Below are 57,671 nucleotides of genomic sequence, written 5' to 3' on the forward strand. Positions count from 1 at the left end.
TGCAACCGCTTCAGTCGTCATTTTGACCGGTATTTCGGTAGCACTGGCAGGCAAGATTGGCTTCGTTGGTTTAATTGTTCCTCATATTGCACGCATGCTGGTTGGACTCGATTACCGGTGGACAGTTCCTTGTGCAGGCTTGCTGGGGGCATTGTTCCTTGGCCTTGCCGATGTACTCAGCAGATTCATCAACCACCCATTCGAAACTCCTGTCGGTGTAGTAACAGCCTTAATTGGGGTTCCATTCTTCCTCTATCTCATTCGCAAAAAAGGAGGGGGAGGACGTGCATAGAGATTCATTGCTTCGTTGGTGGATTGTATTTGGCGTTGGGCTCGCATTGTTCTGTACGGCGGTCTATATAAGTGTGACAAATGGTGTCTTCGATATGACGGTGAAAGATGTCTTCAATACCATCCTGGGCATTGATCCGCAGCCGGATCATGAGCTTGTTATCTTCGAGTTCAGACTGCCGCGCATTGTACTGTCTGCGATGGTAGGATTGGGTCTGGGCATAGCAGGTGCTGTTATTCAAGGCATTACGCGGAATGGCCTTGCCGATCCAGGGATTTTGGGTATTAACTCTGGTGCCGGAGCTGCAGTCGTACTGTTTATGTTTTTCTTCCAAGGGAAGATCGTTGGCACAGATTGGTTTGCAGTAATGGCTATGCCTTTGTTTGGACTTGTCGGTGGCTTGCTGGCAGCTATCTTTATTTTTGCGTTCTCATGGCATCGAGGCAGGCTTGATCCGCAGCGCTTGATCTTAGTTGGTATTGCGGTAGCTTCTGGTCTCGGGGCATTGTCTATGTATATTTCATTGAAGATGAATCCGCAGGACTTTGAGATGGCAACGGTGTGGATGTCAGGCAGCGTGTGGAATGCGAACTGGCATTACGTTGTGGCCGCATTGCCATGGCTCATCATTTGCGTCCCATTCATTTGGTTCAAGTCATGGAAGCTGGACTTGCTGCAATTCGAGCGAGACAGTGCGATGAGTCTTGGCGTGGCAGTTAATAGGGAGACAAATTTACTGCTCATAGCCAGCATTGGACTTGTCAGTGCTTGTGTATCCGTATCCGGCAGCATTGGCTTCGTCGGCTTGATTGCACCGCATATTGCACGGAAGCTGGTCGGTGTGAGTCATCATCGCATGCTGCCCGTGTGCGGAATAATCGGGATGGTTATCGTTGTCGTCTCCGATTATATCGGCAGAACGATTTTTGCGCCGATATCATTGCCGGCAGGTGTCGTTGTGGCGCTGCTCGGCGTTCCGTATTTTATCTACTTGCTCTATCGAGCTCCGAAATAGGTCCGATGTTCGAAAGACATAACATTGACATCGGCAGAGTCATCGGAATTCATTCCGCACAATAGGGGAGGAACCAGCATGAAAGTAACAGAACAACCGATTACGCTGCCGCGTTCTACGGTTTACAATATGGGTTCCACGCATACGAACCGAGATTATCGAATTAGTGTTAGTGTTCCCGAGGGCGAAGCTCCTTCGGAGGGGTACCCGGTTCTGTATGTGCTCGACGGCAACGCGTTATTTCCTCTTTGCGCGGAGTCGGCGCGCGTGCTGAAGGGGCGAGGCATTCGCGGCTTCGGCCCTCTGGTTGTTGTAGGGATTGGTTATTTGACGGAAGGAAACTTTCCTGCGGATCGCTTCTATGAACTGACACCTCCAACGGATCGTGCATCCTTGCCGCCAAGACCAGGCGGGGAGGAATGGCCGCCAACTGGAGGCGGCGACAACTTCCTTCGCTTCATCGAGGAAGAGCTGAAGCCAGCAATCGAAGAGGCGTATCCGATAGATCGTTCGAAGCAGGCTTTGTTCGGTCATTCACTCGGTGGCTTATTCACGCTGAATACGATGTTCACGAAGTCTGATCTGTTCCAGACCTATATTGCGGGCAGCCCCTCCATCTGGTGGAGCAATCGCTGCGTGCTGGAGGCGGAGAAGGCATTTACGGCGAACCGAACTGTAGAGCCTGATCCAACCCCTGTGCGGCTGCTCATGACCGTCGGGGAAGAGGAAGCCTCACACCCGAATCGGATGCTGCATAATGCGGAGGAGATGTACCAGCGCTTGAAGCAGCTGGAGGAGAACGGCTTGTCCGTTGATTTTCACGTCTTCCCCGGCGAAGGGCATTTATCGGTGCTTCCCGGCTTGATCGGACGCGCAATCCGATTCGCGCTTCATAAATAAGAAGTAACAAGCAGCCTGCTGACCTATTTCAGCAGGCTGCTTGTTTGTTTGCGGATCGGCGCGCCTATGTTTGCATGTTTTAACGTGACATATATGACATTTATCATGTCCCTTATCTGACGTTTATGACTACTGCGGATGACACGGATTCTCTATACTTAAGATAATTAAGTATGGGTTCATGCGATATCACCTATGTTTGTTAACAATTTAGGGGGAACTGACACAATGGCCGATTCGAAGCTTATTAGCTTGAAGAAGGAAGTAGCGCCTTATGAACAGATCGATATGCGATCGAGCATTCGACAAATATGCAATACGATTTTACCGCTTTTGGTTCTGTGGTATGCCGCTTATGCGAGTCTTACGGTATCCTATTGGCTATCACTCGTGTTCATGGTCATGGCGTCCGGCTTCGTCATTCGGACATTTATTATATTTCATGACTGCTGTCACCAATCCTTTTTTAAGAGTCGGAAGGCAAACGATATTCTGGGAACGATTACAGGGGTGATCACCCTTGTTCCGTACCAGCAATGGAAGAACAGTCACTCTATCCATCATGCCACAAGCAGCAACCTAGACAAGCGGGGAATTGGCGACATGTGGGTGCTGACGGTTGAGGAATACGAGGAGGCTTCCTGGTGGACACGTCTAGCTTATCGTGTATACCGCAATCCAGTGGTCATGCTCTGTATCGGGCCGATCGCCATCTTCCTTATTACGTATCGCTTCAATGTCAAAGGTGCGAAGCGTAAGGAACGAGTGAATACGCACATTACGAATATTGGAATTGTAGTGTTATATGCATTGCTGTGTTGGGCCATAGGTTGGCAGGCATTTCTGATGATCCAAGGGCCAATCTTCTTATTGTCGGGCATGCTCGGCATCTGGCTGTTCTATGTGCAGCATCAATTCGAGGAGACGTACTTCGAGCATGAAGATGAATGGAGCTACGTGAAGGCGGCGGTAGAAGGAAGCTCCTATTACAAGCTGCCGAAGTTGCTGCAGTGGATTACCGGCAATATCGGCTTCCATCATGTGCATCATCTTAGTCCGAAGGTGCCGAACTACAATTTGGAGAAGGCGCATGATGCGTCCATTCCGCTGCAGAAGGCAACGACGATCACTTTGCGTACGAGCCTGAAATCGCTCCGATTCCGTCTATGGGATGAAGAGAGAAAGGTCTTCGTTAGCTTCAAGGAGCACAAGCAGATGCTGCTGCAGAAGTCAGGCCGCATTAGAAGCTCTATCAAGCCGCCAAGAGCGGGGATTCAAGGGGAATAATGAGCACGGCTTGGCATCATTATGGTAAGATACAATTAAATATGGCAAGAGGAAGGAGGAAGACAATCATGCAGAAGTGGTATCACATATTTCACAGGAGTACGGGATTGAGCCCGTACGTGTGGGTTGTCTTTTATATCCTTCCTTTTTACTTTATATTTCGGGCCTCTTCGCCATACGAAGTTGGTATTGGCGTAGTCATGATACTGGCGTTTTTCGGCTGCTATGTGTTGTCGTTTGTATCGAAGGGATGGTGGGTCTACTTTTGGACCTCCTTCCAAGTGATTATCTCCATTACAATGACCGTACTGTTCGGATACGTATATTTTGCACTGTTTCTAGCGTTCTTTATCGGTAATATTCAGCACAAAATCGGCTTTATTACGTTATATACCATCCACTTGATTAGTACGATTGTGACGATCAACTATGGATTTGTAACGAAGAATCCGGTGCTCATCACGCAGCTGCCATTCGTTCTTGTCAGCATGATCGGAGTTATCCTGCTCCCAGTAACGACTTATAATCGCAACAAGCGAGATAAGCTGCAAGGAGAGCTGGAGGATGCCAACAAGCGGATTGCGGATCTGGTGAAGCTGCAGGAGCGACACCGCATTGCCCGTGATTTGCATGATACGCTTGGTCAGAAGTTGTCGCTCATCGGCCTGAAGAGTGATCTTGCAGGTAAGCTAATTCATAAGAATCCCGGTCGTGCCCAAGCAGAAATCAATGATGTGCGGCAGACAGCGAGAACGGCCTTGAAGGAAGTGCGGGAACTGGTGACACAAATGAGGGGAACGCGGCTGGAGGATGAGCTGTTTCGCATCAAGCAAATTTTGAAGGCGGCTCAAATTGAGTTTAGCCTAGAAGGCGGCAAGCCTGCGAATATCTCGCTTCTTTATGAAAATGTGCTCAGTATGTGTCTAAAAGAAGCGGTTACGAACATTGTGAAGCATAGCAATGCGACGTCCTGTTCGATTCAATTTGAATCTTCGCAAGCAGAACTTATGGTTAAGGTGCAGGATAACGGTGTTGGAATGGACACCAGCCTTCAGTCGACAGGCAATGGCTTGCTTGGAATGAAGGAACGGCTTGAGTTCATTAACGCAAGTATGGACATTGTATGTGATCAAGGTACGGCCATCATCATACAAGTGCCGATCGTGACGAAGCAGCCTATTAAGGAGGTGGGGACGTGATACGTATTGTCATTGCGGAAGATCAGCGGATGCTGCTTGGAGCGCTAGCGTCTCTGCTGGATTTAGAAGAAGATATGAGTGTTGTTGGACGGGCAAGCAATGGGGATGAGGCTGTGAAGCTCGTTCATGAGCACAATCCAGATATATGCCTGATGGATATCGAGATGCCAGGGAAGAGCGGGCTGGATGCCGCTGAGGAACTGAAGGGTGCAGGCTGCAAGGTCGTGATCCTGACGACCTTTGCCCGTCCGGGATATTTCGAGAGAGCCGTGAAGGCTGGCGCGAATGGATATCTGCTCAAGGACAGCCCGAGCGAGGAACTGGCAGATGCAATCCGCAGCATTATGGCAGGCAGACGGATCTATGCTTCTGAACTGGTAGATGAAGCATACTCGGAAGAGAATCCGCTGACAGAGCGGGAGAAGGAAGTGCTTTGTCTGATTGCAGACGGCAAGAATACGAAGGAAATTGCCTCAGAGCTGTATATCACGACAGGAACCGTGCGCAACTATATTTCAGTTATTCTCGACAAGCTTAATGTGGGCAATCGCATTGAGGCGATTACGCGGTTTAAGGAGAAGGGCTGGTTCAAGTAAGGCTGAATATCGATAGAAAAGGAGGAGTGCGCTCAATGCGCGACTCCTCTTTTTGTGAAACCATTGCATGACCTAAATAGTCTAATGATGGTGAATATTCGATTAAGGAGTGATTGGCAATGACAGTTACAAATCATACAACAGCAATTCCGAAATTAGGGGTAGGAGCGGTAATTCGCAATCACAATGACGAAATTCTGCTGGTTAAGCGCAACCGGAACCCGGAAAAAGGAACATGGAGCATTCCTGGCGGCAAGCTGGATATGTACGAATCGTTAGAGGAATGCGTGATCCGTGAGGTGAAAGAGGAAGTTAACCTGGATATAACGGTGACCCAATTGCTCTGTACAGCGGAAACGATCCGTCCCGAAAATGATGAACACTGGGTGTCTCTCATCTACGATACGACAGTACAGGGAGGAGAAGCACGCAATAATGAGGCAAACGGAGCAATTGGGGATATGCGTTGGTTTTCCCTGGACGAGCTGCCCGAGCAATTGGCCTGCTTTACGAAGCCTGCAATAGATCGAATATTGGGAACAGCTTGAGGCTTGAATCTAGTTTGGTTTAAGTGGAACGTGTGGAAATGAGCGGGGTGCAACATTTTCCGGGAAATAATGTGGCTGAGCGACAAAACCGAACAAAAATACTTTCAGCAATAGGGTTCTTGTATTCTGCTATTCCTCAAAATTACTGAGATGAAAAAGATATCGCAAGATGTTAGTTGATGGGGTTGAACAAAATAAACCATTAGAGGGGGAAGACGTAATGCTTGCTTCGGATGGTCAGGTATCGATTAGAAAAATGTCTTATGCTGATGAAGACTTTGCTTTGTTATATAAATGGCTGAATGATAAAAAAATCCTAAGTTTTATTGAAGGTCCAAGTACCAGATTTACATGGGAACAGATTATAGGAAAATATGGGCCACGGGCAAGAGGAGAGCATTATGTCACCCCGTGTATTATTGAATTTAATAATGCTTCTATAGGATATTTACAGTTCTATCCGTTACAACAGGATGAAATTCATGAATATGGAGCAAAGCTTGATCAACCGCAATTCGGACTAGATATATTTATAGGAGAGACTGATTTTTGGGATAAGGGAATCGGAACTCTGGCATTGAAACTTATCATTCGGTATTTATTTACCGAGCGAGGAGTTGAGGATATTTACATAGATCCACAAATCGTGAATGTCAGAGCAATCAAGAGTTATGAAAAATGTGGATTTAACAAGATAAAAGTACTACATGCAAGAGAATTGTTTGATGGAGAATATAAAGATACCCAACTAATGAGAATAACATTAGATGAATTTATGATGCTAAGTGATTGAACTAATGGCTGTATTCATTCAATGAACAAGCGGCAGTGTACTATTTTACAACACAAAGCTGCCGCTGGTTTTATAGAGTCGACCTATTACTTTTTTGGAACGATTAACTGAAGCCCCTGCTCCCTTACATACTTGATACATATCCGTTTTCACTAGACCAAGCCAATTTTATTCAAAACAATTATTTTTCACTCGAAGAACATGCTGCTTTGCTCCTCATCTGCAATCGCTTGAATTTCCTCTGCTCCGATATTGATATAGATATAGCCTTCTTCTTCTTGCTTCTTCAAGGCGCGTTCCTTCGTAAACTTCGGACTTGCCTCTCCCGAATCCTCATCATAGACGAGCAGAATGCCATCTGTCTTGCGGAACAGCAGCTCGTCCCTTGCGATGAACTGCCATTTGCCACTGTAGGGAGCATTACTCACCGTGCCATAGTAATCGATTCCACGCATAATTTCTTCGAAATAGGTTTGCTTCTCCTCGCTCCACTGTGCTTCAGGATTGGCGTACGCCGTAATAATGGAGCATTTCAACTGCGGATATTGTTGTTTCAGCGAGATAGCAGCTTCGCAAGCCCATAAATCGACTCCATACTGGCCAGGTGTGATGACCCATTCTAATCCTTCTTCAATTAGCGGAATAAGGCGAGATTCTATCGCTTTGCGTATATAGGGAACTCCCTGATGCTTATTGTTATAAATACCGAGTTCGTGAGCTCGGTAGCCGGTAACGAGTAGATTTTTCAATGTATGATTCCTCCGAGAATGTATCTATATATATGATTATAGACGGTAGAACTAAAAATGATAAATATACAGAGAATGGGACTAAATATCTAGTTCCTTCATCAATTTGACACATGTTTTAGTTCTAAAATCCCTGTTACAGAGACGTATGAATTGGTTAATATGAGTAAGTATACTAACATTTAGGGGGAAAAAGTTTTGAAAAAATGGGTTGCACTATTGTTGGGGGCAATATTAGTAGTAAGCATGACGGCTTGTGGAGATAAAAAAGACGCTGCTGGAGCAAACAGCTCTTCTACAGCACAGACGACAACTGAGACAGAGAAAAAGGATGCTCAGGTTCCATCTGTCGATGAACTTATTCAAAAATCAATTGATGCAAGCAAGTCGCTCAAGAATTTCTCTATGGACAGCCAAGTGAAGCAGGATCTTACAATTAGCCAAGGTGAACAGAAGCAAGAGCAAAATACGGAAATAAAACTGAAAAGCGACATGACTAAAGAGCCTTTCAATCTGTATCAAGAAATGACAATGAACGTAGCGGGTCAAGGTGAGCAAAAAGTCGTTCAGTATATTTCGAAGGACGGCATTTATTCACAAGTGAACGGGCAATGGACGAAGATGCCGGATGACATGAAGGCACAAATTCTTGAAGGTGCGGAGAAAGGGGCAAGCCCAGAGCAGTCCCTGGAACGCTTCAAATCGATAGCGAAAGATTCGAAGGTATCTGAAGAAGGTACTAACTATATCTTGACGGCGGACTTGTCCGGTGACGGGATGAAGGAACTGGCGAAGTCGTTGATGACCCAATCTGGTTCTAACAGTAATCCTCAAATGGAAGCAATGATTGAGCAAATGAAGATTAAAAGCATTAAGATGAAGTTTGGTGTCAACAAGGAGTCATACCAACCAACAATATCCGATGTCGACATGTCTATGGAAGTAGAAGAGCAAGGTCAGAAAGTTGAACTCAATATGGTTATGACAAGCACATTCTCGAAGCATAACGAGATTGGCGAAATCAAGGTGCCACAAGAAGTATTGGACAGCGCTAAGTAATCGCAATGTATAGACGAGACCGTCGAATCTATGGATTTGGCGGTTTTTTTATGGCATTAATAGTTCTATTCTACTAATTTCTGTTTCGGAATAGGGCTACGTTCACTTTGTCTGTCTATCGATATTGGTTACTATGAGGGAGCATACTAATTTTGGGAGGCAGACGGTTTTGAAGAAGTGGACGGCAGCACTCGTAGCGATCATGGTAGTACTAGGCATTACAGCATGCGGCAACTCAACACCTACGGCAGGAGAATTGATTCAAAAGGCTACGGATGCGGATAAAACATTGAAGAGCTATTCAATGGATGTCCATGTTGAGCAAGTGAATGGGATTCAAGGCGACAGCAGCAAAGAAGAAAAATCGGATATTACAATCAAAACTGACTTTACAAAGGAACCGCTTGGTTTCTATCAAGATACGTCAATTGTGTCAGACCAAACGAACCAAACGATTAAACAATACTTCACCAAAGAAGGAGCATACTCTCAGGTAAATGGCGAATGGGCGAAAGTTCCGGATGAGTTGAAGAGCCAGTGGGAAACGAACATTAAGAGCCAAATGAGCTTGACGCAAAATCTCGATAAATTCAAGCCGTTAGAGAAAAATTCGAAGATTGCCGTGGAAGGTAACGAATACATCATGACTACGGATATGTCTGGCGATAAAGGCAAGGAGTTGGCGAAGACGCTGTTGTCCGAGTCATCTGGTGAAGAAGCTGCGGAAGCGCTTGGCAAGATGAATGTTAAGACGCTTACCATGACATATGGCGTGAATAAGGAAACCTACTTCCCGACGAAGAGCGGCTTTACACTTGTGCTCGAAGGGGAAGAGAACGGACAGAAGATTTCGATCAGCATGAAGGTGACGAGCACGATTACGAAGCATAACGAAGTGGCCGAAATCAAAGTGCCGAAGGATGTTATCGACAACGCTCAATAGGATACGATTTCGATTGTCGATGAAGAAAGAAAATAAAGTTATAGACTGAGAAAATATAGTTCCGACGGCATTACTGTTATCACGCGGTACAGCCCGTAAAAGGAAAAAAAGCAGAGATCCTATGTGATAATCTAGGATCTCTGCTTTTTGTGTCATGATGAATATCTTATTGCTCGTGTATCACGCGATACAAAACGAGTGCCGCCTGCGCTCGAGTGAGCGTTCCCGCCGGATCAAGTTTGTTATCGGTGGTTCCTTTGATAAGTCCTTTGCTCACTGCGTACACAACGGCTGTCTTTGCATCCTGTGAGATGAGTGCTTCATCCTTAAATCCAAGCGAAGTGCTTGAATGGGACAGATCAATTTTCAATGCCCGCGTAAGCATCACGACCATTTTTTCGCGAGTAATCGGTTTACGTGCCCCAGGCTCTGCAATCCGCTGTTCCCAAGTCTCTCCGTTATTCGTCAAGCGATCAAGCAAGGTGGCGAACTCCGCTTGGGTAATAACGTCGTTCGGCTTGAATGTGTGTATGCTGTCTTTGCCGCACAACAGTCCGTGAGCTGCAATGACTTCAATTTCATCCTTTGCCCAATGTGCAGTAAGATCATTGAAGGATCTTGCATGCTCTGCAATCGTGTAGGTGCCGAACTCCGTGACCTGGAAGGAAATATGCTTCTTATCAGCTGCCTTCATTCCGGCCAGTTTATAGCTCCAAGCATTTGTTGTTAGGCCTTGAGCTTCTGCGTACACGCCTGCCTTACGAATATCCTTTGTAGCTTCCATCAGCTTCAAGGAGATTTCCAACAGGATATTCTTTGCTTCTTGCGGCCCGCGGATCGTGATCATCGGAGACGTAAAGGTCGTCTCGCCATGATGCTTGCTAAAACCTTTGTCCTTATGCTCTGCAAGAGACACCACAAGCTCGAGTCCACTCGTTCCGATGAGTTCCACAATAGACTTATTCGGAATGGTAATATCGAATTCGGCTGTAGACAGAAGCAAATCCTTGCCTGATTCCTGCAGCAGTTTGGCGGCCGATTTGTCCAGCGTGAAGGAGACTTCATTGTAATCCTTCATGCTTACATCGCTAATATCGGGTTGAACCTGCTTGGTATTTTTGTCCTGCAGCTGTTTTTTCACGGTATTCGCATTTATCTTGAACTCCGCATTCACTGCATGCTCCTTCATCGTCTCTGCCAGTAATCCTGCCTTCATCGTCTTACCGGCTGGAATTGTTCCCACAGAAGTCGAAGGTGTAGAACTACTAGAACCTCTAGAGCCTTCAGATGAGGAAGACGAAATAGGCAACTCTGGCTTCGGATTCGGATTCGGAACAGACGGCTTGATGACATCAACAGTAGACGAGTGAATGTAACCGATTCGGATCCGTTCATTGTTTGCGTTGAACAGATTCGCATTTACAAGATTGAAGGTATATTTCCCTTCTTGGTCGCTCAAGAAAGCGATGGTTGCTATGTCGCCGTCTCCTTCATAAGCGCCTCCGTTGAGATTTACGGAGTAATCCAATTGCTTCTGGCCATTAGGTAAATCGGTTATGTTCTTTGTCGTGATAAGTGGGACATCCGGATAGTTCAACTTTTGATAGGTAGCCATCGTAACGCTTGGCTTTATATCTAAGAGAGTCAAGCGGCTGTCATAAGTAAGACTGAATGAAGCTGAATATACTGCTTCCGACACAGAATATTCGACCTTTACATCGAATGGATCTCCTGTCAGAACCTTAGATTCGCTGAGGCTAGGAGATACAACATCGGGATCGGGCTTTTTATCGTCGACGGAATTCTGCGTGACGAAGTTCTGTGTGTAATATACATTTGAATTCCCCCCGAAGTACACACCCACCCCTAGATGAGAAAAGTCTCCCAAAATATTCGAACGATGTCCTTTCGAGTTCATCCAGTTCTCGTGAACGAAGATGGCACTCGACTGTCCAGCAGCAATGTTTTCCCCTGCCTTTTGGTATACGATTCCGTCCGCCTTCAGCCGATCGAACGGGGATTTGCCGTCCGGATTGTTATGATCGAAGAAGCTTCTCAGCCCCATATCGTCGCTATGCTTGCGAGCAGTTCCCGCAGCCTTTTCATTCCACTTCAATGGCTTCATGCCCTCGCGGACACGCACAGCATTAGCCAAATCGAGGATTTGTTGCTCAAAGCTTGTCTGCAATCGCTTGCTAGGCGTGCCAAAGTACCCCTTGAACGCCAGTTCCACATCCTGGGCAATAAATTGGACAGCCGTCACCGTATTCCCTTGATGGAGATCATAGAACACGGTTGCATACATACCGCCGACCTTGTACAGGCTATATTGTCCGCTGTTGTCCATATTGTAAATCGTATTGCCTTTCCTAATTTGACTGAGGGAAGATCCGAAGGCTGCCTCTACCTCCTGCTTGGTTGAACCGAATCCAATGCTTCCATAAGAATCATTCGCATTCGTATAGAGTGCAACGACCTTGTGGTCCTGAACACCAACTTGTAAGTAATGTTTATAATCCTGATTGTAAATATACCACTCGAAGCCATATTCACTTAGATCCTTGCGAACCGGCAGTCCGATTTTTTGGAATAGTTGATCCTCGCTCATTCCTATGGTGATGCCTTGCAGTTGGTCTGCCCCTGCCTGCAGAGCATTGTTCGTTTTCGTGACAGTAATCATACTACCGACCAGCTTATCCGCTGCATAAAGGGTCGGCTGATAGATAAGCATCCCGGCTAACAGCGCAGCGCTAGCTGTAATCGTCATACGCCGCATTCTTCCTGCTTTAATGTGTTTATGCTGTTCTTGGTACATTGCGTTGTTGGTTGCTGTACAACATGGCCGCATCATTACATCTCCTATTCTTTTACATTCTGCGATCAAATGAGATGAACATCGGGGACGCTTTACAATAGCACAAAAAAAGCGCCACCCTAATGGCAGCGCAATAAAAAAAGACGCACGTAATGTCGCAATTAGGGCAACCCGGCTGTCATCGCATTGTGAAATACATTAGACCCGTGGCTTTGCGTCCCCTGCTTTCGCTAGGGTTTGCCATTATCCAAATGTTACAGATTAAATGTCTATAGTAACATGTAAATGAACAGCTTGTATACAACTGTGCCTATAGGTACGCAAAATTCAATCAAGTACCAGGTCTATCAACCCAGTACGATTTATGTTCGTCATGCACTTCTTCAATGAAGCTGCCCCATTTTAAAAAAAGGATCATGAAAGTACACTAAGACTTCGCTCGAATTTTAGTTAAAATCACATTTGCCGCTTCTACTGCACCACCAGCATTCTGAAAAGTTTCTGACAGTTTTTGCGCATTTTCCTGATAAGTCCGATTCGTCAACACCTCAGATACCGCTGCTGCCAAATATTTTGGCTTCTTTCCTTTCAACTTTAAACCTGCACCCAGTTGAGCAACCCGATCAGCCACTAATCCTTGTTCGCTATGTTGCGGAAATAAAACCATTGGAACTCCAAAATACAGGCTTTCATTCACACTATTCATGCCACAATGGGTAATAAATACATCGGCTGTTTGCAATACCGATATTTGATCCACGACGTTATTCACTGTGAAATTTCTTGGTATGTTGCCAAGAGAAGCAATCTCCGTTTTTTCACCAACTGACATCACAACATCATAGTCCGTATCTGCAAATGCCTGAATAACTTTTTGGTAAAAATCTTGATTTTGATTCAGTATAGTCCCAAGTGAAATGTAGATTAGTTTTCTATCTTTTTTATTAATCTGTATCGGCGGAGACTGCCTGATGGATGGTCCGACAAAAGCATATCGCTCAGAAAACGTATCCGCCATCGGCTGGAATTCTTTCGAGGTATAAACAATGGTGTCTGTTTCATTATTATTTTGAACAATCGATACAACATTCCCTATCTCATAACCATGATTCTTTAACAACTGAATTTTTCTGTTCATTCGGGGCCAACCCACGATCATCCTCCATACATCGATGAAACCACGCTTCATCAGTTTCGCGGTGTACTGATTAAAAGCAAAGGTAGTAGTCGAACAAACATATGGAATTTCTAGTTTTTTAGCAAATAATTTTCCCCAAAAGCATATAGAGTCAGATACAATACAATCCGGCTGGATTTCCCTTAATTCCTGACATACCTTCTCATCCAAAGCAATGGTCGTATCGGCAACCATCTCAATTAATGCTGTAAAATCTTTGCCAACCTTGCGATCCAATTCCTTTTGTGAAAGCTGGGGCAAGAACTCATCACAAGCAATGAATGCAGCACCAGCACCTTTTATTTTTTCCTGAAATTCTAGAAAGGAATAGTACCAAACTTGATGGCCTCTATTGACTAACTCGGCAACCACCGGAATGGTTGGATTGGTATGACCATGTGCGGGTATCGAAAAAAATACAATTTTGCTCATTCTGATTCATCTACCTCTCGCTCCGCTTTTTGGATCATCTCTACAAATTCCATGAAATGATTACTTTTTAAGAGAGCAATCCCTTTTGTCGCATCTTCCCCCAAGACAATCAGCTTATCACCAGCTTGTATCTGATACATTTCGCGTGCCTGTTTGGGAATGACAATCTGTCCCCGATCTCCTACCTTCACAACACCAAAGAACTGCTTCCCCGTGGGAACGAGCTGATTCGCCGCTTCTTCACTCATATCACGGGATAATTGATCCAGGGTTACTTGGAAAAGTTCAGCGAGTATTTTGCATTTAAAAATATCGGGCAAGGCCTCCCCGTTTTCCCACTTTGCTACGGTCTGTCGTGACACGTTTACCTTCTCAGCTAATTGTTCCTGACTGAATTTATGCTTTTTACGCAACACACGAATATTCATACCAATCATATTTTTCATCTCCGTATACGTTAAATATATAGAAGAACCAAGGTGGAAATCTATCAACAATTCGCAACATTTTATGTTAAGAATTGTGGCAAAGTACAAGTCATAGATGAAGCTAACGTCGATAGCGCCGTATTCGATTGCGAACCAAAAATTTTTCGCAATATATCCAATACTTGTGCACTGTTATTTGTCCATATCATACCAAATTAATAGAGAATACAAACTGAGGTGTTCTGTTAAAGAACAAGACTGTCGACAGTCTTGCTGTATCCATTAGATGTATCGATGATGTCCAAATGCTTCTATTTTATTGAAGTAATAGGTTTTAACTTACTGTTCCCTTCTTTATAAATTGGCTAACATGGGTAAAGCAGATTATTTTAGGGGGCTGTTATTTTGAAAAAACGGATAACCATACTACTAGCATTCTTATCATTACTAGGGATAACGGCATGCGGCAATACGATGCCGACAGCCGATGAAGTATTGCAGAAAGCAATTGAGGCTGATAAAAGTGTAAAGAGCTTTTCCTTGGATATCAATCAGACAGAGACAATCAAGGCAGATCAAAAAATTGAAGCTTCTAAGCTAACTAAAATAAGATTTGATTATACGAAAGAACCGATCGGCTTATATTTCGAAAATTCGATAATATCTAATGAGGTGAATTTAACTTTAAAAAAGTACCAAACGAATGAAGGGTCATATTTTCTTCAATATGATGGTCAATGGAGGAAATTGCCGGATGATTTGATGAATCCAACTCAAATACAGAAGGATATGGATTTGAATGAGCTCTTTAGACAGATCAAGATGTATGCAAATGAAGCGAACATTATTTCAGAAGGCAATGATTATATCGTGACAGTGAGTTTGGAAAATGAAAAAGCTAAGGAAGCTGAACATTTTTTGTGGTCGGAGTTACCAAGCAAGGAAGAGGATAAATTAGAACAGGAAAAGTCGGAGCAAAAGGGTAATAAACAAATCATGCTCGATATGAAAAACATAGTCATTAAATATCGGATCAATAAGGATAATTATTTTCTTATGAGTACCGCTTTAGAATATACAAAGTCTGGGGAAGAATCCGGACGAAAAATTGAGGATCATTTTGTAAGTAACTCAACATACACTAGACACAATGTGGTTCCTCAGATTAAAGTGCCACAGCATATTATAAAAAGCGCTCAATAAGAAGTTATTTTTCTACGATTCCGCCGCATCTTTTGAATGCGGCGGTTTTTGCATATTCTTGACAGGACGAGCTATGATCGTGTATGATTTTCCTCGTAATACCATTTTATGATGATGAGGATTAGAAAGGGGATGGCGGTATTGTCAACTGTTCTTCAACGGAAATTGGCTTAAGACGGGAGAAGTCTGCCCATTTTTAGCTTAATGCCAATCGAAGAACAGTGGATAAAGAACCGATTCCTTTTTTCATATACAAGTACGCGTTCATGAACTTTGGGTGCAGAACCAAGCGGAACCAACAGACACGGTCTGTTCGTATTGGTCTGCAGCACTAAGGATAAATTGAACTACCTATTATGGGCTATTTGTATAGGGCAAGGCGATTCGTTCGCCTTGCCCTTTTTTGCATACACACAAGCAAATACTTTCTTTATGAAGCTGTTCTCTCGCTTGGCGTTGAGCATCATTTACGCACATGCAAAGGAGAGAATGACATGAGTATGTTATCTGTAGAAGAAGTAACCCATTTTTATGGGGATAAACGAGTATTTCTCGATATTAGCTTCCGCTTGCTTCCGGGGGAGCATGCCGGAATTGTAGGCAGCAACGGAGCGGGCAAATCAACATTGCTGCGTATCCTGTCCGGTGAGCTATTGCCGGATGCAGGGAAGGTGGAGTGGCTGCCTCATGTGAAGGTAGGTTATTTGCAGCAGCATATTGATCTGCAGCCTGGGATGACCGTGCTCGATTATTTGCGCGGGGCATTTGGTCACCTCTATGCCATGGAACAGAATTTGATGGAGCTGGCACACAAGATGGCCGAAGATGCTGACAATCTGGAGTTATGGCTTGCCAAGTATGGGGAGCTTCAGCATCGACTGGAGCATTCGGGATTTTATGAGATTGAAGTGAAGCTGGAACAGATCGCAGCAGGCTTAGGGCTGCTTGATATTGGTCTGGATCGGGATGTTGAGAAGCTGAGCGGAGGTCAACGCACGAAGCTGCTTCTAGGAAGATTGCTCTTGGAAGAGCCCCATGTTCTCCTGCTGGATGAACCGACGAACTATTTGGATGAGGTGCACATTGATTGGCTGAAGGGCTATTTGAAGGGGTATAAGCAAGCCTTCTTGGTCATTTCCCATGATAATTCTTTCTTAAATGAAATTGCCACGTCGATCTTTCATGTCGAGCACCAGAATATTAAGCGTTATGTAGGCAACTACGAGGCATTCCGCAGCGTATACGAGCTTAATAATTTGCAGCAGCACGAAGCGTATAGCCGACAACAGAAGGAAATTGCCAGACTCGAAGATTTTGTTCAGAAAAATAAGATTCGCAAGGCGAAGCAGGCCAAGAGCCGCGAGAAGATGCTGGAACGCATGACGCGGATTGATCGACCAACTTCTGGTGCGAAGCCGCGATTTTCTTTCCAAGTTCATGTGGAGCCTGAAGGTAGAATTATGAGGGCTGAACAGCTGCAAATCGGCTATGCGAAGCCGCTATGCTCGCCTCTGAATCTGTTGATGAAACGAGGAGAGAAGATTGCGATTGTCGGTCATAATGGGGTTGGCAAGACAACGCTGCTTAAGACGCTGCTTGGAGAATTAACCCCATTGCATGGCAATGTTCGTCAAGGAGAGCGGGTGAAGGTCGCTTATTTTGCTCAAGAGCTGTTCGTATCCGACGATTCCGCGCTTGATCAATTATGCGCATTCCGTACAGACATGACACATCAGCAGATACGCAAGCTGCTTGCGATGACTGGGTTGACGGAGGAGCATATTCGGCAGCCGCTCAGCTCGCTAAGCGGCGGAGAGCAGGCTAAGGTACGATTATGCGAATTGATGCTGACGGACAGCAATGTGCTCGTGTTGGATGAACCGACGAATCACTTGGATGCTCGGGCGAAGGAGGCCCTTATAGAGGCACTGCGCAGCTACACTGGTTCAGTGCTGCTGGTATCTCATGAGCCCGACTTTTATGCAGATTGGGTTACACAGGTGTGGTCATTGAAATAAAGGATGCTTCGTTTGCGGCTTGACCATAGTAGGGAGATTGCAGAAAGCTGCAGTCTCCCTTCTTTTCTTGGAAGCAAGAGAACATTCTTACTATTCATATTTTTTAACTGTGATATAATGTTGGTTAAAATAGGAAGGCGAGGTTATATGAATGCCACTTGAAACATTTACTGCTTCTGCACATCTGCAAGAGGGAATGGTTGTAAAGGCGAGATCACGGAATTTCGAGATTACGATTGACGAGCCGAAATCGCTGGGCGGTACGGATACGGCGATGAATCCGGTTGAAGTCGTACTGTGTGCGTTAGGCGCCTGCCAGTCCATCGTGGCAAGAGCATATGCCCGTAAATTCAATATTCAGCTGGAGCAATTTTGGGTGGAGCTTGAGGGGGATTTGGATACAGATGGCTTCATGAACAAATCTGACGTGCGCCGAGGCTATTCTGAAATTCGCTACAACATCCATGTGAAGAGCAATGCTTCCTATGAGCAGATCGAACAATTCGTGCAGTTCATTGAGCGTACATGTCCGGTTGGGGATACGATTAGTGCTCCTGTTCGACTTGTATTGAATGGCATTATTTTGGAACAGGACTCTCCGCAGGTCACTTCATAACGTAGGAGATGCACCGTAATCTTAATTGCGCCCTGTACAGTAGGGATGATTCCACCTATGATGGAATAGAGACTACGACATGGAGGCAATTCAGATGAGCAATTCAATTCGACTGCATGAAAATTTTGAACATGAACAATTGAACACGAACTTGATGTGGTACTCGCCGCCTCGAGCGTGGGAGATCAATCAAGAATCTGCAAAACTCATTGTTCGCACCGCCAAAGAAACCGATTACTGGCAAAAGACACATTATGGCTTTGAAGTCGATAATGGACATTTTCTATATACAGAAATTGAGGGGAACTTCAGGCTGACGACCAAGGTATATTCCTATCCTGTTCACCGTTATGACCAAGCAGGGCTAATGGTTCGCTATTCGCCAGACACTTGGCTCAAAACATCTGTAGAATATATTCCGGATGCCAGCAATAAGCTCGGCGCAGTGGTAACGAACCACGGATATTCGGACTGGTCAACCCAAGAGGTTGATAATGGGGATGCTCCGGTCTACTTCCGTATTTCCCGGATTGGGAACGACTTTTATGTCGATTACTCACTGGATGGTTCTGCTTGGAAGCAGCTTCGCATGACACATTTATTTGAGCAGGAGTCGAAGCCCATTCAAGTGGGCATTTATGCATGCAGTCCGCAGGGAGAAGGGTATGAGGCACATTTTGATTACATAACGATTGAAGAACTTTCGGATGATCGAACTCAAGTGTATGCTTAATGTGTTCCCGCAATGTTTTTAACGTCAGCTACCTATGAGGTAACCGATTAGATTCAAAAATAGCTAGAATATAGTGTCGAGTTAGGGTATTACCCGAACTCGGCATTTTTTTGTGCGTGAAATACTCATGCCTTTCTATCCTAAAAAAATTATCGTTATATATACAAACATACAGAAAGGGAGATTTTATGCCAAGTTTGCTGCAGGCAAAAGACGTAACGAAACGATACAATTCCATGCAAAGACCTGCTCTGAACGGAATTTCGTTTGACGTGCATGTTGGGGAATTTATCGGCATCATGGGGGCCTCCGGCTCCGGGAAAACGACACTGCTTAATGTATTATCCACCATTGATACGCCGACAGACGGTGAAATTACCATTAACGGTGTGGATATCAGTAAGCTTGACGATACTCGTTCAGCAGATTTCCGCAATGAGCATCTTGGTTTTATTTTCCAGGAATACTTTTTGCTGGACAGTCTAACGGTCATGGAGAATATTGCTGTCCCCCTTACTCTAAAAGGGCTATCCGAAGGGGAAATCGATCGCTCTATACGTTCCTTGGCCGAACGCTTCGGCATATCCCAGCAGCTTGGGAAATATCCCAGTGAGTTGTCCGGCGGACAGAGACAGCGGGTTGCGGCAGCAAGAGCCATTGTTAAAAAGCCGTCGATCCTATTTGCGGACGAACCAACGGGAGCGCTGGATTCCAACTCGGCAACAGAACTGCTGCGAACGTTAAGCGAAGCTAACGAAGAATTGGGCACAACCATTCTGATGGTGACTCATGACGCGTACGCTGCAAGCTTTGCCAAGCGTATCCTGATATTTAAGGACGGGCGGATTTTTAATGAGCTGGAACGCAAGACTCAAGATCAGCGCTCCTTTTATGAAACCATTATGGAGCAGATTGCGCTGTTGGATGAATCGCGCTAAAAAGAGGTGTTGTTATGAAGTTAACGACTATTGCATTTAAAAATGTAAGGAATAATGTATCGTTCTACTCGCTCTATCTATTTTCAGTCGCTCTTATTTTGACCGTTTTTTTCACCTTTATGTCATTTTCGCTAAATGACATTATGATGTCCAAAATTTCGGAAGATGGGCGAGTAGAAACGATGTCACGCACCATCTCTGTTTTTTTAATGGCATTTGTATTATTTTATATGTCCTATTCCAATCAATTTTTTATGAAGCGCCGGATGAAGGAACTGGGCATTTATACGCTGCTCGGTTACCGAAAGTCTGCCATGCTTGCATTATTGACCATTGAGAATATCCTGATCAGTTTAGGAGCTCTTCTTATTGGGATCATTATGGGAGCGTTGGCCCACAAAGGGATCGTTGCAGGGGTCTCCTTGCTGCTGAATTTAGAGATTAATACTTCAACTATCCCGTTATTGAACGGCAAGGCCGTGCTTTATAGCGTTGTATTCGTCTTTGCGGTTATTTTAGTGCTAAGCTTGTCCAACTGGAGGCTGCTTCGCAAAACGACGCTGTTAAGTCTTGTCCGGCTTGAAAAAACAGTTGAAAAACCGATCAAGGTTCGCGTTTCTGCTGCCATATTGGGACTGTTGCTCATGATCTCTGGTGATTTGTTAGCTATTGATGTCATACGCGGCAAAGAGTCATTGTGGAAATCCATCGGTGTTGCTCCGATGGGGCTATCAATGGTACTGATGATTGCAGTCGGGACTTCATTTGTTATTTATTCCTTTCTTCCGTATTTATTCCGTAAGCTGGAACATCGGAAAAGTCTCCTGTACAAAGACATTGCGATAGTTACGATACCCAAGTTCATTTCCCGTATCCGAACCAATGCAAAAACCTTGATTATGCTGTCCCTGCTGATTGCCGGTACCTTGGGCGTATTCGGTTCTACAGCCTTGACCATGTACTATCCCGTGGCGGCGGTGAATCGCATCATTCCATCTGCGCTAGAGTTCCCGATTGAGAAGCCGGAACAGGCAAATCAAGCTGTTCAAGCATTGAATAAGGCAATCGGTTCCGGTAAGTTTACAGCTCAGCAATCCACGCTTATAAAGATCCGGTCCCAATCGGACAATCTTCCAGCAGAATATGCGCTAGGGAAGGAGCCGGGATTTGAATTGATGGCTTTATCGGATTATAATCGGTTATTGCATCAGCAAGGCAAGGAAGCGGAATATACACAATTGGAAGATACCAACAGCATTTTAGTTAAATATCGTTCCGATCCGACGCAGAGAGATGTCGGCCAAAATTACCGGCTTTCTCTTCCGGACAACCAATCCCTTGATATCACTGTCCGGGATACAACGCTGTCTAACCCAATCGGATTTAATATCAGTGTAGGTACTCTGATCGTATCCGATGAGATTTATCATCGTTTGGCCGAGCTTGGTCTTCCCAAGATGACAGTCATGAGCATTGATGGAAAAAATCTAAGAGACAGCAAGGCGGCTTACGAGGCTCTGCGTTCCGGCCTGAAGGATAACCCTTATTTCTCCAGTGCCTATGCCCGGACGTATGAGATCATGTCCAACAATAGTTCTACCTTTTTGTTGCTTGGATTTTTGACCGTACTCTTTTTCATCGCAGCGGGAAGCATCCTATATTTTCATAACATCTCGGCCGTTTCCTATGAACAGAGCGATTATGAGATCCTCGGTAAGATGGGTTACAGTAGGAAGAAAATAAAGAAAGTGATACGAAGTCAAATTCTTATGATGTATGCCATCCCGCTCGGTATCGGTCTCTTCCACAGCATTTGTGGGCTGATTTGCTATAGAGGGCTGCTCATCGATGATATTTTGGGTCAAAGCTGGCAGATTTCTGTTCCGGTCGCGATGGCTCTGGTTATTGCAGGAGCTGTATTTGGCATCTATTATTTGATTACGAGACGCGCTTGTTATCGAACTGTATTTCCCCGTTAATAGAGTTCATTCCATGGATTAGCGAGGAAGGAGGCGATCCCTTTTCAAAACAGATATCTGTACAGACAAATACTGCTGATCGTTAATGAACTACTAATTATCGCTTACCTCGTGTATGGACATTTATCCGGTCTTCGGAGTGATATAGACGTTGCGGATGTGATCATGCTGGTGCTCGTGTTTATAATTACGCTGGATGCCGTATACATCAGCAGCATGAATCTGAAAAACAGCGGAGTATTGACCCGTTTTACGTGGCTGTTAATCTTATCTGGCTGGTATACCTTGCTAAGCATCGATTCGGGAGACGAGCAGTTTGCTAAACTGCTCTCTTTCTGCGGTTCGGTGCTGTTATACGCAGTCTACCGATTTATATCTGCCTTTCTCTTTCAGGATGCGGCGTACTTATACAAAAAACAGGCCGACATCCTATTGAAAGCGGCTTGTATGTTCACGGTATTTTTGGGCTTGATCCAAGACGCATGGTTTCATTTGTTTTACTTGTTCCAGCTTGTGCTTAGCTTTGGAGTCGGCATTGGCCTGTGTTATGTACATCGACAGCGGATTCTATTTGTGCTTCGCAACGAATGGAAGCAGTTCGGCGCTCCTGCTTTAACAGCAGCTCTGATTTTTTTCGGCTATGTGCTGTACTTTGGTACAAACCCGGAATTCGTAGAGGGTCTTGGCATTTATCCCTTTCTCTTTCTGCCTTTATTAAGCATTCACCGGATTGCGCTAACACATGCGGAGGATCTCCCTGTCATGTTGTTTCGTGGGAAATCACTGCTCATTCTTATGGTCGGAATCATATCCCTGTTTAGCCTAATTACTCTGTTGTTGCAGCTTCAGCCAAGTGAATTCTTTGTCATTATTCATGGAATGCTTTTGTGCATGCAAGCTTATGCCTTGCATTTATATGTTTTTTCCAAGATCCAGTCGAACTCGACATGCGACAGCTCTATGCAGAGCATGGACAGCCATTATGCGCGAACCTTGCTGCAGATCAAACGAGAGGAAGCGATCCAAAGAGATTTCTCGAATTATCTGCATGACGGTATTCTTCAAGATTTGCTTTCTATTCGGAATATGATGAATAAATCAGACCGCACCGAAATCAGAGGGTTAATCATGGAGGCGCTGAACCGCCTAAACCTGTCGATCCGACAGCAGATGCAGGAGTACCAACCGGCCTTGCTCAATACCCTTACCTATAAAGAAAATTTGATAAATCTATTGAGTATGGTTCAGCAAACGTATCCTACAAGGAGATTTTCCATTTCATTTGAGTGCGATGATACCTTCTTTCTGGTAGAGCCATACAATTATATGATGTATCGTATGCTTAAGGAGCTTGCGGCCAATGCCTTTAAGCACTCAGACGGAACTACTCTGGACATTCGTCTCTCTCTTAACTTTGAGCAGGTGGAGCTATGGGTGCAAGATAACGGTATTGGCCTGAAGAATTTCGAACATGCAGGAGAGGGACTGCCCAAGGGATTGCAGTCCATTCGGGAACAGCTTGCTCTGATTGATGGCTCCATTACCTTGGAAGAGGCCCACGGTGGAGGATTGTGTGTTACAGTAAAGTTCTTGATGAAAGGAGAGGGCTCATATGCACATTATCTTGATCGATGATCATGCTTTGTTCGCGAAAAGCCTGGAAATCGCACTGGAAGGCACGCCTGAAATCGAGCGGTTTCAATCCGTTACGGATACTGCTCTGGCAGTTTCCGTGATCATCAAAGAGCAGCCTGATATTATATTGATGGATATCCACCTTAATTCCTCGGCCAGTGAGGATGGGATAATGCTTGCCAAAAAAATACGGAGTGAAATTCCGGAAGCCCGAATCGTGATGCTGACTGGCTATGATTTGCCGGTATACAGATATGAAGCACAAAAAATAGGGGCGAAAGGATTCCTGAATAAAAATATGAATCCCGAAGAAGTAGTTCGTGCACTGCTGCAAATCCAAAACGGGGAGACTTATTTCCCTGCTTCCATCGATTTTATAGAGACGTTGACAGACAGTGAAAAACAGATCCTCCAGCTCTTAAGCGACGGATACAAGCGAAAAGAAATAGCCGGCAAGCTGCATATCAGCGAGCGGACCGTGTCGAATCATCTGCAGCATACGTTTGAGAAACTGAATGTAACCTCGTCGCTTGAAGCCGTTGCGAAAGGAATTCAATTTGGCTACATACAACCTACGTTCAAGATGATTTAATGGGATTTTTCATAGGGAGGCCAATCGGAACTTTTTGAACGAACATAACTACATTCATAAGTGTTGTTCCTGCTATCGTCGGGGTCGAGCGTGATGGAATTAGGCTCTTCCACGCTAGTTCCTGTATGTTCCGCCCAGATTAAGTTGAATGCAGGGGCATTTTCGTGCATAGTAGAGGGTGAGGACAGTACGGAACTACTACAATAGAATGGGGAACAATCTTGAAAACGTTCAAAAAAGTCTATATAGAGCTGACCAGTGTATGCAACTTGGCTTGTACGTTCTGTCCGCCGACAGAACGCAAAGCGAACTTCATGAAGCTGGATGCATTCAATCATATTCTAGATGAGATTAAGCCGCATACAAATCATATTTATTTGCATGTCAAAGGGGAGCCCTTGCTCCATCCGAAGATCGATGAATTATTAGATGCAGCCCATGAAAAGGGCTTCAAGGTCAACATTACAACGAACGGTACACTTATACGCAAGAACAAGCATAAGCTGCTTGGCAAGCCGGCTCTGCGCCAGATGAACTTCTCGCTTCATAGCTTCGATGGTCATATTGGCTCGGAGAACCGTGATAAGTATCTTGCTGATATTTTGGAGTTCGTGCGTGAAGCTGAAGAGCATAAGGTTATCTTCTCGTTCCGACTATGGAATTTGACTCAGGATAATAAAACGAACATGGAGCGTAATCGCAACCGCGAGACACTTGAAATTATTGAAAAAGAATTCAATTTGGACTATCGAATTGAAGAAAAAATTATCCCGGGTAGCGGTGTTAAGATCGCAGATCGTGTTTATTTGAATCAAGACCATGAATTTGAATGGCCAAGCTTGAGCGCTCCGGAGGATGAGGGCAAAGGTTTCTGCCATGCGCTTCGTTCCCAAGCAGCGATACTCGTGGACGGAACCGTTGTACCGTGCTGCTTGGATGGCGAAGGGGTTATTAATCTCGGTAATGTGAACCGTGACTCATTCTCGGAGATTGTTGAAAGTGAGCGAGCGAACAACTTGTTCTACGGATTCTCCCGCAGAGAAGCTGTGGAGGAACTGTGCCGCAAGTGCGGGTATCGCAAGCGGTTCGGCACATAGCTGAATGATGTAAATCTGAGCGACAGCAGCGCATGAAGGTAGGAAGTTCATGCCCTTCTCTCGAATGCGTTGAAAATTGAAGCCCTTATTAATCATGTATGGTTAATAAGGGCTTATTTGCTTGCTGTTCATGCCAAGCTTGATGGCGTTCAACGTGAATGACAGTTTGCCTCCTTTAATACGATCGAAGAGTTTTGGCTTCCCTTGGTGAGACACTCGCACATATGATATACACTGTTATTAACTTCATATCTTCCGTCTCTTTTATTTGTTCTAGTGTTGTTGCGATGCTCTAATTGAGGAGGAAGACATTTTAAGGGTTTATCAAAATGTTTCCAGGTTGTAAAATGTTGATATATAAACAACAGGAGAGATATGTACATGGGAAGCAGTGAATGGATGTTAATCGCAGCTGTTATGATAGCCATTTTGCTCGGAGCTTCGATCTTTGTTGCGATTCAAGGAAAGAAGCCATCGAAGAAGAATGGAAGATTACCGCAAAACCGGGCAAAGCGAGGTACTACAAATAGAGCTTCAACACGTTGTCGTGAAGATGAAGCGATCTTATCAAGTAAGTTGGAAGACTTGACGGGTGCTGAGTTCGAGCGCCTGTTGGCCCTTTATTTCCGAGATCAAGGTTATGGGGTCACAGAGGTGGGAGTCGGCGGCAGCGATGGGGGCGTGGATCTTGTGATTACGGATCGACGGGGAGAGAAGACCGCTGTTCAGGCGAAGTGCTATGCCAGTCACCATAAGGTTCCTGTGCAGACGGTTCGTGAACTTGTTGGTGCTAAACGGAATCACGATTGTATTTTATCCTTGTTGATTACGACATCAGATTTGACGGGGCCAGCGAAGAAGGAAGCGGAACAATTCAAAGTGGATTATTGGCACGGTGCACTCATTGAACACAAGCTGCGTTCATGGGGGAAGTGGAATCCTGGGAAAAGGACATCGAAGAAAAGTAGTCGAGAAATGGAAGTAGCAAAAGCAGAGCTGAAGCAAGGTAGTAAGGAAAGCGCAGCATCCGCATCAATGATTTGTACTTGCGGCTCGCCAATGGTGAGAAGAAAAAGCAAGCAAGGACAAGCATTCTGGGGATGCTCAACCTATCCGAAGTGCAGGCATACCCGATCGGTATAATGGTACTCTAGGAACAGAACACATATAACTAAATTACGAAACCGCTGGATGATCAATCATATAATCATAGTTGACGTTAAGCGGTTTTGACCTACCCACACTTTTTTATCCGTAGAATCTATCCCTTCAGAAATTCTTCAGAACTCATTAAGAACTCATTCAGAGCAAACTCCCTATGATCCCAAGACATGTTGGATATGATAATAACAACCAAGGATACGAGCGAAAGGGAGACGTCAAATGAGTGTGAACATGATTCGGGAAAAGCTACTGTTCTTAAATACATTTTTTCGAACGCCCAAACAGATAGGGAGCATTACGCCAAGCTCACGATTTCTCGCGCAGCGCATGATGGATGCTGTGGACTGGCAAGAGGTGCAGCATGTTGCCGAATTAGGCGCGGGAACAGGGGCCATTACCAGATTTATCGATACGGTTAAACGAGATACGGCCAGAGTGATTTTGTTCGAGAAGGATCCATTGTTGCTGGCGCGATTGCAGGATAACTATCCCGAATACGCTGCTTATCCGGATGCTGGTGAGCTAGGCAAGATATTGGGGGATGAAAGTAGGGAGCAGTTGGATTGTGTGCTGAGCGGGCTGCCATTCTTCAACTTCCCGCAGCAGTTGCGTGATCATCTGATCGAGGAAATTTACGCATCGCTTAAGCCGGGAGGTTTATTCGTTGCATTCCAATACTCTCAACAAATGAAGCCGCAATTGGCTCGCTATTTTGATATCGAGAATATTCATTTTGTGTTTCTGAACGTTCCACCAGCCTTCGTATATGTATGCCGGAAAGGGAGCGGGTTGGAGTAATCGGGTATTCGGCCTTCGACTCTCGATCCTTTTGGGAGTTGATTATCATTTCTTTTTCAATTGGATTGTTCATACACTTCTCTTAAGCTGTATACTTGCTCTACAGAAAGGAGAGTAAGGATGGGATGAGTCAAGGGATATTAGTAACAGATGATGATGCGGACATACGAGATGTGCTCCGCATTTACTTGCACAATGAAGGCTATACCGTGTTTGAGGCAGCAGATGGGATTCAGGCATTGGAACTGCTGCAGCATGAACATATTGATCTTATTATTCTGGACGTGATGATGCCGAATATGGATGGTATGCAGGCATGCATGGCCATTCGCCAACATACGAAGGTGCCGATTATCATGCTCTCCGCCAAAGGAGAGAGTCTGGATAAGATCACTGGACTTCATACAGGCGCGGATGATTATATCGCCAAGCCATTTCATCCGATGGAGCTTCTGGCGAGGGTGAAGGCTCAATTGCGCAGACAATCTTTCGCGGAACAGGAAGAACGCATCATGCAGGCGCCCCCGATTTCAGATGAAACGTTTATCGAAATAAAGGATTTATGCATATATCCGGAACGGCATCTCGTTATTGTCCGGGGGAAGGAAGTGCTGCTCACCCCTACTGAATTCTCGATATTGGAGCGGCTGGCACGGCGGAGGGGGCATGTATTCAGCATTGATAAGCTTATTGAATTGGTCTGGAAGGAAGACAAATTCATCACGGACAATACAGTAATGGTGCACATCCGCAATATTCGAGAAAAGATTGAAGAGAACCCTAGAGAGCCTCAGTATATTAAGACCGTATGGGGAGTGGGGTATCGGATTGAATAGAAGGATATGGGCGATGCTGCATGGTAAGCATAACATCCGAGGACGTTTGTTCTGGTTTGCGCTTCTCAGCTTGTTTTGTACCTTTATTACAATGGCGCTCATGGATACGGTATCGTCCTATTTAATAGGTCACGGTGTCAGTCCATTAGTGTTTCTGTTTCTATACCTTGCATACTTCTTTCTCTTTACACGTGGTTTACTACAAGATTTAAAGAGATTGACAGAGGGGATCTTGTCTATTGCTGAGGGAGATCTGCAATCCCGTGTAACCTTGGATAGACAGGATGAACTCGGCATTATTGCAGATTCTATTAACCATATGGCGGAACAGTTGCAGCGCATGATTGAGAAGGAGCGTCTTACCGAGCAGATGAAGATGGAGCTTATTACGAATGTCTCGCATGATTTACGCACACCGCTGACGAGTCTGATTGGATACTTGAACTTGTTGCAGCAGGAGGGGGCAGCAAGCAAGGAAGAGCAGCTGCGCTACCTTCACAATGCATGCCGGAAGACCGAACAGCTTAGCCAGCTGATCAATGATTTGTTCGAATATACAAGACTAGCTGACAATCGAGTGGAGACCGAGCGCTCTCGTCTTGATTTGAGCGGACTGCTCCGCCAATTGCTTGTTGAATTTGAACCGTTGGCAAGAGAGGCGTCGCTCACGATTCAGCTTGTCCATGCATCCCAACGTGCGATAATGATAATGGCAGATGCAGAACTGCTTGTTCGAGCAATGGATAACTTACTAATGAATGCGTACAAGTTCTCGGTAAGGCCAGGAGAAATTACGGTGCGGATCTGGGAGCAGAATTATACAGTATGGCTGGAAATAGAGAACTGGGGGCAGCCTATTACGAAGGAACAGGAGCAGCGATTGTTCGAGCGGTTCTATAAGGCGGAAGCCTCTCGTAACGATCAACACGATAGCCCCGGGGCGGGTCTCGGCCTATCTATTGCCTATCATATTGCAAGACTGCATCGTGGTCAGCTCAGCATGTCGCATGAGGAGGGGAAGTTCACGTTCCGTCTGGAGCTCCCGCTGGACAGTCAGTAACAATGGATAAGTCTGGTTTCTCCCCTATACCATGGAGTCAATAGAATAGATCTAGTAGGAGAGGGCACATTTCCAGTTCATTTGGGAATGTGCTTTTTTATGGTGTTGAGAAGGAGACGATCACCTAAGCAATCAATCAACAATCTTAGAAGTGATCTATTTCGTGGATAAAATAACCATAAAAGGATTGCATCGTCTTCACAATACAGGAATGATATGGTATCACTAGCATATGGATCGCGAGAGAATCACTCAGGAGGAAAATATGAATCTAGTACTGCATATGGTGAAGTCATTATGCCTCAGCTTTTTTGCATTGATCATGATAATGCTCATTGTCCTATTTCCACGCAAGCTGGACATCGGCATGGAAGGCTATAAGATGACAGCGACGTATCAGTTCAGCTGGTCGCAGTATGCCGAGAACATCACAGGATTTATACGCGGTATCTTTGTTGACAATACCTTAGGCGTAACTCGTTACGGGGAAGCTGTAGGTTCTGAGGTGCTGACAGTGATGGGGAACAGCCTAACTATTATTGTGATTGGCTTTCTATTAAGTTTTATATTGGGCTTGTTGAAAGGGATTGCTGACTATAAGCTGTCCAAGTCGAAGTGGAATGTGATCGGGAACGGAACGACTTGGTTGTTTCAATCGGTGCCTGACTTCATGGTCGTGCTGCTCATTCAATGGTTTGTTATTCGATACATGCCGTTTATTCATTTCTTTGAGCAAAAAGAATGGTATGCCTTCCTCATTCCATCTGTACTTGTATCCGTATATCCGGGTATGTATATTGCACGAATTACGAGCGCTGCAATTGCGGCGCAGGAAGGACAGATGTACATTCAGGTTGCCAAAGCGAAGGGAGTCGCGCAGCGAATGATTTTGTTCAAGCACGTTGGCCGCAACAGTATGGGAACGATTTTGTCCCACCTGCCTTCCTTGTTCGGATACACCCTGTCTAATTTACTAATGGTTGAATACTTAATGAGTTATCCTGGTGCAGCTCACCGTTTGTTCCAAGCGATTGATTATGATACTAGCTTCGGATCGGGAGTGAATTATGAGCCGGGTGTCATTATCGGGATTGCTTGCTGTTTTACGATTATGGTGGTGCTAGTTCAGTGGATTGCCTTGCTGGCCAAGCGTTCCATTGCGCCGACATCGAGATAAAGGAGTGTCCTCATTGAAAAACTACACACTATGGATCGGTGGGGCAATGCTCGCCTTGGTTTTATTTGTGATGTACCTTGGTCCAGAATTGCCGTTCATAGACAAGTCGCTTACACCCGAAAAGCATAGATGGTCAGAGCAGGGCAAGCTCATGCTGCCTCCCTACAAAGCTTCGGATCTGAACTGGATTGGCTCGGATAAGAAAGGCGTCGACAACTTGAGCAAGCTCGTGGTAGGAACCAAGGAGACGGTCTATATCGTCTTCTTCATTGCTCTGCTGCGCTATATAATTGCAGTGCCATTAGGCGTGCTCGCGTATAAGCAGAAGGGAGTTGCTCATTGGCTGGTAACAAGCTTGAATCAGATATTCACGTTTCTGCCTGTTATTTTCTCAGCTATTCTATTACTGAGTATGCCGTTCATCCAATATTCGAGCAATCGTATTCTATGGGTAATCCCAATTCTCGCTTTGCTTGAGGTGGGGCGAGTGGCACATATTGTGCAGCAGCAAGCGAACCATATCTCGCACGAATTATTTGTAGAAGCAGGAGAGTCGCTTGGATTAAGTGGATGGCGCCTGGTTCGAAATTATTATATGCCGTCGCTTGTACCGGAGATCGTCATTAATTTTTGCATTGATTTGGGCAAGGTCATGCTGCTTATTGGACAATTAGGTGTGTTGAGTATTTTCTTGACGCACAATTGGGCCGAGGTTGATTACTTCACCATGAAATTTGTGAATACAAGCACCAACTGGGTGTCCTTGCTTGCGGAGACGCGCGCGGATATTTATTTAAGCAAGTTCACTTTCGTATTTTATCCCGCGCTCGCTATTCTGTTCACGGTGCTCACCTTCAATCTATTGGGAGAGGGCCTACGACGCCACTTCAACCGCCGTATGGGCTCCTATTTATAGAAGACAGAGAGACGAAATACGATGCGAATTTTGAAATCATCACGTTCGACAGAGACAGAATCCAGCAGGCAGAGAATCGAGCGGAGACAGACAAATCTGGCTTGGCGTTATGCAGAAGGATAGCAAGCTTAGCTTCTTCGTAGAGTGGGAAGAGCAGGATATCTTCATGACATACGATGTTCATAAATAGAGTGGGGAAATGCATTGCTCCGAATGGATATTTGCTTTAAATTATAGAAATATAGACAAAGAAAAATATCCCAATCACAACGAGATGATTGCTTAATGGAGGGTGCCGGAGAGATGAGTGTGAAGGCCATCTTGCTAGGAGCAGGAGTGCGAGGAGCAGATGTATACGCACAGCATGCTTTGCAATTCCCAGAGGAATTAGAAATTGTCGCGGTTGCCGAACCGGACGAGGAGAGGCGGGCGGTGTTCGCGCGCGAGCATCATATTCAGGCGGAATATGTATTTTCGGATTGGAAGGAAGCACTGCAAGGGGCACGCTATGCGGATGCGGTGATGATCTGCACGCAGGATCGCATGCATTACGAAGCGACGATGATGGCACTGGAGCAGGGCTATCACGTGTTGTTGGAGAAGCCGATCTCGCCTTCGCCTGAGGAATGCGTCGAGATTGAGGCAGCAGCGAGACGCTGTGATCGAATCGTTCTTGTATGTTATGTGCTGCGCTACACACCATTCTGGTCCTCTATCAAGCAGGTGATCGATGCAGGCAGCATCGGAAGGATCGTGAATATTCAGTTATGTGAAAATATAGGCTTCGCTCACATGGCCCACAGTTATGTACGTGGCCATTGGAGTAAGACGAGCGAGTCCAGTCCGATGATATTAGCGAAGTCATGCCATGATTTAGATATCATTCTGTGGCTCATGCAGCAGGATTGCAGGCGGCTGACGTCCTTCGGCTCGCTGTTCCATTTCAAGCGGGAGAATAAGCCGGCAGATGCACCGCTCTATTGTACAGATGGCTGTCCACACGTTAATGAATGCTGCTATGCGGATTTGAGATATTACTTGGGAGAAGGTCGCCGTCGTGCGCTGCATTTTACGAAGGATCCTACAGATGAGCATATTCGGGATGTGATTCGCGAGACGCCTTATGGGCGGTGTGTCTTCCAATGTGACAATGATGTCGTCGATCATCAGGTGGTCAACATGGAATTTCGCAACGGAGCTACGGCATCCTTTACCTTGTCAGCCTTCACGCATGACAGCTCGCGAATGGTGCAAATATCAGGAACGAGCGGGGAAATACGCGGTAACCTAGAGAAGCAGACATTCATAGTATATGATTTTGTTCATGATACTTCACAAGAGATGCATGTCCATGATGAGGGGCGCGAAGGCTGTACGGTCATGATGCATGAATTTTGCCGTCTCGTATCGTCGCAGCCATACAATAGGAGCGACCTATCGGCTGTGCTGCGCGGCTCCGTGCAGAGCCACATGATGGCGTTCGCTGCCGAACGATCCCGATTGCATGACGGAATGCCTATGGATATTCAGCAGCTGACGCGATATTACCAGCAGGTAGTTAGCAAGCCCTTGGTAGGTACGTGTTCAGAGCGGTAATGTTCCAACGATCACTCGATAAGAAAGAGAAGGGGCTCACCGACGTATGTAAAAATTACGTTCGGTGCAGCCCCTTGTTATTGTAGAACGATGATTCTGTCTTCCGTAACGTAAACCTGTAATTTCTGAGGATTACAGGTTTACAACTCTTTGCTTGTTCCTGCGGCCTTCACTGGAACGCGGTCACCACGCTGCGTCCAGAACGCCAACCCCATCGTTGCAAGCAGCAATATACCCGTGACCCAAAATACCATGTGGATGGAGAACACACCACTAATCGCTCCCCCAACGAGTGGGCCGAGCATTCCGCCAAATTGATTCGCGGTCTGATTCAAGCTGAAGGCGCGCCCGCGGAACTCACTGTCTGTTGTCCGCACCACGAGTCCGTTCAATGCTGGGAACACAGCACAGAAGAAGATGCCATATGTAAAGCGAATAATCGAGAACCACCATATATTTTGAAACGGAATTTGAGCGAGCGTACCGATACCGCCTGCGAGCAGGCCGATCAGAAGAACCTTCTGGAAGCCGATACGGTCGGCAAGCTTCCCCCATCTTGCTGCGAACAGAATACTAGCTATGCCAACAAGAGAGAATACGAACCCCGCTACTAATGAGGCGTCCTTCGCTGAATGCCCGATTTCTACAATGTAGAGGGGGAGAACAGGCTCTATCGTCATGACCGAGAATTGGGTCAATAGGGACAGCAGAAGTACGATCATGAACGGACGATTTACGGATGCGATCCGAATGGTATTGACGATCGAACTGCTATCCTTCGTTGGAACGAAGTTCTCCTCTTTTACCCAGAAGATGACGAGCAATGTTGCAATCAAACATAAGATGCCTGCACATGCGAACGTCAGACGGCTGTCGAACAGCTTCGATAAGATGCCGCCGAGGAGCGGTCCCATTATTGTACCGGTTGCAGTGGCGGTTGCCATCATCGACAAGGCATAGCCGACCTTTTTTTCAGGTGTGCTTGTGCCAACAAGGGCAATCGATCCAGGGATGAACCCTGTCAACAGGCCTTGCAATATACGGATCGTTAATAGCTGGTACTGATTCGTAACGAAGGCTAGCATAATATAAGTTACGAATAGTACAATTCCGGCCCGGATAATCATTGGCTTGCGTCCATACTTGTCGCCAATCGCTCCCCAGAACGGAGAAGAAATGGCGCCAGCGAAAAATACGCTGCTGAACAAAATTCCTGACCATAGCTCAATATGATCCTTTACACCAATTTGAATCAAGAAGAGCGGCAGGAATGGGACGACCATGGAAAAGCTTGATGAGACGATGAATGTACCAAACCATAGAATCCATAAATTTTTCTTCCATGTTTCCATTGGACTTTCACTCCTGTAGTTGTTTTCAGCAAGAGAGCGATTCCTTCGGAGTGTGTTGTTCCTAGAATCTCGTTTCTATTTGCCTACTTCCTTTAGCAATAAACTATTATACACGACCCGCCTATGAAAAGCTTCCAACGTTTGCATATGCAAACTCGCTGTATCGTATGCGGTGACATGCCGAATGGACAGCATATCCTTTCATAATGGGCATATGATCGAAGAGTCGACAACTAAATAGGGGGGCGTATAGAAGGGACAGATTGTCTTCCTAGCTTGAACCTATTCATCTCCTGTCTCCCGTAGGCGCCTAGCGATATATCAGCCAAGTGTCTATCACTGTCGGCAGCGAAAGAAGCAAAGAGAGCGCCCGCGTAATTTGCGGGCGCTCTACTTCGTAATGGTATAGTATACCTAGCGTTCGCGAATCACACTATAGACTACAAGCGAAGTGCGGCTAAATCGAAAGCAGGCACGAGACCTTCCTTCGCTGCGCGGCCAAGCAGTGCTTCCACTGCAGCATAGCCGTCTTCACCTAAGTTTCTAGTAAATTCATTCACGTACAGGTTAATATGGGCATCCGTTACTTCAGGCGACATCTCCTGTGCATGAGCTAGGACGTATTCACGTGATGCTTCCGGGTGAGCCCATGCATATTCGACTGATGCGCGTGCCCATCTGGCGATTGCGTTCACATCAAGCGTGCGGCGGGCGATTATGGCACCGAGTGGAATCGGCAGGCCGGTATCCGCTTCCCACCACTTGCCCAGATCGGCAAGCATTGTGAGACCGTAAGACGGATATGTGAAGCGAGCTTCATGAATAACTAGCCCTGCATCAATGTGGCCATCTCGAACGGCCGGCATGATCTGATGGAACGGCATGACGACAATCTCTCCGACCCCGCCTGGCACATTCTGTGCAGCCCACAACCGGAACAATAGATAGGCTGTAGATCGTTCACTGGGTACTGCGACACGTCGGCCAGACAAGCTGGATGGGTCAGCTGGGGTCGAAGCCGATTCCTTCGTCAATACAAGCGGTCCGCAGCCACGGCCAAGCGCTCCCCCACATGGCAGCAGGGCATACTCAGACAGTACCCAAGGCAATGCTGCGAATGAAATCTTGAGCACATCTAACCCGTTGCCACTCGCTGCAAGGTGGTTCGTGATATCAATATCTGCATATGTTACATCTAACTCCGGGGCACCCGGTATAAGTCCATGCGCCCAAGCATGGAAGACAAACGTATCGTTCGGACATGGGGAATAGGCGATTTTCATGATTACAGAACCTCCACTAAAACTGCGCTGGCAGCTTCCAATGCATCCAGCGCTTCTTGAATCCGCCAAGCGGCACGATTGCGCGGGCCGACGGCATTCGATATCGCGCGTAGCTCCAGTACGGGCAGACCGAAATCCTGCGCCGCGGTTGCTACGCCATAGCCTTCCATGGCTTCAACGGCTGCTCCAGGCACACGTTCTGCCATTTGGGCTGCGGTTGCAGCTGTGCCTGTCACGGTTGCAACCGTGAGCACGGGGCCGGAACGTGCTGGCAGATTCGCTGCTTGCAGTGCTGTCGCTACTTGAGCGACAAGCCCAGCATCGACAGGAATGCGAGCAGAGCCGAAGCCAAGCTCGTCCAGACTGGAGAATCCCTCTGGGGTCTCCGCACCTAAATCTGCGGCAATGATGTCGCTTGCGACGACCAATGATCCAATCTCAGCTTGTCCGGGAAATCCCCCGCCGATACCGGCACAGATGACAAGCCGATAGTTGGATGAACCCTCATTTGCAAGCTTCCGAGCCGTCCGGGCTGCGGCCGCTGCGACACCCACGCCACCGAGAATGACGTCATATTGAGGATGATGCTGAAGACCGCGCAATACGGCATCCCGCTCTGCTGCGACAGAAGTCACAATTAGAATGCGGCCCTCTGTTGGCTGTTCGGCGGCTTCAGCTGCACTAATGACAGTTGAAACCGCTGCTGAGGCATCCTTCATTTCCTTCATCATGTTGGTCGCTCCTTTATGATACAAGACAAGCGTTTCACACACACCGTCTATCGCATCGGAAAAATTATATATCGATTTACTTCCTTCAAATTATCTTCTTCCTCAATTTCTGTAAAGAGGGGATTTATTGTGTAAAGGGGATAATCTATGCTTGCTTCTTATCTTATGTTTATACTAACATATCATAGGATGGTTTATGAATAGAAGCATTTACGATTACCAAGTGAGCTCATGATCGTGAACAGGTTTCCGCAGTGGAAGCAGCGGTTTAGCAGATCAATATCGGTTATGATATTGTTGGGCATGGAATGACTGATGCAGATAGATGGACTCAAAAGCAGGCAGATGATTGTTCAGAAGGAGTTGATTAGAAGTGGTCTCAAATCGTTGGAGTGAGCAACATGAAGTATCATCTGATAACTGTGATTACAAGCGCGATTGTCGCTTGTCGACATTAATGGAGTGGATGCAGCGGGCAGGTGATTCCCATCTTGCATCGCATGATGTATCCATGGACGAATTGGTAGGCAGCGGCATGGCTTGGATGCTGTTGACCGTGGATTTGGAACTGATGAGAATGCCGAAGTACGGAGATGTACTTCAGTTGGATACATGGCATAAGGGAGCGAGAGGCGTTCAATGGCTGCGTGATTATGTGGTCTACGATGCAGAGCATCAGCAAATTGCTCAATCCCGCACGACATGGGCACTTGTTGATCTGAATAAGCGGCGTATTCTTCGGGCATCCGCATTTCCTTATGATGTTCCTGTCAATAATGAGGATTCTGTGGGGGAGATGCCTGAGAAGGTTGCCATACCAGAAGAATCTTCTCTTCGCCTTGCTTATACCCTCCACGTAAGACAGAGCAGTATTGATATGAACGGCCATTTGAATAATGCCAGATTTGCTGATATATGCTTGGATGCGATGACGCAAGAGGAATTGGAACGAGGTGTGTCGCGCTTCCGAATTACGTACCATAAGGAAATCATTCTCGGGGATCAAGTAGATGTATACCGTTCTACTGGTGAAGCGCTGCATGCAGATGATCGCCGCTGCTTTATTCGTGGACAAGCTTCGGATGGCAGTACGTTGTTCGATGCTGAAGTTGTTTATCGAGAAGAATAGCTGCTGGATAGATGGTGCCGGGGATTGGGGAGCGCTAACGTTGCGCTCCTCTTCTCTGTGACAATGACATTAATCGTCAGAATGATCGGATTACGTCGGCTAATTGACATAATTGTCGAAAAAAGACATCGTCCTCAAAAGGATGATATGATACTATATTCCTGAAATTGGATTTTTTCGCCTGGGAGAGTGCAGAAATTGAAAAAAATAATAACAGCAGTTCTAGGGATAGCCTTAACTTTTACATTCATTACACCACATGGGCAAGCTCACGCAGATGCAAGTTCATATGGGGTTATGGATACGAAGGCGTACCGTACTTACGTCCCGATACGCTATTTGAGCGATAAGCTGCACTATCAAGTGACATGGGAGCCTACGAGTAAGCGCATAGAGGTGGTAAGCGACGATAATTATCTGGAGATGACATTAGGTACAACGCAGGCATACGTCAACGGAATGAATACGGAGTTGGAAGCAGCCCCATTCCGAGCAGGGGGGACGACTTATGTTCCGGTTCGGTTCGTCAGCGAAGCAATGAACCTGTCTATGGAATGGGACAAGAACGGATCGCTTGTCCATTTTTGGAATGGGGACAGTCATGTTCGCTTGCCTATTGTCTCGAAGCAGCGGATCAACCAAACATCGTCAATTGAGAAGAGCTGGCGAGCATTCAAGGTCGGGAACAAGCGGGTGACGACCACGATGCTGACCATAAATCTGCTGCATCCTCATATACGTCTCGGCGTAGGAGTGGGTTACGGAGGAGAGGGCTCGGTCGATAACCTCAAGCATATGGCAAAGCGTAATTATGCAATCGCTGCGATAAATGGGGGCTACTTTGATGCCTATTCCAATTCGAAGGTGAAGGTTCCGTATGGCTATGTAGTTAGAAACGGAAAAATGATACATAACGGCTCTGGCGATAAACGAAGTGTGCTTCTGTTCACGAAAGATAATCAAGTAGAGATGATCCCGGGGCCATCGTTCATAGATCGATTCCAAGAAGGGGATGTGTACGGAGCTTTGCAGGTAGGGCCGCGTCTTATTACAGACGGCAAGATTACCGTTAATCTGAAGGGCGAAGGCTTTAAAGATCCGAAAATATTGAAGCACAGCAGCATACGCAGTGCGGTTGGTATAACAAAGGACTACAAGCTAATGATCTTGACTACATCCAGCGCTACGATTCCAGAGCTTGCTAAAGTGATGAAGCAGGCTGGCGCTTATCAGGCGATGAATTTGGATGGCGGAGCATCAAGTGGCCTTTATTACAATGGAAGATATATGACATACCCTGGGCGGAACATTAGCAATGCGCTGCTCATTTTTAAATAAAAGAAGTACTGAAAAACAGCCGCGAAATTGCTATATTAGCAGACTGCGGCTGTTACTCTATCTACGAATCAATCTACCTTGGCTCCGTATGCTCTAGCAAATGCAACGGCTTGAATCATATCAATTCGGACTTTGGTAAGTTCCAGTGCTTTGAAGTTCACTCCGTTCATCTCCGCACCCCGCAAATCTGCACCAGCCAATTTGGTTTTGGTGAGATTTGTACGGGTTAGATCGGCATCCCGTAGGTCAGCCTTCTCCAGCTTGCTTTCAGTCAGGTCTGCCTCCATGAAGCGAACACCACGCAAGTTCTGCCTCGTTAAGTTCGCATGGCGCATATTCGTATACGACCAATCTCCTCCGATAATCGTTATGCCATCCCATAATACATTGGTGAAATCCGTCCCTACCATTTTGCATTCTGCAAATTTGGCCGCGAATAAATTCACTCCTGTGAACCGGCAATTCGTAAATGCACTGTGCGTGTGTGTAGAGCCATTGAGCACGGCTCCGGTGAAATCACAGTCAATAAATTGACAGCTTGTTGTCACTGCTCCATCTAGTTGTGCACCTCGAAAGCGGCAGGAGGTAAACGTGCAATTGCGTAGCTCAGACTCGCTCCAATTGACATAGCTAAAGTCGTTGCCGTCGTACTGTTTTTCTATATAAGTTGTCATAGGATACTCCTTTGTAGATTTCATACGATATCGTTCATCTATTCCAGTAGTTATCGTAACAAGGAAATCTACCTGTTTGCAATGATGCAAATATTACGAGGGGACACCACGAAAAAATACATTTCGACATTCTTTTTTCGACAGTCATCTCGCTATTGTTTGTATATACTTTCTCTAAGTCTTTTCCCAACCATAGATCGACACAGAAGTAGCATGAACAGGTATTTTCAACAAGATCCATGAAGATTATTATATTTTATGGAGATGCATATTAGAAATGGTTCAATTTCCAGATTCTAAGCAGGATTTTACATATTTTTGTTGAAGTATTGCCCATATTGGATATGGAATGATCCTTAAATACATACAGGGGTGTGAAATGGGATTTAAAAACTGGTTCACGCGAGGTATTTTCATAGGCCTCATTATATTGGTTATTGGAGCTATAACATCGCCTTCTCTATTATCCACACAACCAGAACCCACTAAAATAACGATTACCCAATGGGATGTAATATGGGAAAAGCAGCAAAGTGCATGGAAGGACATTGTAAGGAGAACAGAGGGATGGGAGACAATTGATCTTCAATCAAGCGTCCCTCTAAAGCCACAAGGAAGCCAATCTGCATGGTATCGAATTTCTCTCCCGCCTGTGCATTGGGATCAACCCGGGTTATACATAAGTATGTTATATGGATTTGAAGTAGATGTATACTCGGATGAAGGTAGAAAGCTGTACCACTCTGCACGTGATTATGGATCTGACGTATATCAAATTCTTGTGCCGATCAGACCATCCTCTAATAGTCAACATGTATATATCCATACGGCTACAACGGTAGAACGAATTGGAATCCAGAAATCAATCATCATCGGCAATTACCAAGAAATCATTCAAGATTATGCGAATCAAGGGCTCATAGATATTTTACTAGGTAGTTCATTGGTGTTTATCTCCATTGTAATGCTTATTTGCGTCTTTTCCCTTCGTAATATTGACGTGCCCAGTTGGTTATCTCTTAATATCGTAATCATGGCTGTTGGTATTATCATGATTACGAACTCTAAGTTTATTCATACTTATTTCGGCGAATATGGGAAACTGACTGTCATCTTATTTGACATCGCCATGCAAGCCCTTTCCCCAGCACTAACTTATTATTTCGAGCAAATTACTGGGCCCGGACCATTCTCAATTACATTGAAAATCAGGAAGTTTCAAGTTGTTTACTCTATACTCATGCTTGTGTGCCTGTTTATAAATATACTATCTAATAATCAGTTCTATGGTTTTTTTTACTTTATAACCGTCAAAGTGTATGCAGTCCTAATTGTCGGGCAATTATGCTTGCTGACGGGGCTTTCTATCGTATACGCTATCCGAAAAAATGTGGACGCGATATTGTTTGCAATTGGCTTTACTGTTTTTGCTATTGTGACATTAGGAGAATTAGTTTGGTTTCTGCTTCATTCTGGCCAGTATGAACTTACCATTTGGAAATGGGGAGTTATTGCCTTTATCATTGCCTTCATCATGATTATGGGCAGAAGAATCGTTGCGACGCATGAACAGGTTATTCAATATTCCAAGGAGCTTGAAATGTACAACGGCAAGCTGCAGCATTCCGAAAAGATGCACATCATCAGCGAACTTGCAGCCTCTGTAGCCCATGAGGTGCGCAATCCGCTTCAGGTAACGAGAGGATTCCTTCAGTTGATGAAGAATCACTCGAATGACAAAGAAAAGGAATACGTGAAGCTTGCATTAACTGAGCTTGATCGCGCATCCGAAATTATTACTGATTTCCTCACTTTTGCGAAGCCAGAGCTCGAGGATGTCGTGATTCTTAATGTTGGGGAGGAGCTTAGGCAGATTGAGGGGATACTTATGCCGCTTGCAAATATGCAGGGTGGTGTTATCGAATTGGAAGTAGAGTCAAATTTATTGATTTACGGCAACTCATCCAAGTTCAAGCAAGTATTTATCAATCTGATCAAGAATAGCATCGAAGCACTGCAGGATGGCGGCATGATCCGAATAGCAGGGTATGAAGAAAGAGGGGGTATCATGATCTGTGTTCAGGATGATGGTGTAGGGATGGATCAGGAGGAGATAGCACGCCTTGGCGAGCCTTATTTTTCGAATAAGACGAAGGGAACTGGGCTAGGGTTGATGGTCACCTTCCGCATCGTTGAAGTTATGCAGGGAAGCATCCATTTTCACAGTGAGAAGGGGAAAGGGACAGAGGCGATCGTGCGCTTTCCTTCTGCACTGGAACAGCCACCTATTGCGCTTCATAGTGGTACTTAGACGATTATACAATAGTGAGAAGGGGCATTCCACAAGTCATAGCCTGACGAGGGAAAGCCCCTTTTTAGAGGGAGATTATTTACCAGACGAAACGGCGAACGCCTTCTGCAGGGAGTGTCTCTGCTGGATTTGGAGGTATGACGAGGACGAAGCGATCTTTTGTTTCTTCCTGAGTCGTTAGTTCAACATGGTCAGGAATCGAAATGCCTAGCACTTCTTTAATGGCAGCCTTCGGATCTTTGAGCAAGCGCTCCTTAAATGAAGGATCTTCCCAGGCCTTGTGAATGATTTGATTTTTGAAAAGTTGCTCCGTAGTTACCATGTGCACCCCTCCGTATATGGAATGAACTACACAGATAATGTAACACTTTGCCTGTTTTCTGAACTACTACTTTGTTACCGAATTCGACAACCAATACGACAATCCGCCCATCATCAGCACTTCACGCTGCTGTCGAATATGGTCGGCTTCTTCGACAAGAATGTTTGCTAGTGAACGGTTGAACTCTACAAGTTGAGGGGACGCTTCCGGCATGCCATCCAGCTTGGCTTGAAGTTTCAAAGCTTCTTGACCAAAGGAAGCGAGGATGTCGGATACGGTAATGGCATGTCGAACGAGTTCCTCGGTAAGTGGTTTATCTGTCGGAATCTGTTGAATAGAACGAATCCACGCCAGCAGACAATTATAGCTTCCATCTTGTAGATCTGTCTGCCAATCTGCCCAGTCATCGGTCATCTGCAAACAAACAAGCACAGTATCAACGGCCTCGTTTACATGCGGGAGCTTATCCTCCATACCCGTTAAGAAGAGCGCGCCGCTACTAGACAGCTTGACGAGGGCTGACTTGTGAGCGACCTTGAGGCGATCCGTCATAAATACATCCTGCTCACGCTCGCTTGTGACGCCATGAACCCACTCCCATGTGTACTGCCTGAAGCTGTCCCATAACGGGGACTGGGGAGGGAACATCTGTCTATAGATGTCGAGCAATTCGATATAGCATAGATTACCCAAGGCAAGCTGCTCGGCCTTATTATCGCAATCATTATCCATGACATCATCTTGGATAAAGTAATAGAGCATGCCGAATATGCTTGCAAGCGCCAGGCGGCGGCAATGCGCTGTCGAGAGTCCAGTCATGTCCTGCATCCAATAAGGGAGGCAGTAGCATATATAATTATTTGTGCTTCGATCGTTACTGGGATTGAATTTCTCTATATAGCGCAATCCTGCGTCATTCAGCGGGGCTGGGAATGCCTCGATGATACACTCGGCATCTTGAAAGACCTGTTCAATCTCGGAGCGGAACGGTTCATACCAATGCATAGTATCCCTTCTTCCTATGTGATTGATGTTGCAACTCTGATATGTATGATGTTCGGACATGATGAGAAAACTGGCAGGCGTGTGTAGCGTTTGTGAGTAGGATGGTAGCAGAATGAAAGCATAAGAGCTAGGTGTGAGTGCGGAACTGACACAGAAGATGCAGATGTTGATAGGATATCTTGAATAGGAAGTAGGAAGCTAGGAAGTTGAGATCAGTTACCACCAGTATAGAGGAAGATTGGATAAATCGACAAGAACATTGCTGACTATTAGGAAGAAGTCCAACTGGAGAAGTCTGCCTACAAAAATCTATCTACAAAAGTCTGTCTATCAAAGTCACATCTCGCTTTGCTCATTTCGTTTCTACCTCGGCGCTCCCCTTGAGTTACCAGGGAACGGGATCTCGCTCGGGGAAAAGGGACGCAACCTACATGAAGCCATTCCGTATTGGTATAGAAATAACGGTTTAATCTAATGCGGAGACGGAGAGATCAAGAGGAATGGGAGAATCGAGAGACGAGCTTCAACAGATGCTGCAAGCGATAGAGGAATGGGAACGCGAGCAGAAGGACTTATCCATATTCGAGAAGATAGGACGGCTGCCATTCGCGCTGCTGGATCGCTTCACTCCCAAGGGGATACAGAATAAGATTGCTGAATTGCTAGATGAGTTGGGAGGCTATCTCCATACAGGAGGAAGCTACCTCATCCAGAAGAAAAGCATATTACAAAAGCTTCGTGCAAAGTGGGCAGAAGAAGATCCTGTTTCCTTGGCGGCCTCTACTGCGCAGGGGAATCCACTGGATCTGCTGGCTGTGAAGCAGATGCCGCTAGCTCTGAGCAACACAGTTGCGGATTCGATACGGGAATCCAATAAGAAGGTAGCATTTGCTCAAGGGGCAACGACGGGATTTGGCGGCATATTTACATTAGCGGTGGATATACCTGCGGTTCTTGGGATCGCGCTTAAGGTGCTTCAGGAGACGGCGATCTGCTACGGCTTCGATCCGGATGATCCCAGAGAGCGGCTCTTTATTGTGAAGTGTATGCAGTTCACGATGTCCGACATTGTAGGCAAGCAGGCGGTGCTGCAAGACATTGGCGACTACGACAACCCGAATAGACTTCGAGACTCAGTGTCTGAAGTACAGGGATGGCGGGAGACGATGGTGTCCTTTACCGATAATTTTGGCTGGAAGAAGCTGTTCCAATCCGTGCCGGTTATCGGCATGATATTCGGTTCGTTTATGAACCGTTCTATGATTCATGACATGGCAGAGACAGCGCAGATGCTATACCGCAAGCGGGCAGTGCTGGAACGTCTCAATGCGCAGGATGACTGCTGTTAAGCGCTAGTTGCAGATATTGCTTGCTGCCCCTTCGAACCGATCCTTAATCCTATGGCAAGCGGCTCAAAGGGGCAGTGGTTAGATGTAATGAATTCGGCCCAGCGGCAGCGGCCTGCGGCACAATTCACGTAAAGCAGGCCGCGGACCAGAGAGGCCAATGATGGAGATCAGGAGACGCTCTAGGACATGATTCGCTTCTGTCCCTCTAGTGCTCGAATCTCGCTTACATTTTGCGTAAATTCTAACGTCCCCATATATTGCCCCGACTCGTCCCGAACAACGAAATAGCGAAAATAGACGAACTTATCCTTGAACGGGATCCAGAAATCCTCGACATCTTTTTTTCGCGATTATTAATAAGTTCGCTCATCGTAAGTCTCCTTTGCCATTGAGATTCATTATCAATAAGTCAATGCATGCTTAGATGATAGCAAAGAACAATACGGGACGATTTAATTGAGATCACATTTTGCTTTGCATAATTTCTGACGTATTTCTTTGAACGAATTGCTTTTCCGTACCCAATCTTGGAACAGTACGGCTTATTTGTGCTGGCTAGGCACTTCATTTGTGTGTGTGGATAGGTGTGTTCCCATTTTGTAAAGAAGAGTGAGGAAGCATAGGTGTTATGGATGTAAAAATATGGTTTGTTAATGGCAGGTATTTCAATTACTATTTATGTATGGATATACACAGTGCGATGTAGAAATGAAGTGCATATCAAGTAGAGGAGTGCCGTAGACAGGCGGGCCCACATGCGGCTGATGAAGAGTCAGTCGATGCCGACATGGCCCAGTGCACGGCGCTGGTTAAACGAATATGAGACGGGATGTGATGCTATTCATGAAGGGAAAGACATTGCTGTTTAGTCATGTCCGTGCTCATCTGCCGCTCTATGTGACAGCTGTAGGCTGCATGGCGTTAGCCAATATCATTTACTCCTTATTCCCCACCTTGCTAGGGCGATTCACTGATGAGCTGCAGATGCGGGGGCTGGCGAAGGAGTCCGTGATTCATTACAGCTTATGGCTGCTTGGAGTTGCTATCGGATATGGCTCCTTGTTTGGAATTGGACAATATTTGAATCATCGCCTAGGACGTAAGTTTGAATTCAACATGAGACAGAAGCTGTTTACTCAATTTACAAGATTAAGTGAGCACTATTATTCGAATCATGGTGTAGGCAAGCTGCTCAGCTATTTCATGAATGATGTTACCTCGGTTCGAGAAACGATTGCCAACGGCGTGAACCAGACGACGAATGCGACGATCCTGCTCCTGTCGGTCATCATTATGATGGGGGTAAGTGGCATTCCGCTATATTTGGTATTCGTGTGCGTGCTGCCACTGCTTACGATTCCGCTGTTTGTCATTTATTTCGGACCGCGCATTCGCACTCGTTCTCGTGCGGTGCAGGATTCCCTTGCGGCGATGACGGAGTCCGCAGAAGAGCAATTCGGTGGCATGAAGGTGACGAAGACATTCGCAGTTGAGCATGTGGCAGAAGAACGCTTCGGCGCAACAGTGGATCAGATTTGCAGCAATCAATTAGGGCTTGTGCGGATGACATCTCTCTTCCAAGCGCTCATTCCGTTCGCTGGCTCACTTTCCCTCGTTATCGCAATAACGTATGGGGGTGTGCTGTCGATGCAGGGACAATTATCCCTTGGAAGCTTCGTTATGTTAACCCTGTATTTGCGCATGATTATGACACCCCTGCAGCAAATCGGCAATGTCATCAATGTGATGCTCCGCTCACGAGCTTCTCTTGATCGCTTGAACCGGCTGTTGAATGAAGAGCCGGACATCCGTGAATATGCGGGTGCTCAGCCAATCTCGGCGGACGATGCTGTGATCGAGATCAGGAACCTGACATTTGCCTATCCAGAGGAAAGTAGAGAATCATTAGCTGATGTGAATATTCAGATATCAGCAGGCAAGACGCTCGGCATTGTTGGCAAGACGGGCAGCGGCAAGTCGACACTAGTGAAGCTGCTGCTTCGCGTCTACGATCCTCCGAAGGGGACAATTCGGATCGGAGGCCAAGACATCTGTGAAGTTACGCTAGAGAGCCTGCGTACCCAAATTGGGTATGTGCCGCAGGATGGATTCCTATTCAGCACGACTATTCGAGATAATATTGCATTCTATAACCGAAATGCTGCAGACGAAGCGGTTGAGGAGGCGGCGAAGCAAGCGGACGTATGGGACAATATTATGGGATTTCCCGATCAGTTCTTTACGAAGCTGGGAGAGCGCGGCCTTACCTTGTCCGGCGGCCAGCGTCAACGAACGAGCTTGGCACGGGGAATGATTAAGAACGCGCCCATTCTCATTTTGGATGATAGTGTAAGTGCGGTTGATGTTGTAACAGAGACGACGATATTGAACAATCTCCGGGAAGTTCGAAAGGGCAAGACGAACATCATTATCGCACACCGGATAAGCGCTGTACGCCACGCTGATGAAATTATTGTCCTTGATCATGGCAGCATTGTGGAACGTGGAACACATGAAGAACTGATCCATTCAGGCGGCTATTATGCCTCGCTCTATACGATTCAAGAGGAGGGGAAGAGAAATGCCTGAACCGACAGCGAACGTGAAGGGCAGGAACAATCATCATCCTGCACAGCCCAAGGAGATAGGCTCACGCATGGTAGGGGCTTCTCCCGAAGAGCGCAGGCAATCGTTTCGCGCTATGTTCGCTTATGCGAAGCCGTATCGCTTGACATTTCTCGCCATATTTTTATGTACATTCCTTGCAATTGGAGCGGATTTGCTGCAGCCTTATCTCGTGAAGATCGCGATTGACGATCATGTCTTGGCCGGGAAGCACGGTGTGGGCACATTATTTCTGATTGGCGGCAGCTATTTGCTTCTCGCGCTGCTTAGCTTGCTGTTCACCTATATTCAGGCGAACCTGCTTCAGAAGGTGGGGCAGGGCATTGTCGGCCAGTTGCGGAAGGATCTGTTCAGACATATATCAAAGCAATCGATGTCATTCTTCGATCGCCATTCGATGGGCAGCCTCGTAACGAATGTGTCCAGTGACACCGAGACGATCAACCAGTTCTTTACTCAAGTGCTGTTAAGCGTAGTAAGGGACGGCATGTCGCTTCTCTTGATCGTGGCGTTTATGTTTTCGCTCGATGCGAAGCTTGCGATGTTCTGCCTTATCTTGTTCCCAATTATTTTGGCGATTGCTATCGCTTTCCGGAAGGCGCTGCGCTCTGCTTATCAACGCGCACGGGGTGAGCTGTCAAGGCTTATCGGATTTTTGGCGGAGAATCTGTCGGGTATGGGCCTCATCCAGGCGTTCCATCAGGAGAAGGAGCAGACAGAGCGCTTCACGGCGCAGAATCGGAAGTATTTGCAAGAGAATCTGCGCGAGGTGAGCACGAGCATCATGTTCAACCGCTCGTTCGATGTGCTCGGCAATGTGTCGGTCGCATTCATTGTGTGGCTTGGCGGCATGGCCGTATTGGATACGTCATTGGCGTTCGGGGTTCTGTATGCCTTTATCAATTACATTCGGCAGTTTTTCCAGCCGATCAACCATATTACCCAGCAATGGAACACGCTCCAATCCACAATCGTATCTATGGATCGCTTGTGGCGCATCTTCCGCATTCAACCTGAAGTACAGGATCCGAAGCCAGAGCAGGAGCATAATGTAGTTGCCTCTGAAGTGCAGGGCCAAGTCGACTTCAATCATATTCGCTTCGCTTATGTTGATGATCGCGACGTGCTGCATGATCTGGATTTGCACATTAAGCCAGGTGAGTTCATAGGCATCGTAGGCACGACGGGAGCTGGCAAGAGCTCACTTGTGAACCTGCTCGCGCGCTTCTATGACGTCAAGCGGGGAAGTATTGAGATTGATGGGGTTGATATCCGCCGACTGCCGCAGCATACGCTGCATCAGATTGTCGGACTAGTGCAGCAGGATCCATTTCTGTATTCGGGATCCATTCTTGATAATGTCCGCTTATTCCAGGATACCGTATCGCGGGAAGAAGTGATCTGGGCCTGCAAGTCGGTTGGGGCGCACAGCCTGATCAAGCGCTTGAAGCATGGCTATGATACAAGGCTGTCTGATCGCGGGAGCGGTCTATCGGCGGGAGAACGGCAGCTGATTTCTTTCGCTCGGATTCTCGTGTTCCAGCCCCGCATTCTCATCTTGGATGAGGCGACGGCACATTTGGATTCTCATACCGAACAGCTCATCCAGCAAGCGCTTGAAGTGGTCTCAGAGGATAGAACGACGCTCGTGATTGCTCACCGTTTATCGACGATTCAGCATGCAGATCGCATTATTGTCATGCGGCATGGCCGCGTTGCAGAGGAAGGGACGAACGAGTCCCTTATTGCACAGAATGGATATTATGCAGAGCTGATCCATCATTCGCGTTCGTACCCAAAGACAGCCCAGCAACAATAATCTGCTGAATACGATGCATCTTATCTCCTGATCGCAACACAGAGCTAGAATAGGGGATAAGGTGCATTTTCATTTCTGCCTATCCGCTTGTTCTAGCCCCCACGACTTATTCAAATTTCCATCAAAGAAGCAGCACAGGATGGCTTCTATCACCAAGTTTCAGTTCTCTCGCGATATCCAGCATCAGTATTATCCTCTCATTCACTATTTAATCCTTGGCCGCATATCATGTGCCGGTACCCACGATTATTCTGTTATTTTATCTAAATTAAGTATTAGATTATAATTATTATTGATAAATGCATCTCAGTGTGCTAAATTAATAACACACTTAATAATAATAATTATTATTTAAAACATAAAATAAAAACATGCGGAGGCGATATTATTGAGTAACCCGACGAAACTGACAACAAATCAAGGCGCCCCAGTAGCTGATAATCAAAACTCGAAAACAGCTGGACAGCGCGGTCCAGTGTTGTTGGAGGATTACCATCTCATTGAGAAGCTTGCGCATTTCGATCGAGAACGTATTCCTGAGCGTGTCGTCCATGCTCGCGGTGCAGGGGCGTTCGGTGTGTTTCGTCCGTATCAAAGCATGTCTAAATATACAAAGGCAGCCTTCTTGCAGGATCCTTCCATTGAGACGAAGGTATTCGTGCGTTTCTCTACGGTCATCCATGGAGGGACATCTCCTGAGACGCTTCGCGATCCACGCGGATTCGCTGTGAAGTTCTATACAACCGAAGGCAATTATGACTTAGTAGGCAATAACCTGCCTGTGTTCTTTATTCGGGATGCGATTAAGTTCCCGGATATGGTGCACTCCCTGAAGCCGGCTCCACATACGAATATCCAGACACCAGATCATTACTGGGACTTCATGTCGCTGTCTCCTGAATCGACCAATATGTTGACATGGTTATTCTCAGACCTGGGTATCCCGGCGAATTATCGAGAAATGGACGGATTTAGCGTACACGCCTTCAAATGGGTGAATGAGGAAGGCAAGGTTGTCTATGTGAAATATACGTGGAAATCACTTCAAGGTGTGCGCAGCCTGACTGCTGAAGAAGCGGAACATATTCAAGCGAAGGATTTCAACCACGCTACTCGTGACTTGTATGAATCGATCGAAGCAGAAGACTTCCCAGAATGGGACTTGTATGTGCAAATGATGGAGCCATCGCAAGGGGATGATTTTGATTTCGATCCGCTTGATCCTACGAAGGTATGGCCGGAAGAGCTAGTGCCGATGATGAAGGTAGGACGGATGACATTGAACGAGAACCCGGCGAACTTCTTCGCGAGCGTAGAACAGTCTGCCTTCTCGCCAAGCGTACTGGTACCTGGCATTGAGCCATCGGAAGATAAGCTGCTGCAAGGCCGCTTGTTCTCTTATCCGGATACACAGCGCCACCGTCTAGGGACAAACTATTTGCAAATACCAGTCAATTGCCCGTTTGCCCAAGTTCGGAACCATCAGCGCGATGGAGCCATGAATGTGAATCAGGATCCGTCTCCAATTAACTATGAACCGAACAGCCATCCCGGCGCATATGTTGAAGCTGGAGGGCAATACGCAGAGAGCGAAATGCTCCTCGACGGCACGACGATGCGGCGTACGATTAGCAAGACGAATGACTTCGGGCAGGCTGGCGATAAGTATCGCACCTTAACCCCAGAGGAGCAATCGCGATTGATTGCGAACTTGGTGAACGACCTCAAGCAGGTTAGACCTGAGGTTCAAATGCGCGCATTGTGCAACTTCTTCCGTGCCGATGCGGGCTATGGTGCCCGAATTGCGGCTGGCCTTGGGATTGACGTAAGTGCGCACACACAACATATGAACTCATAACATGCTCTTAAGTAACGACGAAGACAACGATAAGAAAGGTAGGGACCCCCATGAATCGCAATTCGATGATCTCATTCGTACAATCTGACAGTAAGCGAGAACCCGTACATTTAACACAGCAGAGAGAAGCGGTCTTATCGTTCGTTAATCAAGCCAAGTCCCCCGCAACCGCGATTGAAATTTATATTGGAATGCGTGCGACCACGAAGCGCATTTCACTCTCTACGGTATATTGCAGCTTGAAATATTTTGTTAAGAACGGTATCGTGCGTGAACTGAATGAAGATCACACCTCGAAGCGGTATGAATGCATTGCCAAATAAGTACTTGAATCCTTGATGGATTTTATCATTTACATGAGGAAGGATAGAGGCTCAGATTTATATCTGAGTCCCTATCCTTTTTTTGCGTGACCATACCCTGATGTATTCCTTGGCTGCTCCCAATTAGATTGCAAAAAGAGGCTCTCATTTTTTGGATCTGGGGCATCTGATGGTAGCGCTCGAAGACCGGCGATATGGTATATTAAGGGGAGAAATGCGTTTCGCTTGGGTCGCACATGGTCAATGATTAGAAGGAGAAATGGGTATTGATGCTTAATCCAGAGCAGCTTCAGTCGCTAAAAGAGCAGATTGAGCTTGTTCTGCTGCCTGCAGCAGACATTCGCAGTCTGAATGGGGACGACCCCGTTCAAGTGTCCAATACACCGGTGGATTGGGAGGTTATTGGCGCAGGGAATTATGCGGTCGTCTTCAGCCATAAGCAATATGCCTCTGTTGCCGTAAAAGTGTATGCAGCAGGTAGGAAGGGGTTGGACGACGAAGCGGAAGTATATCGACGTCTGGGCAAGCATCCTGCCTATTCGGAATGTTATTACGTCGGGCAAGGATATTTGATATTGAAGCGGCTACCTGGGGTAACGCTGTATCACTGCCTCCGGCATGGGGTATCGATACCACAATCGGTATTGGACGATATTGATGAAGCGCTGGAGTATGCATCCGCACGAGGGTTGACCCCAAGAGATATCCATGGCAAAAATGTCACCAATGATTGTGGCAAAGGGTATGTCGTGGATGTATCCGATTTTCTGATCCCGCAGCCTGACCGCATGTGGGGAGACTTCAAGCGGGCATATCGGTTGTTGTACAAACCGTTGGGTCTGAAGTGGGGAGTGCCGGTTCCGGGGTGGCTGCTTGAACTGCTTCGCAAAAGCTACCAGATTTACCGTAGACGCGCGGCTGCGACGGGCTGCAATAAGAACTGACCATGCGAGCGGGAAGGAAAATACATGGGTAGTAGAAAGTCATAGTACTAGGGGATTCATATGTAGCAATGTCCATACACGGTGTCAGATAGGGCTGGCATGCCTCAGTATGGTGCAATATAAATGTAGTCATTATTGCCGCGAAGGGAACGATAAGATCATGTCAACCGAGAGACAAGGCCTGTCTTCAGACAAGAAGTGGGACAAGCAAACAGTAGTCGTGCATGATTGTCACGATGAACGGCATTTCGGAGCAGTTACAATGCCGATGTATCAGAACAGTCTGTTTACCTTTTCATGCCATAAGGAATTTTATGAGGCATTGGATTCTCCGCTAGAGCACCATCTCTACTCGCGGGGCAACAATCCGAGCGTCAATGAATTAGAGCGTCGGTTGGCTCTGCTGGAGGGAGGGGAAGCAGCACGCTGCTTCGCTTCAGGAATGGCGGCGATCTCTGCGGCCATTATGTCAGCGGTGAAGGCCGGTGATCACGTCATCTGTGTGGATCATGTCTATGGGCCGACTCGTGAAATGCTTGGCAATTACCTGCACCGCTTCGGGATTGAGACGACATTCGTGAATGGGGAATCGATTGAGAGTATAGAAGCCGCTGTTCGGCCGAATACTTCGATGTTATATCTCGAGAGCCCGACAAGCATGACGATTCGACTTCAGGATCTGCGTGCATGTGCAGAGCTCGCCAAGCGAATCGGAGCGACAACGATCATTGATAATACGTGGGCGACTCCGATATTCCAGAATCCGCTGGAACTCGGTATTGACTTGGTGGTTCATTCCTTGACGAAATATATTGGCGGACATAGTGATATTATGGCTGGGGTTATTATCGGTTCACATGAACGGCTGCAAGAAATCGGACGCCAAGAATTTCTGTTATACGGCGGAATCATGACGCCGCAGACAGCATGTCTTGCGATGCGCGGACTGCGCACGCTCCCACTGCGTATGGAGCGGCTGCAGCAGAATGGTCTTGCTGTGGCTGCGTATTTGGATGAGCTTCCGTACATTGCACGAGTAAATCATCCCGGACTGATTACTTATCCGCAGCATGAGTTGGCGAAGCAGCAAATGAGTGGGTACGGGAGCTTGTTCTCCTTCGAGATGGCGCTTCCGCTTGAGCAGGTGCTGACATGGGCAGATCGGCTGCAAATGTTCCGAATCGGGGTCAGCTGGGGTGGCTATGAGAGCTTAGTGCAGGTTGTTCGTCCACTAGCAGGGCAAGAGGGAGAAGAGCTTGTCCTCGTACGGCTGTACGCAGGACTTGAAGATCCTGAACTGCTCAGTCAGGATATGTGCCGCTCCTTCGAACAATTGGGACTATCGTAGAATTAGAGGTATATAGGATAAACACAAAAGAACTGGCTGCGCAGATAGACGCGTCCAGTTCTTTTTGCGTTGCAGCCATCATTTTTCGATACAGAGGGTAATGTTGAACTCGCACTCCTCATCTTCGATGTAGGCTGCAATCTTGCGCAGCAAGGCAGCAGCCTGTGATCCTGAAGCTGCTAAGTCATACTTGAACTTCATCTCTTCTTGGGATAGTACAACTTGGTGAGAAGCCGGAGAGAAGCTACCCGTTTCATCTCGGAGCGTATAGCTTGCGTTTGCAAGCAGCGACTCGTTGGATGATCGAGGCATAATCGGATTGAATACACTTTTTTTCCCGCATAGATCCTCATAAATTTGTAGCTTCTTCAACCAATTGTAATACATCGAAGAGCTCTTGAACCCGAAGCCTTCTGCCATTTCATGAATACGATTGCTTAGACGCAGCTTCTTTATGGTATCAATTTGTTCGTCTCTCTCAAGGGACTCAATATCCTGAAGAGAAGGGAAATTCATACAATCAGCTCCTTAGTGTGATGAAAATCTCTTGGATTGATTTGGATAGATTATAATCTGTCAGGATCAGAAATACAATGTGTCAATTGTGTTACGAGGTGCAATTGGTTACATGAGAAATGTACGAACTGAAGCAGAATGTTTTAATAATTGTTGAAATTACTCTTCAACATGGCTCTTTTCGATCTGCGTGAGCCCATCCCTATGAGATTCATGTGGAATGATAATTCTATTATTATATCATAAATTGAAATAAAATTTCAGAAGCGTATAATAAGAATAGAGGACAAAAATGACATGTTCTCGCAAAAAATAGGGCTTAATGGATTCAGCAGCAATTATTCATGAAGGCGTTTACATATCATGTAGAGAATTGGAGTTTCTAAGGAGGAGAAAGGTTGCGCACACGATCATTAGCTGTAAAATCGGAACATATTATCATCGGACTAATGTCAGGTACTTCACTCGATGGGATTGACGCCGCAGTCGTTTCCATTCAGGGGGCGGGAGTAGAGTCTCGGGCAGATATGATCGCCTTTCATTGCAAGGAATATGATGATGAGCTTCGAGAGCGACTGAAAAGATTGTGTACAAGAGGCGGAACGAGTACAGAAGAAATATGTATCATGAATGCCTATATGGGGGAAATGCTGGCACAGGCGGCGCGCGAGGCGGCAAGCAATGCTGGAATCTCGATGGAGGACGTCGATTTCATCAGCTCACACGGCCAGACAATCTGGCACCAGCCTGTCGTAGATAGGGCAGATCGATGTGCGGTTCCTTCCACTCTACAAATTGGGGATATCTCAATCATTGCCAAGCATACGGGTGTCCCCGTTATCGGAGATTATCGGCCGGCGGATATGGCAGTTGGCGGACAGGGAGCACCATTAACGCCGTATGCGGACTATCTGTTGCTGCGAGACTCGGAAGTGGGCAGAATTGCGCAGAACATTGGCGGAATTGGCAATTGTACGATTCTTCCTGCTGGCGGGGATCAGAGCACGGTGACTGCCTTCGATACGGGTCCCGGCAATATGCTGATCGATCAAGCCATCTATCAATTATCGGGCGGGGCATTTGGGTATGACCGCAATGGGGAATGGGCGTCACGCGGCCAGGTGAATACCGAGCTGCTGGATGAATTGCTTGCACATCCATACTACGCCGAGCCGCCAGTGAAGACGACTGGACGTGAGATGTTCGGTACGGATTATGCGCTGCATTGGATCGAGCATGGCAGAATGCTGGGGCTGTCGGCTGAGGATATCGTTGCGACATTCACCGCATTGACGGCCCGCACGATTGCGGATGCCTATCGGCAGTTTGTATTTCCTCAACACCGCATACGAGATGTTATTGTCAGCGGAGGGGGAGCACGCAATGCAACACTGATGCGCTGGCTTGCGGAAGAGCTGCCGGAACAGAAGGTGACAGCCTCTGATGTGATGGGATTGCCGGGAGATGCGAAGGAAGCGATCGCATTCGCCCTGCTTGCAAATGATTTTATACACGGGATTCCGAATAATTTGCCTCGTGTTACCGGAGCTGTGCGTCCAACCATTATGGGCAAGCTGGCCATGCCATAATCCAATCCATAGCTATGATTGCTATGAAGTAGATGAGAATTTCTCGGCAATAGGACTTACGATTGCGTTCTAAGATTCATCACAATGCTGTGGGGGGGATTGGGCGATGCCGGAAGGTCGTCTTGCTGCGAACAACGCACAGTTTCAGGATGCTTGCGCGCTGATTGATGATGCAATAACGAGTGGAGATATTCCAGGGGCCGTCTCGCTTATTTGGTACGGTGGTCATGCGTTCGAGTATGCTAGGGGCCATGCAGTGGATACAGATAAGCATAGGATACCAGTCACGATTGATACCATATACGATTGTGCTTCCTTGACGAAGATTGTCGTGACACTCCCGTTACTATTGATGCTGGTTGAGTCAGATAAGCTTAACTTGGATGATCCTGTGGCCATGCACATGCCCGAGTTCAGCGGCAATGGAAAAGATTCGATTACGATTCGCCAGTTGCTCGCACATACTTCAGGCCTGCCTCCTCATCGGGATTTGTATTCACATGGGTGGTCACCTGATGAGATTGCTCGCCATCTGGATCAAATGGAAGTAGAGTATCCACCGGGAGCAGGCTGTCAGTATAGTTGTCTCGGCTATATTGTGCTCGGTAGACTTATAGAGCGCGTATGCGGAGAGTCACTGGCTTCAGCGGTGGAACGAATGCTGTTGAAGCCGCTCGGCATGGTGGACAGCGGCTTCAATCCCCCACAGGAGGCTCGTTCACGAATAGCGGCTACGGAATATGATTCGCGGCTAGAGGAGCATTGCTGGGGACGGGTTCATGATGAGAATGCAGCTGCGATGGGCGGCGTCGCCGGAAACGCAGGGCTGTTCGCTTCGGCACGCGATCTGGCGCACTATGCCCGCTTGTGGGTAAACAAGGCTGAGCAGGATGGAGCGGAGGGCAATTTGCTGTCTAACCGTGTCATTCAAGAGGCGCTCCGTTGTCAGACTTCCAATATACCCAATGCAAAGCGAGGACTCGGTTGGGTGCTGCAAGGAGATACCGCTGATTTTGCTGGAACAGGATGGTCAGCCTCCAGCTTCGGTCATACAGGCTTTACGGGTACAAGCATATGGATCGATCCTGAAAGGGGTATCGTAGTGGTGCTGCTTACCAATCGCGTGCATTATGGACGGGATAAGAGTATATCAGAACTGCGACGCCAATTTCATGAAGCCGTCCTAGCAGCAATCACAGAATAAAGTTGATTTGTCGGCATGAAACGGAGAATTCACGTCCCTTTATCACGATTTTCGTCTAAAACCGCCTGCTGTTCGCTTTGAGCGTTCGGCAGGCGGTTTTGTCTTTCGCTATAATAGATGAGCCAAGTTATCATTTTGGTTATGCATATTTCATGATATAGGATATAATGGAAATCAGCTGTATGTGGAAATATGTCGTATTTTCAATGTAAAAGGGGTACTACGATGACATTACCGATTCTTTATATGGTCATTCCTTGTTATAACGAGGAGGAGGCCTTGCCAATTACGACACCCGTACTCATCGAATTGCTGAAGGGACTCGAACGGGATCAGCTCGTATCAGCCGACAGCCGTATCGTGCTTGTAGATGATGGGAGCCGAGATGGAACGTGGCAGCAGATCGAGAAGGCCCGCGCCGCTCACCCTGTTATTTGCGGATTGAAGCTTGCTCGCAATGCCGGCCATCAGAAGGCGCTGTTAGCCGGACTTATGTACGCGAAGGAGCATGCGGACTGCATCGTGTCGCTAGACGCCGATCTTCAAGACGATACCGGAGCCATTCGAGAATTCGTGCGCAAGTTTCATGAGGGATACGAGGTCGTATACGGTGTTCGCAACAGCAGAGCAACAGATACATGGTTCAAGCGCTGGAGTGCTGAATCCTTCTATAAAGTGATGCGCAAGATGGGTATCCCATTGGTATACAACCATGCAGATTATCGCCTTATGAGCCGGAGGGCTGTAGAACACTTGAGCGAATTCCATGAAGTGAACTTGTTCTTGCGAGGAATCGTACCGCTGATAGGATTCCGTTCTACAACAGTTGCCTATGACCGTATGGAGCGTGTTGCAGGTGAATCGAAGTATCCGCTTCGCAAGATGCTGTCTTTTGCATGGGATGGCATTACGTCGTTCAGCATCAAACCTATGCGCTTTGTTACAATGCTTGGCTTCATCAGCCTGGGAGCGAGTATTATTGCCGGAGGCTACACGCTTATTTCCAAGCTGACAGGACATACCGTGTCCGGCTGGGCTTCATTGATGTTCTCGCTATGGTTCATCGGCAGCATTCAGCTGCTGGCGTTAGGTGTGATCGGAGAGTACATCGGGAAGATATATAATGAAGTAAAACGCAGACCACCCTATATTGTGGAGACGGTGCTGTCTGACGCATACGTGGCACAGAATGAGGCGCAGCCTTCCTGGCCGGGTGCCCAGCGTGCAGAGGTGAACCGATGAGCCGTGAGCAAGCGGCCAGGAAGGGCTGGCTGGGATTGTTCAGCCGCTATGCGGTTGTCGGCGTGATTAACACATGCATTGGACTTGGGATTATTTATGCACTGATGCACCTTGCTGG

At 46.5% G+C, this 57,671-nt stretch carries 51 protein-coding genes, 1 pseudogene and 1 riboswitch (2 of these 53 running past the window's edge); of the genes and pseudogenes, 40 read left to right on the forward strand and 12 right to left on the reverse strand.

What is annotated here, in order from left to right:
• From BP95_RS0109165 to BP95_RS29970, 8 genes are all read left to right on the forward strand, one after another.
• Positions 1–292 carry the final stretch of a FecCD family ABC transporter permease gene (locus tag BP95_RS0109165; protein ID WP_028531979.1) on the forward strand. The gene continues 716 nt to the left of window position 1, outside the view, so the window shows 292 of its 1,008 coding nt (coding positions 717–1,008); the start codon falls outside the window, past its left edge; it ends in the stop codon at positions 290–292.
• Positions 285–1,307 carry a FecCD family ABC transporter permease gene (locus tag BP95_RS0109170; protein WP_028531980.1) on the forward strand — a complete coding sequence of 341 codons (1,023 nt, stop codon included), beginning with the start codon at positions 285–287 and terminating at the stop codon, positions 1,305–1,307. Before BP95_RS0109165 ends, BP95_RS0109170 begins: the two co-directional genes overlap by 8 nt.
• Before the next feature lie 78 nt (positions 1,308–1,385).
• A complete protein-coding gene (locus BP95_RS0109175) occupies positions 1,386–2,207 on the forward strand; it encodes an alpha/beta hydrolase (protein ID WP_021255363.1) in 822 nt (273 codons plus the stop codon).
• Positions 2,208–2,435: 228 nt separating this feature from the next.
• Entirely contained in the window at positions 2,436–3,494 is a 1,059-nt protein-coding gene (locus BP95_RS0109180; RefSeq protein WP_028531981.1) for a Delta(5) desaturase DesA, read from the forward strand.
• A gap of 68 nt (positions 3,495–3,562) precedes the next feature.
• Positions 3,563–4,693 (forward strand): sensor histidine kinase, encoded by a 1,131-nt coding sequence (locus BP95_RS0109185; protein ID WP_021255361.1) that lies wholly within the window; start codon positions 3,563–3,565, stop codon positions 4,691–4,693.
• Positions 4,690–5,289, forward strand: coding sequence for a response regulator transcription factor (locus BP95_RS0109190; RefSeq protein ID WP_021255360.1), 600 nt, complete (start codon positions 4,690–4,692; stop codon positions 5,287–5,289). Before BP95_RS0109185 ends, BP95_RS0109190 begins: the two co-directional genes overlap by 4 nt.
• 119 nt (positions 5,290–5,408) lie before the next feature.
• On the forward strand, positions 5,409–5,837 hold the full coding sequence (locus BP95_RS0109195) for an NUDIX domain-containing protein (RefSeq protein ID WP_028531982.1): 429 nt from the start codon (positions 5,409–5,411) through the stop codon (positions 5,835–5,837).
• Between the two features lie 169 nt (positions 5,838–6,006).
• Positions 6,007–6,630 carry a GNAT family N-acetyltransferase gene (locus tag BP95_RS29970; protein WP_081819842.1) on the forward strand — a complete coding sequence of 208 codons (624 nt, stop codon included), beginning with the start codon at positions 6,007–6,009 and terminating at the stop codon, positions 6,628–6,630.
• 188 nt (positions 6,631–6,818) lie between these two features.
• Here BP95_RS29970 and BP95_RS0109205 read toward each other — a convergent pair whose 3' ends face one another.
• Complete coding sequence (locus BP95_RS0109205; protein WP_021255357.1) at positions 6,819–7,379, reverse strand: SLOG family protein; 561 nt, start codon at positions 7,377–7,379, stop codon at positions 6,819–6,821.
• 198 nt (positions 7,380–7,577) lie between these two features.
• Between BP95_RS0109205 and BP95_RS0109210 the strand changes: the two genes are divergently transcribed.
• The gene (locus BP95_RS0109210; RefSeq protein WP_021255356.1) at positions 7,578–8,438 is read left to right on the forward strand and encodes a DUF6612 family protein; all 861 of its coding nucleotides are present in this window, start codon (positions 7,578–7,580) and stop codon (positions 8,436–8,438) included.
• Positions 8,439–8,607: 169 nt separating this feature from the next.
• A complete protein-coding gene (locus BP95_RS0109215; protein ID WP_021255355.1) occupies positions 8,608–9,381 on the forward strand; it encodes a DUF6612 family protein in 774 nt (257 codons plus the stop codon).
• Positions 9,382–9,547: 166 nt separating this feature from the next.
• On the opposite strand, the gene BP95_RS32340 is transcribed toward BP95_RS0109215, so the two are convergent.
• The 3 genes from BP95_RS32340 to BP95_RS0109230 form a co-directional block, all read right to left on the reverse strand.
• Positions 9,548–12,148, reverse strand: coding sequence for a CAP-associated domain-containing protein (locus BP95_RS32340; RefSeq protein WP_231515077.1), 2,601 nt, complete (start codon positions 12,146–12,148; stop codon positions 9,548–9,550).
• 210 nt (positions 12,149–12,358) lie between these two features.
• Positions 12,359–12,448, reverse strand: a riboswitch (cyclic di-GMP riboswitch).
• A 175-nt stretch (positions 12,449–12,623) separates the two neighbouring features.
• A complete protein-coding gene (locus BP95_RS0109225; protein WP_021255353.1) occupies positions 12,624–13,805 on the reverse strand; it encodes a macrolide family glycosyltransferase in 1,182 nt (393 codons plus the stop codon).
• A complete protein-coding gene (locus BP95_RS0109230; protein ID WP_021255352.1) occupies positions 13,802–14,242 on the reverse strand; it encodes a helix-turn-helix domain-containing protein in 441 nt (146 codons plus the stop codon). Before BP95_RS0109230 ends, BP95_RS0109225 begins: the two co-directional genes overlap by 4 nt.
• 396 nt (positions 14,243–14,638) lie before the next feature.
• Between BP95_RS0109230 and BP95_RS0109235 the strand changes: the two genes are divergently transcribed.
• From BP95_RS0109235 to BP95_RS0109315, 16 genes are all read left to right on the forward strand, one after another.
• Complete coding sequence (locus BP95_RS0109235; RefSeq protein ID WP_021255351.1) at positions 14,639–15,436, forward strand: DUF6612 family protein; 798 nt, start codon at positions 14,639–14,641, stop codon at positions 15,434–15,436.
• A 494-nt stretch (positions 15,437–15,930) separates the two neighbouring features.
• Entirely contained in the window at positions 15,931–17,454 is a 1,524-nt protein-coding gene (locus BP95_RS0109240) for an ABC-F family ATP-binding cassette domain-containing protein (protein ID WP_021255350.1), read from the forward strand.
• Between the two features lie 151 nt (positions 17,455–17,605).
• Entirely contained in the window at positions 17,606–18,070 is a 465-nt protein-coding gene (locus tag BP95_RS0109245; RefSeq protein WP_021255349.1) for an OsmC family protein, read from the forward strand.
• Positions 18,071–18,164: 94 nt separating this feature from the next.
• Entirely contained in the window at positions 18,165–18,803 is a 639-nt protein-coding gene (locus BP95_RS0109250; protein ID WP_028531983.1) for a DUF1349 domain-containing protein, read from the forward strand.
• Positions 18,804–18,991: 188 nt separating this feature from the next.
• Positions 18,992–19,741: an ABC transporter ATP-binding protein gene (locus BP95_RS0109255; RefSeq protein ID WP_021255347.1), complete on the forward strand. Its 750-nt coding sequence runs from the start codon at positions 18,992–18,994 to the stop codon at positions 19,739–19,741.
• A gap of 14 nt (positions 19,742–19,755) precedes the next feature.
• Positions 19,756–21,720 carry an ABC transporter permease gene (locus tag BP95_RS0109260; protein ID WP_021255346.1) on the forward strand — a complete coding sequence of 655 codons (1,965 nt, stop codon included), beginning with the start codon at positions 19,756–19,758 and terminating at the stop codon, positions 21,718–21,720.
• Positions 21,721–21,885: 165 nt separating this feature from the next.
• Positions 21,886–23,355 carry a sensor histidine kinase gene (locus BP95_RS0109265; RefSeq protein ID WP_021255345.1) on the forward strand — a complete coding sequence of 490 codons (1,470 nt, stop codon included), beginning with the start codon at positions 21,886–21,888 and terminating at the stop codon, positions 23,353–23,355.
• The gene (locus BP95_RS0109270; RefSeq protein WP_028531984.1) at positions 23,333–23,947 is read left to right on the forward strand and encodes a response regulator transcription factor; all 615 of its coding nucleotides are present in this window, start codon (positions 23,333–23,335) and stop codon (positions 23,945–23,947) included. The genes BP95_RS0109265 and BP95_RS0109270 overlap by 23 nt, the downstream gene beginning before the upstream one ends.
• Before the next feature lie 221 nt (positions 23,948–24,168).
• On the forward strand, positions 24,169–25,044 hold the full coding sequence (locus BP95_RS0109275; protein ID WP_021255344.1) for a radical SAM/SPASM domain-containing protein: 876 nt from the start codon (positions 24,169–24,171) through the stop codon (positions 25,042–25,044).
• 381 nt (positions 25,045–25,425) lie between these two features.
• Positions 25,426–26,187 carry a restriction endonuclease gene (locus BP95_RS0109280; RefSeq protein WP_028531985.1) on the forward strand — a complete coding sequence of 254 codons (762 nt, stop codon included), beginning with the start codon at positions 25,426–25,428 and terminating at the stop codon, positions 26,185–26,187.
• A 240-nt stretch (positions 26,188–26,427) separates the two neighbouring features.
• On the forward strand, positions 26,428–27,006 hold the full coding sequence (locus BP95_RS0109285) for a class I SAM-dependent methyltransferase (protein WP_021255342.1): 579 nt from the start codon (positions 26,428–26,430) through the stop codon (positions 27,004–27,006).
• Positions 27,007–27,131: 125 nt separating this feature from the next.
• Entirely contained in the window at positions 27,132–27,842 is a 711-nt protein-coding gene (locus tag BP95_RS0109290) for a response regulator transcription factor (RefSeq protein WP_021255341.1), read from the forward strand.
• A complete protein-coding gene (locus tag BP95_RS0109295) occupies positions 27,835–28,902 on the forward strand; it encodes a sensor histidine kinase (RefSeq protein WP_139170692.1) in 1,068 nt (355 codons plus the stop codon). Before BP95_RS0109290 ends, BP95_RS0109295 begins: the two co-directional genes overlap by 8 nt.
• A 265-nt stretch (positions 28,903–29,167) precedes the next feature.
• A complete protein-coding gene (locus tag BP95_RS0109300; RefSeq protein ID WP_028531987.1) occupies positions 29,168–30,079 on the forward strand; it encodes an ABC transporter permease subunit in 912 nt (303 codons plus the stop codon).
• Positions 30,080–30,083: 4 nt separating this feature from the next.
• Complete coding sequence (locus BP95_RS0109305) at positions 30,084–30,995, forward strand: ABC transporter permease (RefSeq protein WP_227774841.1); 912 nt, start codon at positions 30,084–30,086, stop codon at positions 30,993–30,995.
• A gap of 303 nt (positions 30,996–31,298) precedes the next feature.
• Positions 31,299–32,591 carry a Gfo/Idh/MocA family protein gene (locus BP95_RS0109315; protein WP_028531989.1) on the forward strand — a complete coding sequence of 431 codons (1,293 nt, stop codon included), beginning with the start codon at positions 31,299–31,301 and terminating at the stop codon, positions 32,589–32,591.
• A 140-nt stretch (positions 32,592–32,731) separates the two neighbouring features.
• Here BP95_RS0109315 and BP95_RS0109320 read toward each other — a convergent pair whose 3' ends face one another.
• From BP95_RS0109320 to BP95_RS0109330, 3 genes are all read right to left on the reverse strand, one after another.
• Complete coding sequence (locus tag BP95_RS0109320) at positions 32,732–33,943, reverse strand: MFS transporter (protein WP_028531990.1); 1,212 nt, start codon at positions 33,941–33,943, stop codon at positions 32,732–32,734.
• 440 nt (positions 33,944–34,383) lie between these two features.
• A complete protein-coding gene (locus tag BP95_RS0109325; protein ID WP_028531991.1) occupies positions 34,384–35,226 on the reverse strand; it encodes a 1,4-dihydroxy-6-naphtoate synthase in 843 nt (280 codons plus the stop codon).
• Between the two features lie 2 nt (positions 35,227–35,228).
• Entirely contained in the window at positions 35,229–35,954 is a 726-nt protein-coding gene (locus tag BP95_RS0109330; protein WP_081819845.1) for a futalosine hydrolase, read from the reverse strand.
• 376 nt (positions 35,955–36,330) lie between these two features.
• Between BP95_RS0109330 and BP95_RS0109335 the strand changes: the two genes are divergently transcribed.
• Positions 36,331–37,086: an acyl-[acyl-carrier-protein] thioesterase gene (locus tag BP95_RS0109335; protein ID WP_021255333.1), complete on the forward strand. Its 756-nt coding sequence runs from the start codon at positions 36,331–36,333 to the stop codon at positions 37,084–37,086.
• 189 nt (positions 37,087–37,275) lie between these two features.
• Entirely contained in the window at positions 37,276–38,424 is a 1,149-nt protein-coding gene (locus tag BP95_RS0109340) for a phosphodiester glycosidase family protein (RefSeq protein WP_227774817.1), read from the forward strand.
• A 68-nt stretch (positions 38,425–38,492) separates the two neighbouring features.
• Here the strand turns inward: BP95_RS0109340 and BP95_RS0109345 are convergent, their stop codons facing one another.
• Positions 38,493–39,098 carry a pentapeptide repeat-containing protein gene (locus BP95_RS0109345; protein WP_028531993.1) on the reverse strand — a complete coding sequence of 202 codons (606 nt, stop codon included), beginning with the start codon at positions 39,096–39,098 and terminating at the stop codon, positions 38,493–38,495.
• Between the two features lie 379 nt (positions 39,099–39,477).
• Between BP95_RS0109345 and BP95_RS0109350 the strand changes: the two genes are divergently transcribed.
• A complete protein-coding gene (locus BP95_RS0109350) occupies positions 39,478–41,409 on the forward strand; it encodes an ATP-binding protein (protein WP_021255330.1) in 1,932 nt (643 codons plus the stop codon).
• A 79-nt stretch (positions 41,410–41,488) separates the two neighbouring features.
• On the opposite strand, the gene BP95_RS0109355 is transcribed toward BP95_RS0109350, so the two are convergent.
• Complete coding sequence (locus tag BP95_RS0109355; RefSeq protein ID WP_021255329.1) at positions 41,489–41,731, reverse strand: NHLP leader peptide family RiPP precursor; 243 nt, start codon at positions 41,729–41,731, stop codon at positions 41,489–41,491.
• A gap of 66 nt (positions 41,732–41,797) precedes the next feature.
• Positions 41,798–42,736 (reverse strand): hypothetical protein, encoded by a 939-nt coding sequence (locus tag BP95_RS0109360; protein WP_028531994.1) that lies wholly within the window; start codon positions 42,734–42,736, stop codon positions 41,798–41,800.
• A 500-nt stretch (positions 42,737–43,236) separates the two neighbouring features.
• Between BP95_RS0109360 and BP95_RS0109365 the strand changes: the two genes are divergently transcribed.
• Positions 43,237–44,085: an EcsC family protein gene (locus BP95_RS0109365; protein ID WP_021255327.1), complete on the forward strand. Its 849-nt coding sequence runs from the start codon at positions 43,237–43,239 to the stop codon at positions 44,083–44,085.
• A gap of 179 nt (positions 44,086–44,264) precedes the next feature.
• Here the strand turns inward: BP95_RS0109365 and BP95_RS33795 are convergent.
• Positions 44,265–44,429 (reverse strand): annotated as a pseudogene (locus BP95_RS33795) (DUF438 domain-containing protein); the annotation flags it as partial.
• A gap of 499 nt (positions 44,430–44,928) precedes the next feature.
• On the opposite strand from BP95_RS33795, the gene BP95_RS0109370 reads away from it, so the two are divergent.
• The 6 genes from BP95_RS0109370 (at position 44,929) to BP95_RS0109395 (ending at position 53,002) form a co-directional block, all read left to right on the forward strand.
• A complete protein-coding gene (locus BP95_RS0109370) occupies positions 44,929–46,674 on the forward strand; it encodes an ABC transporter ATP-binding protein (protein WP_028531995.1) in 1,746 nt (581 codons plus the stop codon).
• Positions 46,667–48,529, forward strand: coding sequence for an ABC transporter ATP-binding protein (locus BP95_RS0109375; RefSeq protein ID WP_021255325.1), 1,863 nt, complete (start codon positions 46,667–46,669; stop codon positions 48,527–48,529). Before BP95_RS0109370 ends, BP95_RS0109375 begins: the two co-directional genes overlap by 8 nt.
• A gap of 388 nt (positions 48,530–48,917) precedes the next feature.
• Entirely contained in the window at positions 48,918–50,387 is a 1,470-nt protein-coding gene (locus BP95_RS0109380) for a catalase (RefSeq protein WP_028531996.1), read from the forward strand.
• Positions 50,388–50,437: 50 nt separating this feature from the next.
• Positions 50,438–50,710, forward strand: a complete 273-nt coding sequence (locus BP95_RS0109385; protein ID WP_021255323.1) for a transcriptional repressor — start codon at positions 50,438–50,440, stop codon at positions 50,708–50,710.
• A 269-nt stretch (positions 50,711–50,979) separates the two neighbouring features.
• Entirely contained in the window at positions 50,980–51,654 is a 675-nt protein-coding gene (locus tag BP95_RS0109390; protein ID WP_036666889.1) for a serine/threonine-protein kinase, read from the forward strand.
• Between the two features lie 160 nt (positions 51,655–51,814).
• A complete protein-coding gene (locus BP95_RS0109395; RefSeq protein WP_028531998.1) occupies positions 51,815–53,002 on the forward strand; it encodes a trans-sulfuration enzyme family protein in 1,188 nt (395 codons plus the stop codon).
• Between the two features lie 78 nt (positions 53,003–53,080).
• Here BP95_RS0109395 and BP95_RS0109400 read toward each other — a convergent pair whose 3' ends face one another.
• Entirely contained in the window at positions 53,081–53,518 is a 438-nt protein-coding gene (locus BP95_RS0109400) for a hypothetical protein (RefSeq protein WP_021255320.1), read from the reverse strand.
• Between the two features lie 398 nt (positions 53,519–53,916).
• On the opposite strand from BP95_RS0109400, the gene BP95_RS0109405 reads away from it, so the two are divergent.
• The 4 genes from BP95_RS0109405 to BP95_RS0109420 form a co-directional block, all read left to right on the forward strand.
• The gene (locus BP95_RS0109405; protein ID WP_021255319.1) at positions 53,917–55,107 is read left to right on the forward strand and encodes an anhydro-N-acetylmuramic acid kinase; all 1,191 of its coding nucleotides are present in this window, start codon (positions 53,917–53,919) and stop codon (positions 55,105–55,107) included.
• 106 nt (positions 55,108–55,213) lie between these two features.
• Positions 55,214–56,311, forward strand: a complete 1,098-nt coding sequence (locus tag BP95_RS0109410) for a serine hydrolase domain-containing protein (RefSeq protein ID WP_021255318.1) — start codon at positions 55,214–55,216, stop codon at positions 56,309–56,311.
• 225 nt (positions 56,312–56,536) lie between these two features.
• A complete protein-coding gene (locus BP95_RS0109415; protein WP_021255317.1) occupies positions 56,537–57,553 on the forward strand; it encodes a glycosyltransferase family 2 protein in 1,017 nt (338 codons plus the stop codon).
• A protein-coding gene (locus BP95_RS0109420) for a GtrA family protein (protein WP_028532000.1) crosses the window boundary here: on the forward strand, positions 57,550–57,671 show its beginning. It continues 406 nt past the right edge of the window; only the first 122 of its 528 coding nucleotides appear in the window; the start codon lies at positions 57,550–57,552; its stop codon lies off the right edge, out of view. The genes BP95_RS0109415 and BP95_RS0109420 overlap by 4 nt, the downstream gene beginning before the upstream one ends.

Source organism: Paenibacillus sp. UNC217MF, from assembly GCF_000686865.1.
Lineage (GTDB): Bacteria > Bacillota > Bacilli > Paenibacillales > Paenibacillaceae > Paenibacillus_B > Paenibacillus_B suaedae.

Coding starts and splice junctions, on each gene's coding strand:
- BP95_RS0109385 (WP_021255323.1), top strand. CDS start 50,438: ATGAATCGCAATTCGATGATCTCATTCGTACAATCTGACAGTAAGCGA.
- BP95_RS0109195 (WP_028531982.1), top strand. CDS start 5,409: ATGACAGTTACAAATCATACAACAGCAATTCCGAAATTAGGGGTAGGA.
- BP95_RS0109180 (WP_028531981.1), top strand. CDS start 2,436: ATGGCCGATTCGAAGCTTATTAGCTTGAAGAAGGAAGTAGCGCCTTAT.
- BP95_RS0109345 (WP_028531993.1), bottom strand. CDS start 39,098: ATGACAACTTATATAGAAAAACAGTACGACGGCAACGACTTTAGCTAT.
- BP95_RS0109250 (WP_028531983.1), top strand. CDS start 18,165: ATGAGCAATTCAATTCGACTGCATGAAAATTTTGAACATGAACAATTG.
- BP95_RS0109415 (WP_021255317.1), top strand. CDS start 56,537: ATGACATTACCGATTCTTTATATGGTCATTCCTTGTTATAACGAGGAG.
- BP95_RS0109175 (WP_021255363.1), top strand. CDS start 1,386: ATGAAAGTAACAGAACAACCGATTACGCTGCCGCGTTCTACGGTTTAC.
- BP95_RS0109255 (WP_021255347.1), top strand. CDS start 18,992: ATGCCAAGTTTGCTGCAGGCAAAAGACGTAACGAAACGATACAATTCC.
- BP95_RS0109390 (WP_036666889.1), top strand. CDS start 50,980: ATGCTTAATCCAGAGCAGCTTCAGTCGCTAAAAGAGCAGATTGAGCTT.
- BP95_RS0109370 (WP_028531995.1), top strand. CDS start 44,929: ATGAAGGGAAAGACATTGCTGTTTAGTCATGTCCGTGCTCATCTGCCG.
- BP95_RS0109240 (WP_021255350.1), top strand. CDS start 15,931: ATGAGTATGTTATCTGTAGAAGAAGTAACCCATTTTTATGGGGATAAA.
- BP95_RS0109280 (WP_028531985.1), top strand. CDS start 25,426: ATGGGAAGCAGTGAATGGATGTTAATCGCAGCTGTTATGATAGCCATT.
- BP95_RS0109350 (WP_021255330.1), top strand. CDS start 39,478: ATGGGATTTAAAAACTGGTTCACGCGAGGTATTTTCATAGGCCTCATT.
- BP95_RS0109265 (WP_021255345.1), top strand. CDS start 21,886: ATGCTGGTGCTCGTGTTTATAATTACGCTGGATGCCGTATACATCAGC.
- BP95_RS0109320 (WP_028531990.1), bottom strand. CDS start 33,943: ATGGAAACATGGAAGAAAAATTTATGGATTCTATGGTTTGGTACATTC.
- BP95_RS0109410 (WP_021255318.1), top strand. CDS start 55,214: ATGCCGGAAGGTCGTCTTGCTGCGAACAACGCACAGTTTCAGGATGCT.
- BP95_RS0109375 (WP_021255325.1), top strand. CDS start 46,667: ATGCCTGAACCGACAGCGAACGTGAAGGGCAGGAACAATCATCATCCT.
- BP95_RS0109355 (WP_021255329.1), bottom strand. CDS start 41,731: ATGGTAACTACGGAGCAACTTTTCAAAAATCAAATCATTCACAAGGCC.
- BP95_RS0109315 (WP_028531989.1), top strand. CDS start 31,299: ATGAGTGTGAAGGCCATCTTGCTAGGAGCAGGAGTGCGAGGAGCAGAT.
- BP95_RS0109300 (WP_028531987.1), top strand. CDS start 29,168: ATGAATCTAGTACTGCATATGGTGAAGTCATTATGCCTCAGCTTTTTT.
- BP95_RS0109245 (WP_021255349.1), top strand. CDS start 17,606: ATGCCACTTGAAACATTTACTGCTTCTGCACATCTGCAAGAGGGAATG.
- BP95_RS0109400 (WP_021255320.1), bottom strand. CDS start 53,518: ATGAATTTCCCTTCTCTTCAGGATATTGAGTCCCTTGAGAGAGACGAA.
- BP95_RS0109360 (WP_028531994.1), bottom strand. CDS start 42,736: ATGCATTGGTATGAACCGTTCCGCTCCGAGATTGAACAGGTCTTTCAA.
- BP95_RS0109395 (WP_028531998.1), top strand. CDS start 51,815: ATGTCAACCGAGAGACAAGGCCTGTCTTCAGACAAGAAGTGGGACAAG.
- BP95_RS0109285 (WP_021255342.1), top strand. CDS start 26,428: ATGAGTGTGAACATGATTCGGGAAAAGCTACTGTTCTTAAATACATTT.
- BP95_RS0109325 (WP_028531991.1), bottom strand. CDS start 35,226: ATGAAAATCGCCTATTCCCCATGTCCGAACGATACGTTTGTCTTCCAT.
- BP95_RS0109290 (WP_021255341.1), top strand. CDS start 27,132: ATGAGTCAAGGGATATTAGTAACAGATGATGATGCGGACATACGAGAT.
- BP95_RS0109225 (WP_021255353.1), bottom strand. CDS start 13,805: ATGAGCAAAATTGTATTTTTTTCGATACCCGCACATGGTCATACCAAT.
- BP95_RS0109230 (WP_021255352.1), bottom strand. CDS start 14,242: ATGATTGGTATGAATATTCGTGTGTTGCGTAAAAAGCATAAATTCAGT.
- BP95_RS29970 (WP_081819842.1), top strand. CDS start 6,007: ATGTTAGTTGATGGGGTTGAACAAAATAAACCATTAGAGGGGGAAGAC.
- BP95_RS0109185 (WP_021255361.1), top strand. CDS start 3,563: ATGCAGAAGTGGTATCACATATTTCACAGGAGTACGGGATTGAGCCCG.
- BP95_RS32340 (WP_231515077.1), bottom strand. CDS start 12,148: ATGACGATTACAGCTAGCGCTGCGCTGTTAGCCGGGATGCTTATCTAT.
- BP95_RS0109260 (WP_021255346.1), top strand. CDS start 19,756: ATGAAGTTAACGACTATTGCATTTAAAAATGTAAGGAATAATGTATCG.
- BP95_RS0109365 (WP_021255327.1), top strand. CDS start 43,237: ATGGGAGAATCGAGAGACGAGCTTCAACAGATGCTGCAAGCGATAGAG.
- BP95_RS0109270 (WP_028531984.1), top strand. CDS start 23,333: ATGCACATTATCTTGATCGATGATCATGCTTTGTTCGCGAAAAGCCTG.
- BP95_RS0109330 (WP_081819845.1), bottom strand. CDS start 35,954: ATGAAGGAAATGAAGGATGCCTCAGCAGCGGTTTCAACTGTCATTAGT.